Consider the following 57,671-nt stretch of genomic DNA (forward strand, 5'->3'; position numbering starts at 1 on the left):
TGCATTCGTCGCCGCTGCGGCATTTGACGATACCGTACGCAGCGTGTGACGCCTCTTTCGAGCTGCACGGTGAACCATTGAATTCATAATGCGATTCACCCGGCGCGGGCTCGTCGGAAAACCGGGCCGCTCGCACTGTTGTTGTCGACCCGTTCTGATTGCACAATATGTCAGCAAGCTCCGGCGCACGCCTTGCACGGCGCCGGGGGCTTGCTTACCTCATGCTGTGCAGCCACCGCAGAAGGCGTATGCAAAATACATTCGACGTCGTGGTCCTCGGTGGCGGCATCGTCGGGATATCGGTCGCCCTGCATCTTCAGAAGCGCGGCGTGGCTGTGGCGCTCGTCGACAAAAAGCCGCCGGGCAACGAGACTTCGCTCGGCAACGCGGGACTCATTCAACGCGAAGGCGTTTATCCCTATGCGCTCCCGCGCGACGTGCGCTCACTCGCCCGCTATGCCACGAACCGCGCGCTGGACGTGCGCTACCATCCGCGCGCGCTTCCGGGCTTCCTGCCGTTTCTTTACCGCTACTGGCACCACTCGCGGGCCGACCGTCATGCGACGATCGCGCGGTCCTACGCGACCTTGATCGAGCATTGCGTGACCGAGCACCGCGCGCTCATCGAGGAATGCGGCGCGGCGGCGCTGGTGCGCCCCGGTGGCTGGACGAAGGTCTACCGGACTCAGGCCGCGCTGGATGCGGCCATCGAGGAAGCGCGCATATGGAAGGCCGAGTTCGGAGTCGCCTTCGATGCGCTCGATCCCGACGGTCTGCACCTTGCCGAGCCTGCGCTCGGTCGCAAGCTCGTCGGCGCGGTGCGTCACGTTTCGGCCGAGTCCGTCAACGATCCGAATGCGCTCGTTACCGCGTACGGGCGCCGATTCGAAGAACTCGGTGGCCGCGTCTTGCTGGGCGATGCAACGACGCTCGAGCCCGGCTGGCGCGTGCGCGTGCAGGACGGCGCCATCGAAGCGAAGTCGGTGGTGGTCGCGCTCGGGCCGTGGTCGGCTGAGCTTGCGCAGAAGTTCGGCTATCGGCTGCCGCTGCAGGTCAAGCGCGGCTACCACATGCACTATGCGACGCAGGACGGTGCGCGCCTGAACTTGCCTGTCCTCGACGCAGAAGCGGGCTATGTCATCACGCCGATGACTCGCGGCATCCGCCTGACGACGGGCGTCGAGCTGGGCGCGCGCGACGCCCCGCCGACGCCCGTGCAACTCGAAGCGGTCGAGCCGCTGGCGCGCGAAGTCTTTCCGCTCGGGGAACGGATTGACGCCGAGCCGTGGCTGGGTCGCCGCCCCTGCACGCCGGACATGATGCCGGTGATCGGCCCGGCGCCCCGTCACGACGGACTCTGGTTCGCATTCGGTCACGCGCACCACGGGTTGACGCTTGGCCCGGTGACCGGGCGGCTGATCGCGGAACTGATGACGGGCATTGCTCCGTTCGTCAATCCAGGGGCTTTTTTGCCGAGCCGGTTCTTATAGAACGTGAGAGGTGGCGGCGGGAATCGATTCTGACCTAGCGTCGTGCGACCGCATCGGCGGATTTCTTTGCGGTGAGACCGCCACTCTCGAGTTGCCAGTCGGGTTGCGGCGGATCGCGCTCATCGACGTCGGCCATGCCGTATTCGATCGCGTAGCGCCTCGCCTGCAATGCACATGGGAACTGACCGAGCGCGCCGCTGGCACGCAGTCCACCCGAAGGAGTCCTGACGATGACCATCGCAGTATGGAAGCCTCCGGCGTCTTCGACGGCGATTGCCGTCAGGGCGAAACCCTTATACAGCACTTCTGGATCGCTATTCATTGCCGCTCCCTCGATGAATGCGTCGTATGTTTGTCCCAAATGTTAGAAGGGTTTTCCGGTAACTCATACCTTCGTTTTCCCTGACTTAAGTCGAATTTCCAGTCAGTTGGTCGGTTCTTGGGCCCGTTATTGCATTCTGCAAACGAACGTTCGACCGATGGGCCGTCGCGTTTCATAGCTGAGTTGTGCATGTATCGTGACGCGTCTTCTGGCCTGACAGTCGATGCAATCGCGCGCATGACTTCTTCTCGTTTCCGAAGAAATACGATTAGGTTCGCGATCCTCAATATATACGTTTTAATCGCGCAAAAACGCGCTCAAAAGGCGGAGTGAGGCGCGCGACGCGACCTCGCCCACGTTTCTGGAGCGAAACGCTCGCATTACAATGGCAAGCTCGCAGCCCGCGCCACGCACGAGACTACCTTCGCCGCCCGGAATCCCGATGAGCACGCAGCGTTGCGCATTGCGAGCAACGCGTTGTTGACGACTGACGCCATTCGCCTCAGGACGGCTGCACGCCAGGTCATTCGCTAACCTCGCAAAAAGCAGTTGTTTCACTTGCGTGTGCAAGCCGCCAACGCACTCGGCGTTTTATCTTCGGCGCAAAACCAAAAAAGAACCGACGATGACCGTATCGGACTCTGACATCGAACGTTGCATGCTGAGCCTGCTTAGTCAGCGCGCGGAAACTGCCTCCATTTGCCCGTCGGACGTCGCACGCACGCTGCTCGGCGACGAACAGGCATGGCGCGCACTGATGCCTGCGGTCAGGCAGGTCGCCGCCCGTCTGGCGGGCGAGGAAGTCATCGCGATCACACAGCGCGGCAATACGTTGGATCCGCATCGGTTGGCCCGAGGCCCGATCCGGTTGCGGCGGGGAGTGAGATTCCTTACGCGCCAGCCGACATGAATGGCCGTTGCGCTTCGTCGGATGCAATCACGAAGCGCGTCGCGAGCGTTTCGAAACGCCGCACCCACTTTTGCGACTCCGGAGACGGTCGCTTCCGGGAGGACGTCGCGCGCCGCTTCTTAACGGTCGCTGTTCGACGCCACGCCGCCGGCAGACTTCGCCAACTGCAAAGCGGATGTGTTGGTTCGGCGGTAAGTACCGATTCGAGACTCACGCCCGCAGATAAGTGGAAGCTCTCCTGTCGATAAGGCGCGAATCGTGACCTTCCTGTCGAAGCAGTTCCCGAACCGCGCTCATATAGCCCGCAGGGCCGCAGGCGATCACTTCACACGCGAGACAGTCTGATAGCGCCTTCGACAAGGCGCTGACCGTCGCCTCGCGCAATGAGCACGGGCTGCCGCGCTGTTCCGCCCAGCGTGTGATTCGCCTGTCGACTTCGATCTCCGAGCGAGCTGACGCCCCTCAAGCCTCTCTGATCCGACGAGCGCCGAAGACGCCCGTTTACCTATACTGCGAATGCTCACGGACAGGCGGAAAGAAGTCACGAAACACATAGTCCGACGTCCGAGCCACACGATGGAAATAGCGGCGCGCATCGTTGCGTCCGGCCGAAATAATTCAAGGGGATGGCATGTACATTCAGCGAAATGCTAAGCATAACTATATACACACCGCGATCCTATTCCGACCGTTTGCTGCGGCAATCGTGATCGGACTTCCGTTCCAGGTACATGCGGTAACAGTTCTTCCATCGAGCGTCACGTCGCAAGTTGTCTCGACAGACACGCTGTATCGGATTGAGCCGGGAACGATCATTACGACGACTTATCAGAACGCTGTCAATGTCGAAGGCATTGCGCCCGTCACAATGACGAACGGCGGCTCGATAACCAGTTCTCTCGACAATGTGGCTGCCGCTGTCCGCTTCGATGTACCCGGCTCGCTCGTTAACCTCGCTACGGGGCGGTTGCTTGGCAACACCTTCGGCGTCGTGTTCATGTCAGGCGACAACAACGCGGTTGTGAACCAGGGGGACATCAGCGTACGCGCGAGTCATGCGGTTGCGTTCCAGTCAGCAGCGGGCGGCGTCGTCGACAATTTCGGCACCTTGAACGGCAGTTCATCGACGGGCACGACACCAGACGGCGTGTACATTCAGACGTCCGGCAAGGTGGTCGTCAATAATCACCCGGGCGGCGTCATCGCAAGCGGAATGCAAGACGCCACGTACGGCACCGGTGTCGTGGTCGATCAAGGTTTCGTCACCGTCAACAACGACGGATTGATCGACGGCTATCACGAAGGCATCCGCGCGCGAGCAGCGAGTTCCGCCACGATCACGAACAGCAGCACCGGGACGATACGCGGCAATATTGCAGCCGGCGTAACGCTCGGCGCCGACGCCACGCTGAACAACAGCGGCGCTATCTCCAGCGTCACGCAACCGGCCGTGCTCATGGCCGGCGGAAACGACACCGTGACGCTCGGAACCGGATCGAGACTGAGCGGCGGCAACGGCATCGACATACTGAGCACTGCGCCGCGTAACGTCATCACGTTGAGCGGCACGGGCACCGAGACGGGCAGCTTCGACGCCGATTCGCCGTCGAACGGATTCGTCGCGTTCAATGCGAGCGCCGGCAGCAACTGGACGCTCAACGGCCCGGTCACGATGTCGAATCAATCGTCTGCCGCAGTCCGGGTGGATGGCGCGCTGACGCTCGCGAACACAGTCAGCAACGACGCGGGCGCGACCACTGTTTCTGCGGGCGGCGTGCTCACGCTCGGCACGGGGGGCGGTAGCGGCAGCCTGTCGGGTACTATCACCAACGACGGACTGCTGCGGTTCAATCGCAGTGACGCGCTCAACGTCGGCGGCACGCTCTCCGGCGGCGGCACACTGATGCAAATCGGCAGCGGCACGACTTCGCTGTCGGCGGCGGGTTCGTCGCAGGGCGCGGTTAGCGTCAATGCGGGAGCGTTGCGGCTCGCCCAACCCGGAGCGTTCAATGCAGCCAGCTATCTGACGCAGACGGGCGCGACGACGATCCTCTCGGACCAGTCGACGCTTTCGGTGGCAACCGGCTTCACTCAGCAGCCCGGCGCAACGCTCATCGCGGGACTGCAATCGGTGCAGCCGGTCATCACGGCTGCGAGCGGCACGCTGGCCGGCGCGCTGCTGATCAGCGGCTTTGCTCCGTCGGCGCCCGACACCGCGACTGGTCTTTTGAATACCGTTTTCAACGTAATTCATACGACCAGCCCTGCCGGCCTGGCCGGCGATTTCACGAACGTCCTGTTCGGCGGGTCCAGCCCCGTGGACTACCTGATAGCGGTGGGCGCGAAGACACCCGACGCTCGCGATTACGACGTCCGCCTCGGGCTTGCGTGGCGCGCGGGTGCAGCGCAGGGGAACGGCACGTTCACGCTCGCCAACGCCGCGGATACGTTCAACGTCGACATTCCCCTTCTCGATCAATCCGGCTCGTTCGCGAGCGGCTGGGACGGCCGCACGCTGACGAAGGACGGCGCGGGCCTGTTGATCCTGTCGGCGGCGAATGGCTACAGCGGCGCAACGCTCGTCAACGGTGGCATTTTGCGAACCGGCGTCGCGAACGCGTTGATCGACAGCGCGAATGTCAACGTCGGCAGCGGCGCGGCGCTGGATCTCGCGAGCCTGTCGCAGCAGGTCAACAATCTCAGCGGCGCCGGACACGTTCTGCTCGGCAGCGCGGACCTCACCGCTCAGAACACCGCCGACACCGCATTCGACGGCGCGATTCTCGGCAGCGGCCGCGTCATCAAGAGCGGCGCGGGCGCGTTGACGCTCGGCGGCGTCAGCACGTACAGCGGCGGCACGGACGTGCTTGCCGGGACGCTCGTCGCGCAAAACGGCGCTGCCCTCGGCAGCGGCGCGGTCAATAACGGCGCGACGCTGCGCCTCGACTTCGCGAGTGCGGGCATCGTGCCGAACGTGCTCACGGGGCCGGGCGCGCTCGTCAAGACCGGCAGCGGCGCGGCGACGCTCGTGGCGGCGGGATCGTCGCAAGGCAGTGTGTCGGTCGATGGCGGCGCGTTGCGCTTCGTGCGCAGCGGCGTTTTCACGACCACGGGCGATTTCGTCACCGCAGCCGGCGCGACAACGCTCGTGTCCGCGCAGTCGCAATTGGCGGTCGGCAAGCACTTCGCGATGAACGGCACGCTCGACACCATCGCGGGTGCGGCGCAGCCGGCCGTCGCGGCGAATACTGCATCCATCGCACCGAATGCAATATTCAATCTCGCCGGCTATTCCGCGCCCGCGACGGCGAGTGCGACCGATCTTGCCAACGGCGCGTTCACCGAAATCCGGACCGCGTCGCCGGGCGGACTCACGGGGACGTTCGGCGCGACGCACATCGGCGGATCGGCGAACACATCGGATTATCTGACCGTGACGAGCGGCTACACGCCGCAGACTTTCGCGGTCGCCGTCGCGCCGACGTGGTACGCCGCGTTTGGCGCCACGCCGACGGCGGCCAACGGTGTGTTCACCTTGCCCGCCGCGGCCGATTCGTTCGACATGGACATCCTGCTTGCGGATCAGCCCGCCAACCGCGCGACGGGCTGGGACGGCAAGACGTTCACCAAGTCCGGTGCGGGCACGCTTCAGTTGTCCAAGGCGAACACGTACACCGGCGCCACCGCGATCACCGGAGGAACGCTCGTCGCGGGTGCGCCGGACATCATCGCGCTGAGTTCGCAACTGAATGTGGGATCGGGCGCAACCTTCGATCTCGCCGGCTTCGCCCAGCACGTGAACACGCTCAGCGGGTCGGGCAGCATCGCGCTGGGCGGCGCCGCGCTGAACGTCAACAGCGCGGCGGATTCGACGTTCGCCGGCGTGATCGGCGGACAGGGAAGCCTCATCAAGACCGGCGCAGGCGCGCTGACGCTCGCGGGCGACAACACCTTCGCGGGCGTGACGACCATCGCGGGCGGCACGCTACGGCTCGGCGCGGGCGGTACGAGCGGCAGCGTCGCGGGCGATATCGTCGATAACGGCGCGCTCGCGTTCAATCGCGCCGACAATGTGACCTATGGCGGCACGATCAGCGGATCGGGCGACCTCGTTCAGCAAGGCAGCGGCACCGTGACGCTCACGCGCGCGCACACTTTCGCGGGCAACACGGCGGTCAACGCGGGCGCGCTCGTGCTCGGCGCCGGCGGCCAACTCGCGAACACGCGGCAGGTGACGATCGCGCCGGGCGCGACGTTCGGCGGTTACGGCACGGTCGGCGGAAACGTCGTCAACAACGGCCTTTTCGCCGTGGCCGATGCCGCGCCCGGCTTCGTCAACGGTCCGGCCGGTCAGTTCGCCGTCGGCGGCGCGCTCGCCAATAACGGCGAGATTCGCATGGCCAGCCCGGCGCCCGCGAGCGTGCTGACCGTCAACGGCGACTACGCGAGCAATAACGGGCTGCTTGCGTTGTCAACCGTGCTTGCGGGCGACGGATCGGCCACCGACCGCCTCGTCGTTCGCGGCGACACGTCCGGGCAGACACGCGTCAAGGTGACGAACGCGGGCGGCACGGGCGCGGCGACGCGCAGCGGCATCCCGATCGTGCAGGTCGATGGCCAGTCGAACGGTGTGTTCAAGCTCGACGGACGCGTCGTCGCGGGCCCCTACGAGTACGTGTTGCAGCAAGGCGGCGGCGACTGGTATCTGCGCTCGCTGTCGGACGCGCCCGCGCCCGCGCCGCGTCCGGAGCCGGGCGCGTACCTCGGTAATCAGCAGGCGGCGGCCAGCATGTTCATGCTGACGCTGCACGACCGCGCCGGTTTCGCCGATCCGCTCACCGCGCAGCCCGAGGGCAGCGGCACATCGACGGCGTGGGCGCGCACGCGCGGCGCGCACGTCGACAGCGAGGCGGCGAGCGGAAGAATCGGCGAATCGACCGATACGGCCATCGTTCAGGCGGGCATCGACGTGCTCAATCACGTGCGCGGCGGGCAACGCTGGCAGATCGGCGTGATGGCGGGCTACGGTTCCTCGACGACCGACGCAAGCACGCGCAACAAAAGCGCGCAAGCACGCGGAAACACCAACGGCCTGAGCGGCGGTCTCTACGCGACATGGCGCGGCAGCGCGTATTCGCTAGCCGGTCCGTACGTCGATACATGGCTGCAATACGGCCACTTCGACAACAGCGTGAAGGGCGATTCCCTCGCCGGCGAGAACTACGCGAGCCGCGTGTGGTCCGGGTCAGTGGAAGGCGGCTGGCCGTTGCCGCTCGTCCAGACATCGACCGGGCCGGTGCTGCTCGAACCGCAGTTGCAGGTCGTCTATACGAACTACCACGCGGACGATCACACGGAAAGCAGCGGCACCGAGGTGAGCACGGCGAACGGCGGCAACTGGACGACGCGGCTCGGCATGCGGCTCTTTCATGCGCCGGGATCGGCGGCGGCCCCGGCATGGATGCCGTTCCTCGAAGTGAACTGGCTGCACGACACGCGCGTGGCGAGCGCCGCGTTCAACGGCTTCAACGTGTCGCAGGATGGCCCGAAGAACCGCATCGAGGCGAAGATCGGCGCACAGGGGTCGATCGGGCGGCAATGGCGCGTGTGGGGCAATCTCGGTTATCAGCAAGGCGCGGGCAGCTATCACGCGTATGAAGGTTTGCTCGGCGCGCGCTATGTATGGTGAACATTCGGGCTACTAACTACCTCAAGCCTCTTGCCCTTCCGTATCGGTCAGCGCGTGGCTGACGGCGGCGCAACCGGCCAGCGCCTCTCTCGCCTCGCGTTCGGCCAGCGCCGCGAGCGTATCGCCGAAGCCGCCGCGCGCCTTCGATGCCACGCGCGCGCTCGTCACGACGCATGGCGCCGCGCTCCACGCAATGCGCGCGCCGATGCCGGCAAGCTGCTCCGTGAAGGCGACGTCCTCGCTGCATTCGAGCGGCGGAATGCCGCCCGCGCGCCGGTACGCATCCGCCGAGACGCCGAGGTTCGCGCCGTGAATATGCCGATGCCGGTCAGCATGCGTGTACGCGCGATAGAACGCCTCGCGCGTCGCCGACGTGTGCGCGCTCCAGTCATCGACGGTGACGCAGCCGCACACCGCGTCCGCGTCCAGCGCGAGCTGCACGACGAGCCAGTCGGGCGCCACGCGGCTGTCGGCATCGGTGAAGGCGAGCCAGCGGGCGCCGCGCTCCAGCATGAACGACGCGCCCGCCGCACGGCCTTTGCCGACATTGCGCGCATCGAGCGTGAGCGCATGCACGTCGAAGCTCTCGACAACGGACGCCGACGCGTCGCTGCAACTGTCCAGCACGACGACGATCTCCACCGGCTCGCCATCGAGCGCGGGATGCGTCGCGGCGAGCCGGGCCGCGTGAAGGCATTCGGCCAGATAGGCCTCCTCGTTATGCGCCGGAATCACGATGCCGATCATGCGATGCCCTCGCGCTCTGCCACAGAGCGGCCGTCTTTCGACCACACATCGAGGAAGAAATCGGCTTCTTCATGCCGCACGACGCGCGTGCCGCCGAAGATCGCATGGAAGGTAGCGTGAGCATCGTCGGCGCTTTGCAGTTTGCCTTCGAACGGATGACGCCAATGACACGCGACGACCGCGCCGTCATCGGCAAGCGATGCCCACGCGCGTTGCGCGAGCGCCGCCGTCGATTCTGGCGAGAGATAGTACGCAAGCTCGCTGATGACGATGAGATCGAATCGCTCGTCAGCCGGCCAGTCATCGGGGACGGCGCGCTGTTCGATCGTCACGTGAGGCGCATCGGCAAGGCGTTCGCGCGCGCTTGCGACCGCTTCCTCGCTGATGTCGCAGATGCGCAAGCGGGCGCATCGGCGGGCGAGCAACGCGGAGAGCTCGCCGTTGGAACACGCCGGTTCGAAGCCCGATGCGTACTGCTCGCGCGGCAGCGATGCGAGCACGAGCTCGCGCTTGCGGCGCTCGTAGCCGCTTGTGCGATAGCGCCAGGGATCGTCGTTATTGCGGTATAGCTCGTCGAAATACGCTCGCGATGTGGACATGCGCGTCCTTATTGTTCGTTGCCGGCTGTCTTCGGATGGCGACGCCCGTTTCGGCTTGCCGCCGCGCGTCATTGATGACGCATTGCGTTCACTTGCAGCAGCGCGTTCGCGAGCACTTCCTCGTCGCGTTCCGCGTGGCTTTGCCGAACGAATACGGGCAGGTCGGCCAGCGCGCGTGCGAGCCTCGCATCAGTACAAAACGGCGCGGGCCCGAGTGCGCGCGAAACATGGTCGATGACGCGCGCCGCCACGCGATCCATCGCGACGCGCGCGCACAACACGCGGCGTTTTGCATCGGCGCGCGGATTGGCATCGATCCATGCAGCCGTTTCTCTCAGCAGCGCGGCGGCGCATGACAACTCGGCATCGACTGCGCCGAGATGCGCGCTTGCATGAGGCTCGGCGCGGCGCGCGACGGTCTCGAGCAGCGTCGTGGCGATTGCCGCCGTGCTTCCGAGCCAGCATGCGGCGATGCCCGCGCCGCCCTGCCAGAAGCCCGGCCGTTCGAGATACGCGCCCGCATCGCCGATCTGTATCGCACGCGCGCCGTCGAAGCGCACATGGGCGGTGCCAGTCGCGCGCATGCCGACCGCCTGCCAGCCGCTTTCATCGACCGACACGTTCGGCTGCGACAACTCGACGGCGGCAAGCACGGGTGCATCGTGATGCCACGCCGTGACGAGCGCGTGCGTGATGTGGCTCGCGCCCGAGCACCACGCTTTCACGCCGTCAAGAACGAGGCGCTCGCCCTCCGATGCGTGCGCCACGAGCCGCGCATTCGGCGGCTCGGCGGCCCACACGGCCCATGTGCCCTGCTGTGATACGTTCGCGCGATGCAGCTCCGCGAGAATCGCAAGCGCATCCGTGTGGCTTTCGTACAGCTTCGCAAGCGACAAATCGCACGCGGCGACGGCGGCCAACGCGCGCCACCGCGTTGCAGTTTTTCCGCTGCCCGGCAACGGCAACTGATCGAATTCGTTCGCGCGAAGATCGTCGAGAATCGCCGCGCGGCTCGCACAGGTTTCGTCTTCGAAGTGGACCGCCGCAAGATGAACTTCGAGCGCGGAAGCCGATGCGGCGGCACTGTCGATGTTTCGTGCATCCGATGAACCGGGCTCGTCGTGAAGCCGCCAGGCAGAAGGCGCCGCACGCGTTCGTGGGCTGCTGGTCATATCGTTCATGCATTCCTCCGTGGCTGGCGCTCGTCGCCGCGCTGGTGAAGTACATCGTTCATGAACGATAGGGGCAAGGTCCGTGCCCAAACCACTTTGCATAACGCATGGCATGGTCATTGCGCGCCCTTCGCTGAGATGAACTCTCTGCCACCGCATCGTGGCCGCAAGCCAAATGAACGACGATCCCTCCATGCAAAAAGTCGCCGCCCTCTCCGACTTCGACGCGCAGCCGATGAAGTGCGTCGAAATCGGCGACACGCCCATTCTTCTGATTCGCAGCGGCGAGACCATTCACGGCTATCAGGCGAAATGTCCGCATGCGGGCGCGCCGCTGGAAGAAGGCGCGCTTTGCAATGGACGGCTCGTGTGTCCTTGGCACAAGGGCACGTTCGAGATCGAAAGCGGCGCGATCGTGGAGCCGCCGCCGTTGATGCCGCTCAAACGCTATCCGGTGAAGATCGACGGCGACAACGTGCTCGCGAGCGCGACGCCACTCGACGATTCGCCGGCGCGCGATTCTTCCGCGCAGCCCGATACCCGCACGTTCGCGATCATCGGCGCAGGCGCGGCCGGTGCGGCCGCGTGCTCGACCTTGCGGCAAGCGGGCTTCACGGGCCGTATCGTGCTGATCGAACGCGAGCCGCGCACGCCTTATGACCGGACCTCGCTCAGCAAGTTTGTACCGTCTGGAGAAATGTCGCCCGACGAGGTGCCTGCGCTCTTGCCCGACGACTTCTTCGAGCGCGAATCCATCGACGTGATTCAGGCCGAAGTCGCGACGCTGGATGCCGGCGCGAAGCGCATCGATATAGGCAGTGCGCCGTCGATTCATTACGATGCCGCGCTCGTCGCGTGTGGCGGCATCCCGAAGCGGCCGTCGCTGCAAGCCGGCGAGGCGGAAGGCGTCGCCGAATTCATCCGGCTGCTGCGCGGCCGCGACGACGCGCGCGGGCTTCTGGAAACGGCCACGCCGAAGAGTCATGCCCTCGTGCTGGGCGCGAGTTTCATCGGGCTGGAAGTGGCTGCGGCGCTGCGAGGGCGCGATGTCGCCGTGACGGTCGTGTCGCCCGGCAACGTGCCCTTCGAGAAACAGTTCGGGCCGCAGATCGCGCGGCTCGTCATGGGCCTGCATGAGTCGCACGGCGTGCAGTTCCGCATGGGACGGCATGCGGTCGCCGTCAAGCGCAACGATGAAATGAGCGACGCGCGTCTTTGCGTCACGCTCGATGACGGCGCGACCGTGGACTGCGATTTCGTTGTGGCGGGGCTAGGCATTCACTTGCCGACGGATTTTGTCGCCGGTGTCGAACGCAATGAAGACGGAAGCCTCGATGTCGATGCGTCGATGCGCGTGGCCGACGGTCTCTTCGCCGCTGGCGATATCGCGCGCTTCGATTTGCCGATCGAGCCGGGCGGACGCATCCGCGTCGAACACTGGCGGCTCGCGCAACAGCACGCGCGCATCGCCGCTCACGCGATGCTCGGTTCATCGCGCAACGAGCCGTTCGTGCCGTTCTTCTGGACGTATCACTTCGACAAGACCATCGAATATCTCGGTCACGCGCGGCAGTGGGATCAGACCGTGTTCACCGGCTCGCCCGAAAAGTTCGAGTTCATCGCGCTCTTCGGCGACAAGGGCAAGCTCGTCGCCGCCGTGGGCTGTGAGCGCAACCGGCAGATGGGCGCGCTCGCCGAGGCGATGCGAGAGACGTTGTCGGTTGAGGATGCGCTGAAGATCGCGGAAGGGTCGTGACGACGCGACTTGCGGTTTAAGGGGCGACCACGCGATGCGGGCCGTCCCAAGTTCAACTTCATGCGCCTTTGAGCGAGGCGGGATCTGCGCCGAAGCTCGACCGCTTGTATGCGCAGGATTCCGAATCATTAATGCATTTGGGTATTCCGTTCGCAATCAAGTACAACATCGGCCTTGCAAAAAAGACGACAGCCGCGTATGTGCCGTCGGCCCGTCCTGTGGCGCGCCGCGCAGATACGGACCGCCCGACGCCCGCTCTCGTCGCCTTTGGCGATTCGATCACGGACGGTTATGCATCGACCGTGGATGCGAACCGCCGCTGGCCCGACAATCTGTCCGCGCGCCTCAACAGCGGCGGCGGACCGCGCCGCGGCTATGCGGTGCTGAACGAAGCCATCAGCGGCAATCGCGTGCTAAGCGATGGCGCGGGCGTGAGCGCGCTCGCGCGTTATGACCGCGACGTGCTCAGTCAGTCGGACGTCAAGTGGGTGATCTTTCTGGAAGGCATCAACGATATCGGCTGGCCGGCCACCGCGCTCGATCCGAGCGCGCACCTCGTCACCGCCGAAGAGATCATCGACGGCTACCGGCAGATCATCGCGCGCACGCATCTGCGCGGCATCAAGATCATGGGCGGCACGCTGGCGCCGTTCAGGAACGCGCTGCAGGGCACCGTCAATCAGGGCTACTGGACGCAGCAGAAGGAAGCCGTTCGTCAGGCGGTGAACCAGTGGATTCGTACAAGCGGCGCGTTCGACGCAGTGGTCGATTTCGACGCGGTGGTGCGCGATCCCGCCCACCCGGAGGACATGCAGGCGGTGTACGACAGCGGCGATCATCTGCATCCCAACGACGCGGGTTATGTCGCGATGGCCAACGCGATCGATCTTTCGTGGCTGTTGCGGGGCAATCGGGATTGAGGTGCAGGAAAGCGTGATCGTCGCGGGGAGTCGGAGCGCGTCGTGGCGGTCACGCGGCAGGAATTCGTCTGCCTTTTTGTGAGCGAGGCAGTGAGAAAGCTCCAAGCCCTCGCCAATGCCTAGTGATTCACGAATAAGTTCAGTCGAAGCTCGTCCTCTACGGCGTTCACGACCCGCGCGTTGTGTCTCATACGCGCTTTCGTCCCGCTATAAGTCGGCCACGCCCACTCCGCGCGGGCGGAAGCATCGACCTCCGCCGCTGCCGCTTCTGCGAGAGCCGCGAGCGCACGACTCCGCCCCGCCTGCATCGGAATCGCGCATTGTCACACATCGCCCCGTTTCTTCCCGACGATGCTAACCTGCATCGCGATTCCGAACGACGATCGCGACTCGCACGCCCGGCTGTCTTCATCCACCCGTCACACAACGCCCCTTCACGGAAACCCAACATGGCTATTCTCGTCGCAGGCAGCACCGGCGTCGTCGGCACGCAGGTTCTCGACCATCTCAGGCAAAGCGGCGCGGAAGTTCGCGCGCTCACGCGCACGCCGGAGAAGGCGCAGTTGCCCAAAGGCGTCACGGCTGTTCGCGGCGAGCTGGCCGACATCGACGGACTGCGCGACGCATTGAAGGACGTCAGCACGCTGTTTCTGCTCGCGCCCAACGCGCCCGACGAATTGACGCAAGCCATCCAGGCGCTGTGCATTGCGCGCGATTCGGGGGTCAAGGGCATCGTCTATCTGTCCGTGTTCAAGGCGATGGAATACGCGGACGTGCCGCACTTCACGAGCAAGTTCGCGGCCGAGAGAATGATCGAGCAAGCCGGTTTGCCCGCGACCATTCTGCGGCCCGCCTATTTCATGCAAAACGACGTCCGCCAGAAGGAGCCGCTGCTCGAGCAAGGCGTGTACGCCATGCCCATCGGCGCGAAGGGCATTTCGATGGTGGACGTGCGCGATATCGGCGATGCAGCGGCGCGCGAACTGTTGCGCCGTGAACGGGCGAGCGCGCCGCTGCCGCGCGAGCTTTACGAACTCGTCGGCCCCGACGCCGTCAACGCGGATTTCGTGACCGCCGCATGGACCGACGCGCTGAAGCGTCCGATCCGCCACGGCGGCGACGATGTGACCGCGCTCGAGACGAGGCTCAAGGGCGCGGCGCCCGCATGGCTCGCCTTCGACATGCGCCTGATGATGCAGCGTTATGTGCAGGACGGCGCGGTCGCGACGGCTGCCCCGATCGAGCGCATGAGCGCGCTTCTCGGCCGGCCGCCGCGATCGTATCGAGACTTTGCGATCGAGATGGCGAGCGAGTGGACCCGCCAATGACACGTTGAACGAAGCGACCCGCCGCGCTGCGGCACAACGATTGCAAACGAGGGCACGGGCCGCATCGACTCGCGTGCGGACGACCATCATTTCCAAGAGGACGACATGAAGAAAGCAAAGATCAGCATTCTCGCTTCCGCATTGGTGCTCGCCGTATCGAGCGGTGCGTTCGCGCAAGGGTCGGGCGGCGGCAATGCCGGCGGACTTCCGGGCGGCAACGGCGCGGGCCAGGGCGGCGTCGGCGTCGGCACGCCCAATGCCAACGGCGAAACCGGCTCGCCTTCCGGCCCGACAGGCAAGCACTCGACGCGTTCGCACAAGCATTCGAAGAGCAAGAAGGCCAACATGTCGGGCGACGACTCCACCGGCTCGGGCGCGGCGACGCAATAAGCGGGAGCCGCCTCGCGCGTTCGCGGATGCAGCGTGTCTAGCGGCTGTATCCGCGCTGCACGGCGGCCGTCGCGGCGCCGGTCGCCTTGTCTGTCGCATTCATCGCGTCCATCGCGGATACGACGCGGTTTCGTCCCAAAGCCTTGGCGCGATAGAGCGCGGCGTCGGCCAGATTCAGCAGCGCCGCAGCCGATCTCGGCGGCTGCGGCAACGTGCAGGCGTGACCGATCGAAACCGTCGCGCGAGGGATGACCCGCGATGGCCCGTCGCTTTCAGCCGTCTCGGCCGCTGCCCTGAGCTCCTCGGCGACGGCGAGCCCCGCTGCCGGTTCGCAACCGGGCAGCACGACGACGAATTCCTCGCCGCCATAACGAGCGAGGAAGTCGTTTTGACGCCGCAATTGCGCGGATAGCGCCTGCGCGACGCGCTTCAGGCACTCGTCGCCGGCGAGATGGCCGAAGGTGTCGTTATAGGCCTTGAAGTGATCGACATCGATCAACAGCACGCACAACGGATGCCCCGTGGACGCCTTCAGCGCGAATTCGCGGCGATATCGCTCGTCGAAGTACGCGCGGTTGAACACGCCCGTCAGACCGTCGCGGGCGGAGGTTTCGACCAGCTTGCGGTGCGTCTCCGACAGGTTCCGGTAGAGGCCCGCCGTTTCATGGATCAGCATGCCCAGCACGGCGCTCGACGACACCATCGACGCGACGCGCGCCGCGTACCAGCCGACGCTGTAGCGCGCGCCCGCGGAAAGCGTGAGCGTCGCATCGATCAGGCTGCCAAGAAGCGCGACGGCAAGCCACAAGTCCATGAGCGTTCGGAGCCGCGTCGTCGAGACGTGCAGGCCGAGCGCGGCAAAGCACGTCGCTTCGACGATGAGCGCAGCCGGGCTGCTCGATAGCTGCGCATAGGAGCCGCCCGTCGCGACGGCCGGCAGCAACGACTGCCCGCGAATGGCGAGCACGCACAGCGCGAAGGCGAGGGCCGCCGCGCCCGACAGCGTCCACGCGCCCGCCGCATGGCCGGGCTGCGTCGCGGGCCGTTCTCGCGCGATCAACGATACCGTCACGAGCATGGGAAAACCGCCATGCCAGAACACCCAGATCCAGACGGCCGTCTGCGGCCCCGCGCCGAACAATCCGGTGGGCGAAAAGACACCCGGAAACACCAGCAACTGAATGATGGCCGTGACGCTCGTGAACGCGTAGGCCGCGCTCAGCGCCGCGAAGACGGGCCGCCCCGAGATGCGGTATTGCGTCCACAGCAGGAACGCGGTGAGCCCTTCGGTGAGCGTGACCCACGTCGCGAAGATGGGCAGGAACGCGGGGACCACGGCGCTCGGCTGTTTCGACAGCGGCCAGACCGCAGCAGCCGCGACAACCGCTAAAAGTGCCGTGATGGCAGCGGCCAGGCGATGCCGTGATGACGACGGCAGATGTGTGAGCGATGCGTCCATCGGAAAGAGTCCGCTATGTCCGGCGTCAGGGCGCGAGTCGATATCTCGTTCGCAGTGATTGCGGGCCACTGAATCTGCCGAGGCTGCCGTGGAGAGGAAAACGGAACCGGATTATCGCGCACCAGGAGGCATTTTTTCACTGATTGAAGAAAACTTCGGTGTGCCATTGAAGGGATGACTAAGGATTGTGGCGACTTGCCGATGGACAATCCATGGACGGCGGGAAACGAGTTAAACACATCGGGCATCTCCACCGCTTCAAGGGTTGCCAGCCACTTAAGAAGCGGATTGCGGAGGGCTTGCGCCACTTGATCGACCGGGCCGAATCTCACGCACAAAGCCTTGAACGTCCGCTTCATGTTCGGAGGCAGGCAGCAGGCAGGTCGCGGGCAGCGCGAACAGCAAACAATCGAAGCAACGGTTGCTTGCCAGACGAAAAGCTCGTACCGCGCAACGCAAACCGCTCAGCGCAAAAAAAGTTCAGACGAACGTGCTGTCAGGCGGACAGCTGCGCGTCCGGTTGAAGTTTTTGCGCGAATTGCCGCGAGACATTCCCCGGCGTGGCAACCTAAACAGGCTGCGCGCCCCGCTCCACGGGCGTTTCAAACTTGCCGGCAACAGGCCCGGTCCTTGCTCAGACAATAGCGTGGTCTCCCCCACGTAACCGATAAGGAGCAACACCATGAACAAGGACCAGGTCAAGGGTACAGCCGAGAAGGTGAAGGGGAACGTCAACGAAGCCGTTGGCAACATGACAGGCGACACAAGCCAGGAAGTGAAAGGCCAGGTACAGCAGGGCGTGGGCGAAGCCCGCAAGCAGTACGGCGACGTCAAGGAAGACGTGAAGAAGGATCAACGCTAGCCGGCCCCATGCGGGCCTGATCAACCAGCCGCGTGCCGGACCGACGCGGCTTTCGCACATTATGGGGCGCAGCGTGATTCGCGATGACTTCGAAGTTTCTCCCAAGTGTGCGATCTGGACGCGCCGCCGATGCGACGGCGCGCGCCCGCCGCGCGTGCTTGTCGTCGATGACTATGTCGATACCGCCGACGCCGTCGGGATGGTGCTCGCCGTCGATGGCTTTCCAACCGAAGTCGTTTATAGTGGCCGGCAGGCGATCGAGGCATCGGAACGTTGGCATCCGGATATCGTGCTGCTCGACATCTGGATGCCGGACATGTCGGGACTTCAGGTTGCCGCCCACCTGCGCTCGTCCACCGGTGTTCCGCAACCGATCTTGGTGGGACATTCGGCGCTGTCGGCACCGGGAGATCTGCAAGCAGCGAAGGATGCCGGTTTCGACGCTTACTGTTCGAAGCCGACCGACGCCGACAAACTCGCCCCGCTACTGCGTTACCTGTGCGACGCGGATCGAAACTCCAGCGCGCCGCGAGCGTGACAGATTCAACAGGACTCCATTCAGAACATGAAGGCCCGAGCGAGATGAGACGACGACACATTCACTCCGAGCCCGTTGCAACAGAAGGAGCCGCCGCCGAGCGCGCCGGCGTCTGCCCCGCATAATGCGCGAGCCCAGCCTTGGTCTGCGAAGCCGCGTCTGGCTCAGATTGGCGGCGCTCGTCGCCGCTTCGTTGACGTTCGCCTGCGCGCGCGCCGACGATGCAATGCCCGCGCCCTCGCCCACACCGCAGCCGTCCATCGCGTTGTTCTACGGCGCGCCGGTGCCGGTCGGCCAGCTTGCCTCGTTCGATAACGTCGTCGTCGAACCGGACAGCGGCTTCGATCCCGCCGCGCACGTCCCGGATTCCGGCCAGGCGAAGTGGCTCGCCTATGTGAGCGTCGGCGAAGTGACGCCTTCGCGCGCCTACTTCAAGGACATGCCGGCGGCGTGGCTCAAGGGCAGCAATGCGGCGTGGGCCTCGCGCATCATCGACCAGACCGCGCCCGGATGGCCGCAGTTCTTCGTGGAGCACGTCATTGCGCCGTTGTGGGACAAGGGCTATCGCGGCTTCTTTCTCGACACGCTCGACTCGTATCAGACGATCGCCGCCACCGACGACGAACGTGCGCGCCAGCAAGCGGGACTCGTTGCGGTGATTCGCGCGCTGAAGTCGCGCTATCCCGACGCGCGGCTCATCTTCAACCGTGGTTTCGAGCTGATGCCCGAGGTGCATGATCTGGCGTATGCGGTCGCGTTCGAGTCGCTGTATCGCGGCTGGAATCAGGCGAAGAAGCGTTACGTCGCCGTGCCGCAGGCCGATCGCGAATGGCTGCTCGCGCAAGCCCGGACGCTGCGCGAGCGATACGGCCTGCCGGTGCTGTCCATCGATTATTGCGCGCCCGCCGACCGCGCCTGCACGAACGACGCGATCCGGAAAATCAGCGCACAAGGCATCATTCCGTACGTGACCGACGGCGCGTTGCAGACCGTCGGAACCGGCCCGGCACGCGCCTCCGCGACGAGCGACACTGCCGCCGCGCTTCCTGCCTCGGATGCCACCCCGCGACGCGACGTGCCGCGCACGATCCTCGTCGTGCAGAACGTGCAGCCGGGCGCGAGCCTCAATGTGACCGCGGGCGTGCGTTACGTCTCGATGCCGCTCAACTGGCTCGGCTACCGCGTCGAGTTCGCGGATATCGCCAAGCCGCTTCCCGAAGGCGACTTGTCGGGCCGCTATGCGGGCATCGTCATGTGGCTGGACTCGCCCGCGCCGGATCGCGCGGGCTTTCGCGGCTGGCTCGAAGCGCAGGTCGATCACCATGTGCCTGTCGCGATGCTGACGACGTTCGGCATCGACATCGAAGGCGACCTCGCACAAAAGCTCGATCTCGTGCCCGTTGCGGGGCGGCCGGGCAATCGTTTGCGCGTCGAGTCGATGGACGCGTCCATGATGGGCTTCGAGATGAAGCCGCAGCCCGAACCGCACGACACGACGAATGTACGCGCCGGCCCGCGCAGCCATTCGCTGCTCAGGCTCGCGTCGGCGGATGCGGGCAACGACTTCGCGATCGACGCCGCCGCGATCACGCCTTGGGGCGGCTACGCGATGCGCCCGTTCGCCGTCTTCGACATGCCGATGGCGAACGAAGCGCGCTGGGTGCTGCAACCGATACGCTTCTTTCGCGCGGCGCTGCGCCTGCCCGACGACATGCCCGCGCCCGATCCCACGACGGAAAACGGCCGGCGTCTCCTGATGACGCATATCGACGGCGACGGCCTCGCCTCGCGCGCCGAATTCAACGTGAACGGCGGCCCGATGAAGGTCTCCGCATCCGCCCCGCCGCAATATTCCGGCGATGCGCTCTACAACGTCATCCGCGAGTTCGGCCTGCCGACGACCGTCTCCGTCATCGAAGGCGAAATCTCGGACGAGGGCCCGTACCCGAAGGACGCGCCGCGCCTGCGCGCGATCGCGCGGGAAATCTTCGCGCTGCCGAACGTGGAGATGGCAAGCCACACGTACACGCATCCGTTGCAGTGGATGCGCGTGACGGGGCTCGGCAAATCGGGCGGCGACACCGAAACGGCCGAAGGCGGCAGCCGCGCGAACTACAACGGGCTGTCCATCGACATCCCCGGCTACCGGTACGACACCGACCGCGAAATCGGCGGCTCGATCCGCTACATCGACCGGCTCGCGCCCGCCGGCAAGCGCGTCAAGGTGCTGCTCTGGAGCGGCGACTGCCAGGTGCCCGCGCCCGTCATCGAGGCGGCGGACAAGGCGGGCGTCTACAACATGAACGGCGGCGATACGCTCATCACGAAACGCTATCCGAGCTGGGCCGCGATCGCGCCGCTCGGCGTCGACAAGAACGGCTTCTTTCAGGTGTTCGCGCCGAACCAGAACGAGGAGCCGTACACCGCGCTCTGGCAGGGACCGTACTACGGCTATCTGCGCGTGCTCGAGACGTTCGACATGACGGAGCATCCCATCCGCTTCAAGCCGGTCGATGTCTACTACCACATGTTTTCGGGCACCAAGTACGCGTCGGTGAAGACGTTGTCGGACGTGTACCGCACCCTGTCGGCGCAACCGCTGATGCCGGTCTACGCCTCCGAGTACGCGCAAAAAGTGCTGGATTTCGAGCGCATGGACGTGTCGCGCGATGGCGATTTCTGGCGCATCCACGGCGGCGGCGCGCTGCGCACCGTGCGGCTGCCCGAGGGCCGCGTTCCCGATCTCGCGAGCGCCGAGGGCGTGGCGGGCTATCTGCCGGGACCGGGCGGCGTGTATGTCCATCTCACCGGCGCGGATGCGCGCTTTCGCGAAGTCGATGCCGCGCGCGCGGCGAAGCTGCCTTATCTCGCGGAAGCCAACGGCGTCGTCGATCACTTCGCGCGCACGGCTCACGGCTTGTCGTTCGATCTCGCGTCGCACGTCGCGCCCCATTTCGCCATCGGCGGCGAGGCGCGTGCCAACGCATGCATCGTGAAGGCGGACGGCCGCGCGCTCGCGTCCGGCTTGGCGCAGGGACGGCGCGTGTATTCGCCGTCCGGCTCCGCTCACGCAACGAACCCTGTCCATGTCGATGTCGTCTGCGCAAGCTGATCGCCAGCGGCTCTTCTCGCCCTTCGTCGTCGCGGCTTTCGGGCTGCTGGTCGCGCTGATGCTCGTGCTCGCGTTTCCGCGCGAGCGGCTCGAAGAGCGGCTATTGGAAGGCCGTCAGGTGGATACGCTGACCGTCGCCTATCTCGAAGCGTGGCTGCGCATCGAGCCGGACAACGCCGAGGTTCTCACCGAGCTGACGCAGGAGTATCTGAAGGCGCGGCGCATCGCGGATGCGCAGAAGATGCTCGCGCGTCTGTCCATTTCGCCCGATCCGCAGGCGCAGTTGAGCGCGTTCCGGACGCGCATCGAGCTTGCGGAGACGCAGGCTTACGCGCTGAAACCTGGCGATCCGGCGCGCCCAGCGAGGTTGAAAGAACTCGACGCCTTGCTCGCCGAAGCCCTCGACAAGCCGTGGGATGCCGCGCAGCTCGAAGCGTTCGCCGCGAAGGCGCGGGCGCTCGACGACAGCGCGCTCGCCGGCCGGTACTACGAGCGGCTCGCGCGAGCCGAGCCCGCGCAGGCGTCGCGCTGGCTTGCGCAGGGCGCGCAGTTGAAGCTCGCCGCCGGCGACCATGCCGGCGCCGCCGATGCGTTCTTCGCGGCGCAGGCGCACGCGGCCACGCGCGACGAGGAGCGCCGCCTCTTTCTGTCCGGCTTGCAGGCGTTGCAGTCGGCCAACCGTTCCGCCGATGCCCTCGCCGCCGCCGACGCGCATATCGGTGCGCTTGCACGCGACCGCGAGACGCTGCGCTATCTGACGCGGCTCGCGCTGTCGGCGGGCAGGCCCGACATCGCGGACCGTTACGCGCACCGTCTGCTCGACATGTCGTCGCGCGAGCGGCGCGACGGTGCGCCGAGGCTCGCGGCGTGGCGTGAAGGGGGCGATGTGGTGGGCTTGGCGGAGGTTGCGGGAAAGCTGGTGGAGGCGGGGAGCGCGGTGAGCGCACGGAACGCGGTGAACGCGGTGAACGCGGCGAATACGGAAAACGCGGCGGAAGCGGTGAACTCACGGAACCCACGGAACCTGCTAAACGCGCAAACCACGGAGAGCGCGGAGAACGCGGGGAATCCGGTGAACACGGTGAGCGCAGCCAACGCACGGAACGCGGTGAACGCACGGAACGCGCTCAACGCGGCGAATACAGTGAACGCGCTGAACACGGTGAACGCAGCGAAAGCGGTGAACCCACAGAACGCGCTAAACGCGGCGAACACGGAAAACGCGGCGGAAGCGGTGAACCTGCGGAACCCGCTAAACGCGCTAACCGTGGTGAACGCGGAGAACGCGGGGAATCCGGTGAACACGGGGAGCGCAGCGCACGCACGGAACGCGGTGAACGCACGGAACGCGCTGAACACGGTGAACGCAGCGAAAGCGGTGAACCCACAGAACGCGCTAGACACGGTGAACGCGTCGAACGCGTTGAACGCGGCGAACACGGAAAACGCGGGGAATCCGGTGAACCCACAGAACCCGCTAAACGCGCTAACCACGGAGAACGCGGAGAACGCGGGGATTTCGGTGAACACGGTGAGCGCAGCCAACGCACGGAACGCGGCGAACACAGTGAACGCGCTGAACACGGTGAACACAGCGAAAGCGGTGAACCCACAGAACGCGCTAAACGCGCTAGACACGGTGAACGCGTCGAACGCGGAGAACCCGCCGAACGCCGCACACACCCCGACAGCGGTAAACGCACTGACCCCGGTGGCAGCCCAGAATCCAGTGAACACCCACCCCCCGCTCTCGCACTCTGCACTCGTGTGCAAGCGCACGTGCATGAACGGCAACCCGCATCCAACGCACACCGTCCTCCACGCTCACACCCGCTTCGCGATCCGGCGCATCGCGAATCAGGAAGCGTCCGCGCCCATCGAAGCATCGGACTACGAACTCGGCTTCAAGGTCTTTCTCGCCAACGGCGATCTGGCGAGCGCCCAGCGCGTCGCGCAGGAGGCGGTGACGCGCGATCCGGCATCGACCGAATGGCGCGAGCGGCTCGCGCAAGTCGCCGAATGGAACCACGGGCCCGATATCGCGCTCGCCAGCTATCTGGCGCTCGCCCGCACGCGCAACGACGAGCGCGACTGGAAGCAGGTCGAACGCCTCGCGCCCGCGCTGGGCGACAACGACGCGATGCTCGCCGCCGCCATCCACGAATCGGACCGCGCGCCGGGCGACATGAAGCAACTCGACCGCGTGGTGAGCGCCTACGAATCGCAGGCCGATCCCGACGCCGCGCTGCGCTTCCTTAGGGCCCGCGCAAACGGTCGCGACCGTCGCCCGGTGCTGGAACGTTATGCGCAACTCGCCGAACGCAAAGGCGACGACGATCTCGCCATCGAGACCTACGAACGCCTGATGAACGAGTTCGGTCCCGATCCCGCTTACGCGCTCAAGCTGAGCCTCATGTTCTATACGCGCACGCGCTTCGACCGCTCGCTCGCCGTGCTCGATTCGGCAAAGAGCCGCGCGGGCGCATCCGATGCGGACTTCTGGCGCTTCTACGCGATGCTCGCGACCGTCGACCAGCAAGACCGCAAGGCGCGCGAAGGCTACGGCAAACTCGTGCAAGCAGGCGTGGCGACGCCCGACGACCTCTCCGCGATGGTCTCGCTGTACGACAATCAGCCGCTCGAAGCGGGCCGCATCGCGGAATTCGCGTATCGCAAAACCGGCAACGAGCGCCTGCTCGAACTCGCGGTGTACGACTATCTGCGGGCGCGGGCGACCGGCCGTATCCGCGCGTTGCTGGCCTCGCTCGATTCGGCTGCGCTCGCCGCGGCCGAGCACTCGCCGCGCTTCCTGCTCGCGCGCGCCCAGTATCTGCGGCGCGCGGGCGATCCGGACGGCGCGCTCGCCGACACGCGGGCCGCCGCCGCGCTTTCTCCGGGCGACGACGAGGCGCGCGCCGCGCTCATCTGGGCGCTGAACGAACGCGGCAGCAATGCCGAACTGCGCGCCGCCCTCGTCCGCCACGCGCGCGACGCCGAACGCGACAGCACGCTCTGGGCGCCGTATGCGGCGTCGTATCTGCGCCTGGGCGATGCGCGCGGCGCCCTGCACATGATGCACAAGGAAGCCGCCTCGCGCCGCGACGATCCGCTCTGGGCGCTTGGCTACGCAGACGCGCTGGAACTGAACGGCCGCATCGACGACGCGTGGCGCGTGCGTAACGCCGTCTGGAAAAAACAGATTGCGCTGCGTGCGGCGGGCAAGCAACCCGCCGGTCTCGACGACGAGCAGCGCGAAGACCTGCGCGCGCGCATGGTTGGGCTCACGGACTCGTTCGCGGGCGGCGATGCATCGCGCGCGGTGTTGATCGAACTGCTGCGCGCCGACACAGGCGACGATGCCGAAGACGCCGGACCCGCGCCCGCACCCGATACGATCGGCCCGGCGCAAGCGCCGTTCGCCTCGATTGACGATGTGATGCAAAGCGTCGCGCATCGCGAAGATCGACGGCGGCGCGTCTATTCGGCGGTGGCGCGCGAGGCCGCGCTCGGCTGGCTGCAATCGCACGACGCCTACGACGCCGAGAGCTTGTGGCTCTTGCGCCAGTACATCGACAGCGCGACGCGCCCGGTGTATGCGGAAGTGACCATCGCGCTCGCGGAGCACGACCGGGCGACGCTCAACCGCCTGCTCGATACCGAAGCCGACTGGATTCCGCGTCAGAACCGCCTCGACGCCGAAGCCGTGACCGGGCGCTTCGGCGACGTACAGACGCACGCCTACGAGCAGCAGTTCGCGCTGCCCGACGACGAAATCGTCAATCAGATTCTGCGCGAGCAGTTGCTGCGCAATGCGCAGGCTATCGCGCCGCGTTTTCGCGTGATCGAGCAAGGCGGGCTGTCGTACACGGAAGCGGGCATCGGCGCGGGATTGCGGCTGTCGCCGACGCAATCGCTCATGCTGGATTACGCCGACCGCAACCAGCACGGCGACGCGTCATTGCCGAATGTGCCGCAGCACGACCGCCAGTTGTCGCTCGCGTGGCGGCATCTCGGCCTCGACGACACCGAGCGCGTGAGAGTCGGCCGGCGCGACGCGCTCGACGACTTCACCACGTTTCGCCTCGACGGCACGCTTTTCGAGCAGCAAAGCCTGAGCTTCAACTACGCGCTCGGCTTCAACCAGATGGCGACCGAGACGAGCCAACTGATCGTCGGCGGCGTGAAGCATCTGGCGAGCGCGGGCATCAACTATCGGCCGGACCCGCATGTGTTCGTCGGCGGCCGCGTGGAATATGCGCGCTTCTACGGACAGGACAAGTCGTTTCTCGGCACGGGCACGGTCGCGGATTTCAACGCGGGCTACAAGCTGCGCGTCGATTACCCGGACTACACCGTCCGCGCGGTGCTCACGCACGGGCAATACAGCGCGTCGGGCAATCCCGGCCAACAGCTTGCGCGCCTCCTGCCTGCGGGCGCGCCGCTCACCGCGCAGCAGTTCATGCCGCAGACCTTCACGCAGGAAGGCCTCCTGTTTTCGTTCGGCGACGATCTGGAAGACGGCTACACGCGCGCCTGGCGGCCGTTTTTCGCCGCCGGGCCGATCCACGATTCGAATGCGGGCTGGACGGCGCAGGTGCGCGTGGGGCTGGCGGGCAGCGTCTTCGGCAACGATCAGGCGACCATGTATTACGAGCACGCCGGCGTCACGTCCGGCCGCACGCAGGCGTTCACGGAGTACGGCGTGCGCTATCGCTGGCTGTATTAGCCGCGCGGTCGCGTCACGGGCATCGAAAAACGAGGCAAGCGGAGCACACATGAAAACGACACGACAATACGAACGATGGGCGGGCCTGTTGGGCGGCGTATGCATCGCGCTCGCGCTGAACGCCTGCGCGGTGGTGGACCGCAGCGACACCGCGGGCGCCACGCTCGACAAGAACGCGAGCTGGACCGTCCTGCCGATCGCCAACCGCACGGAAACGCCGCAGGCGGGACTGCGCGCGTCGGCCATCGCGCAGAGTCTTCTGACGTCAGGCGGCGTGGCGCTCACGCGCTATCCGGACACCGGCGACGAGGAAACGCTCTTCGATACCGCGAAGCCCGACATCGACACGAAGGCGCTCGCGTGGGCGCGCTCGCAGAACGTGCGCTACGCGTTGACGGGCACGGTGACGGAATGGCGCTACAAAGTCGGCGTCGATGGCGAGCCGGCCGTGGGCCTCACCTTCGATGTCGTCGATGTCGCAAGCGGAAAGGTCGTCTGGAGCGCGGCGGGCAGCCGCACCGGATGGAGCCGCGACGCGCTCTCGGGTGTCGCGCAGAAGCTCGAAAAAGAGCTGCTCGGCGCATTGACGAAGTAGCGCCATGGGAACCGTGGACGGCAAATCGCAGACATCGGCCGAACCGGGCGGCGCGGCGCGCTCCCGGCGGCAGCGCGCCGCGCAAGGCGGACAGTCGGTCTCGCGCGACATGCCGTGGGCGCGCGTGTTCGCGCCTTCGGGCATCTCGGGCAGGCGCGCCGCGTTCATCGCGATGGAAGTCGCCGTCGCGACCGCCGTCATGGCCGGCGTCTCCTGGCTCATCGATCCCGCCGATCCGCTGCTTCTTCGCACGGGCTTCGGCTGGGTGTGGCTGTTGCCGGTCGTCTTCGCACTGCGCTACGGCACGCTCGCGGGCATGGCGAGCGCGCTTCTGCTGCTGCTCGCGTGGTATGCGTCGAATGCGGTCGGCCCGGCGCACGCACACGCCGCGCACGCGCCGTTTCCCGGCAGCTTCTTCTTCGGCGGATTCGTGCTGACGCTGCTGTGCGGGCAATTCGGCGATATCTGGATCGGCCGTCAGCGGCAGGCGCGCATCGCCAACGACTATCTCGCCGAGCGTCTCTCGATTCTCACGAAGAACCAGTTCCTGCTGCGCCTGTCGCATGAACGGCTCGAACAGGACGTGCTCGCGCGTCCGGCGACGCTGCGCGATTCGCTCGCGCGCCTGCGCACGCTCGCGCTCAACGACGAGGACGACGGCCCGCTCATCGGCGCCGCGCGCTTTCTGAGGACGGCGGCGCAGGCGTGCCAGATCGAAACCGCGAGCCTCTTCGCGTGGAACGGCAACGCCGTGCAGACGACGCCCGTCGCGAGCGTCGGCGAACCGTTCACGCTCGACATGGCCGATCCGCTCGTCACCGAAGCGCGCGAAACGCTCGCGCTGACGCATCCGGAATCCAGCGCCGCATCGGGCGCGGAGGCGAACACGCGCTATCGCGCCGTCGCGCCGCTGCTCGATGCAGGCGGCCGGCATGTGGCGCTGCTCGTCGTCGAGCGCATGCCGTTTCTCGCGATGACGCGCGACAACCTGCAATTCCTGCTCGTGCTCTGCGGCTACTACGCCGACAGCGTGCGCCACGCGGAAATCAGCCGTTCGGTCTTGCAGGCGTTTCCGCGCTGTCCCTACGACTTCGCGCTGGACTACGCGCGCCTCGTGCGTCTGCTACGCGATACCGGCGTGGAATCGTCGCTCGTCGCGCTCGTTTTCGATGCCAGCGAGTTCGGCGTCTCGCTGCATGAACACGTGCTGCGCCTGCGGCGTTCGCTGGATGCGCAATGGCCCATCGTCACGCCGACGCAGCGCGTCGTGCTCACGCTGATGCCGCTCTCCGGCGAAAGCGCGGTCGCGGGCTATCTGCTGCGCATCGAAGAGAACCTGCGCGCGCAGTTCGGCGCGGACTTCGAATCGGCGGGCGTCGCGACGCACTCGATGCGCCTGTCCGCCGATTCGCCGATCGACGCGCTGCATCAATTTCTGAGGCTCTGTCATGCCGAAGCGTGAGCGCACCGTTCATCGTGCGACCGCCGTGCTGGCGTGGCTCGCGGCGCTCGCCGGCGTGGCCGCGCAGATCGAAGTGTTCGTGCTGGCCTCGCGCGCCGGGCCGCCGACGCGTGTGCTGCTCACGTGCCTCGGCGCGCAGGCGGTGGCGGCCACGCTCATCGCGTTTGCGTGCTGGCGCACGCTGCCCGCGCGCTATCGTTCGACAAGCTCTAAGGGCGCGTGGTGCTATCTGTGGCTCTTCGTTTTCGCGGTGCCGGTCGGCGGCGCGCTGGCCTCGGTCGGCGCGATGGCGCTCGCGCTGGCGTTGCCGCGACGCGTGGCCGCGAAGGGCGTCGCGTACGTCGAGGAGCCGGAGTTCGCGACGCATCTGATTCCGCATGTGTCGTACGGACGCGGCGCGCGCCTCAAAGCCGAATTGCAGAACGCCGAGGCGGCTACGTCCATGCGGATGACCGCGCTGCTCGCGATGCAGTCGATGCCCGCGCATACCATCAGTCCGCTGTTGCGCGGCATGCTCGCCGATCCGCTCGACGATATCCGCCTGCTCGCCTACGGCATGCTCGACAGCCAGGAGAAGCGCCTCACGCAGCGCATCCTCGCCGAGCGGCCGCGCCTCACCGAGCCGCTCACGCCGCGCGAACGTTACGAAGTGAACAAGACGCTCGCCGAGCTTTATGGCGAACTGATCTACGCGCATCTCGTGCAGGGCGACGTGTACCGCAACGCGGCGGAACAGGCCGATGCCTACGCCGCCGCGGCGCTCGACATCGAACCGGCGGACGCCGCGCTGTGGCGCATGCGCGGCCGTCTCGCGCTCGACCGGGGCGATCTCGACGCCGCCGACACGCTGCTCGAACGCGCGATCCAGCAGGGTTTCGCCCGCGACCGCATGCTGCCTTATCTGGCCGAAGCCGCATATCTGCGCGGCGACTTCGCCCGCGTGAAGGCGCTTCTCGGACAGATGAGCCCGTCGGCGGTCCTGCCCGTGATGAAACCCGTACTCGACTACTGGCGCGGCTCGCTCGCCACGCTGCGCAAAGGCGTCTCATGAACGCGAACATCGCCGCTATTCCCGAAACGTCGTGGCCGGCGTTGACGACGACGCTCCCCAAGGCGTCGCGTGCCGACGTCGTGCTGCTGCTCGAAGGCACGTTTCCCTATGTGAGCGGCGGCGTGTCGAGCTGGGTCAATCAGATGATCCGCGCCTTTCCGGACCTGAGCTTCGCGCTGTGCTTTCTCGGCAGCCGTCCGCAGGACTATCCGAAGGCTTCGTATGCGCTGCCCGACAACGTCGTGCATCAGGAGAACCACTTCCTGTATGACTTCTCCGCGAACCCCGAAGTCGAAAAGCGGCGCGGCGATCGCGCGGCCTTCGCGCAGTCGGCGAAATTGCACGAAGCCATGCGCAATCCCGCGATGCGCGCCGCCGCAGGCTCGATGCTGCGCCACATGCTGAAAGACCTCGCGCCCGACGGCCGTCTTTCGGAAAGCGAGTTTCTCTACTCGCGCGAGGCGTGGAACTACGTGACGCAGCAGTATCGCGAGCGGTGCACGGACCCTTCGTTCGTCGATTATTTCTGGACCGTGCGCGTGATGCACAAACCGCTCTGGCTGCTCGCGCGCATTGCCGACGGTCTGCCGGATGCGGGCGTCTATCACACGGTCTCGACCGGCTACGCGGGCTTTCTCGGCGCGCTCGCGCACCACCGCACGGGCCGGCCGCTGCTCGTGTCCGAACACGGCATCTACACCAAGGAACGCAAGATCGACCTGTTCCAGAGCCAGTGGATACGCGATAACCGCAGCATCTTCGAGCGCGACGTGTCGCAGGTCGGCTATTTCCGCGATCTGTGGGTGCGTTTCTTCGAAACGCTCGGGCGCGTGTGCTACGACGCGGCGGACCATATCGTCGCGCTCTATGAAGGCAACCGCCAGCGCCAGGTCGCCGACGGCGCGCCCGCGCAAAAGACCGCGAGCATCCCGAACGGCGTGAATCTGCCGCGACTCGCGCCGCTACGCGAGAAGCGCGCGCCCGGCGTGCCGAAAACGCTGTGCCTGATCGGGCGCGTGGTGCCGATCAAGGACATCAAGACCTTCATTCGCGCGATGCTGACCGTCGTGCGCAAGGAACCGCTCGCCGAGGCGTGGATCGCGGGGCCGGAGGACGAGGACGTCGAATACGCGAAGGAATGCCGCAGCCTCGTCGAAAGTCTCGGGCTCGAAGGCAAGGTGCGGTTTCTCGGCTTTCAAAAAATCGAGGAACTGCTGCCGAAATGCGGCGTGCTGGTGCTCAGTTCGATTTCCGAAGCGCTGCCGCTCGTCGTGCTCGAAGGTTTCGCGGCGGGCGTGCCCTCGGTGACGACGGACGTCGGCTCCTGCCGTCAGCTGATCTACGGCCTGCCGGGCGAAGACGCGGCGCTCGGCGCGGCGGGCCGCGTCGTGCAGATCGCCGATCCGCGCGCGCTCGCCGACGCCGCGCTCGATCTGCTCGACGAGGACAACTGGCGCGCGGCGCAGGCGGCGGGCATCGCGCGGGTGGAACGCTTCTATACGCAGGAGCGGATGGTCGGCGCGTATCGCGTGCTTTACGAGCGGCTGATCGGCGGCACAACGCGTGGTAATCAAAAGGACATCTGAACGTCATGGCGGGAATCGGCTTCGAATTGCGCAAGATGCTCCGGCGCGACACGCTCGTCGGGCTGATGCAGGCGTATGCCTACGCGGGACTCATCAGCGCGGGACCGTGGATTCTGTCGATCATCGGCATGCTGCTCATCGGCATTCTGAGCCTGCCGTTCGTGCTGCCGACCGGGCTCATCACGCAGTTTCAGGTGTCGGTGACGTACCTCATTTCGCTGTCGCTCGTGCTGACGGGGCCGCTGCAACTCGGCTTCACGCGCTTCACGTCCGACCGCCTATTCGAGAAACGCGCCGACATGGTGCTGCCGAACTACCACGGCGCGGCGCTCGTTTCGACCGTCGCGGCGACGCTCCTCGGCGGCGTCGCGGTGATCTTCCTGTTCCGCGATCAGACGGCGGCGTACCGGATGCTGATGCTCGCGGGCTTCGTCGTGATGAGCAACATCTGGCTCGCCACCATCTTTCTGTCCGGCATGAAGCAGTACATGTCGATCCTGTGGGTGTTTTTCATCGGCTATACGCTCACGGCGGGCGCGGCGATCACGCTGAACGTGTTCGGCCTGACGGGGCTGCTCGGCGGCTTCGTGTTCGGGCAGACGGTGCTGCTCGCGGGGCTGCTCACGCTCATCTATCGCGACTACACGAGCGAGCGCTTCATCGCGTATGACTTCTTTTCGCGGCGCTACCGTTATCCGACGTTGATGGCGACGGGCTTTCTCTACAACCTCGGCATCTGGGTCGACAAGTTCATGTTCTGGTACGCGCCGGGCACGGGGCAGGCGGTCATCGGGCCACTGCGCGCGTCGATCATCTACGACATTCCCGTGTTTCTCGCCTACCTCGCGATCATTCCGGGCATGGCCGTGTTCCTGATGCGTATCGAGACGGACTTCGTCGAGTATTACGACGCGTTCTATGGCGCGGTGCGCGAAGGCGCGTCGTTGCAGCATATCGAGCGAATGCGCAACGCCATGGTCGAGGCGCTGCGCAACGGGCTCTACGAGATCGTCAAGGTGCAGGCGACCGCCGCCCTGCTGCTCTTTGCGATCAGCGCGGTGCTGCTCGGCTGGCTGCGCATTTCGACGCTCTACTCGCCGCTGCTTTACGTCGATGTCATCGCCGCGAGCCTGCAAGTGGTCTTCATGGGCGTCATCAACGTGTTCTTCTATCTCGACAAGCGGCGCGTGGTGCTCGCGCTCGTGGCGTTGTTCGTCGTGTCGAACGTCGTGCTGACGGGACTGACGCTGATGGCGAATCCCGGCTGGTACGGCTTCGGTTTCGCGGGGTCGCTGCTGTGCGTGGTGCTGGTGAGCCTCGTCTGGCTGGATCGGAAGCTGGACTCGCTCGAATACGAGACGTTCATGATTCAGTGAGCGTGGCTGGGCGTGGCTCGGCGTGGCTGAGCGTGGCTAGCGGGAGTCGAGGCGCGCGTTCATCCGCCCGGCCCGGAACGCGTCCACCACGAAATCGACGAACACGCGCGTTTTCGGCGGCAGCAGCTTCTTGCTCGGGTAGTACAGGCTGATCGCGCCGAGTTCGGCGAACCAGCCCGGCAGCAGGCGCATGAGCGTACCTTGCTGGAGCCAGCGCGCGGCATGGGGCATGGGAATCAGCGCGATCCCCAATCCTTGCATGGCGGCGGCGGCCATGCCTTCCGGATCGTCGAAGATCATGCGCGTGCGGTGCCGGACGAGGGACTGCTCGCCCACGGCGTTGCGCAATTTCCAGGCGAATACGCGCCCGGATGACACCGAACGCCGCGCGATGCCGTCGAATGCTTCGAGTTCCGCCGGATGCGCGGGCATCGGCTTGTCCGCCATGTAGGCGGGCGACGCCACGACGATCACATGCGCCGGCGCGAGTTCGCGCGCCACGACGCCTTCGTTCAATTCGATGCCGCCGCCGATCGCAGCGTCATATCCCTCGCCGATGAGATCGACAGGCCGGTTGTCGAAATGCACGTCCGGGACGATGGCGGGGTAACGCTCGAGGAAGCCGCCCAGAATCGGCACCAGGTACTCCCGCCCGAAACCGACGCCCACGCTCACCTTCAGCGTGCCGGAAGGCGCGCCGTTCTGCTCGGCCGCGTGCGAGACGGCATCGCGCAGCGCGTCGAACGGCGCGCGCACTTCCTGATAGAAGCTCTCGCCGCTGTCCGTCAACGTCAGGCTGCGCGTGCTCCGATGGAAAAGCCGCAACCCGAGTTGCTGCTCCAGCCGCGCGACGTTCTTGCTGACGCCGGCGGGCGTCATCCCGAGCCGGCGCGCAGCCGCCGAGAAGCTCCCGGTTTGCGCCGTGACGACGAACGACTCCAGAAAGTTGAACGATTCCACGGCGCGCTCCCCGCTTGATGCCGCTTGATACCGCTGGTTGAAACTGATTGCCCGCATTATGCGCTACCGGGCGATGAATCCAGCGGCCATACTGCCTTCACGTTCACTCACCCAGCAGGAGCAGATCATGGCAAGCAATCTCAGCGGAAAGATCGCATTCGTCACGGGCGGCGCACGCGGCATCGGCGCGGCGGTCGTCAGCCGGCTCGCGGCGGAAGGCGCGGCGGTGGCCTTCACGTATCGCGGATCGGCGGCGCAAGCCTCCGCGCTCGCCGCGAAGATCGAGGAAACCGGTGGCCGCGTGCTCGCGATCCAGTCGGATGCCGCCGACGCCGATGCGCTGACACGCGCAATCGATCAGACGGCGCGTCATTTCGGCGGCAAGATCGACGTTCTCGTCAACAACGCCGGCGTGCTGTATCTCGGCCCCGTCGATGCCTTCTCGCTCGACGACTTCGACAAGACCGTGGCCGTGAACGTGCGCGCCGTGTTCGTCGCGACGAAGGCGGTGCTGCCGTATATGCCGGCTGGCGGGCGCATCGTCAACATCGGCAGCACGAACGCGGACCGCATGCCGTTTCCGGGCGGCGCGGCCTACGCGATGAGCAAGGCGGCGCTGCAAGGGCTCGTCAAAGGTCTCGCGCGTGATCTCGGCCCGAAGGGCATCACGGTCAACAACGTGCAGCCGGGTCCCGTGGACACGGACATGAATCCGGAGCAAGGCGAATTCGGCGCTGGACTGCACGCGCTGATGGCCGTCCAGCGCCACGCCCGAGCCGATGAAATCGCGGCGATGGTGGCGTACGTCGCGGGTCCGGAAGCATCGTTCGTGACGGGCGCGAGCCTGATGATCGACGGCGGCTTCAGCGCGTGACACGTTCCTTTAAGGGCATCGATGTGTAAGCCTAAGCATCGACTTGTCGGCGATGCGTCGGGCGGTTGGAATCTTCGCGTAAGGCACGCGCATAGCGTTGCCTCACGCGGTCTCAGGATGAACGTTGCGGGCACGGGCCATGCGTCATCGCATGGCCCGTTTCGTTCAATCACCATGAGGCTCGTCCATGAAACCGATCCGCCCGCGCTACCGCTCGCGATTGGCCACGGCGCTTTTCGAGTGGCTCAATCCGATCCCGTATGGCCTCTTCGTCGGCACGCTGATCTTCGACATCATCTATGCGAATACTGCCGTCATCTTCTGGGCGAAGGGTGCGGCGTGGCTCGTCACGGTCGGCCTCCTGTTCGCGATCATTCCGCGCTTCGTGAATCTGGGCCACGTCTGGTTCGGCGCGCGGGGCACGGTCACGAGCCTCGAGCGCACCGACTTCTGGCTGAACCTTCTCGGTATCGTCGCGGCGGTGGTCAACGCGTTCGTCCATACGCGCGATGCCTATGCGATCGTCCCGCTCAACGTCATTCTCTCGGTCGTCACGGTCGTGTTGCTGAACGCCGGCCAGGTCATGCTCGCCTTCGACAAGTTCAACCGCTTCAATCTGCCGGAGGCTGCCCGTGAATAACGTCTTGCGCACAAGCCTTCTTTCGATGGCCGTTGCCGCCTGCCTCGGCGGATGCAACGAACACGCATCCTACGACGCGCAGCAACAGGCCGGCGCCAGTCCGCCGCTGCCCAGCGCGCGCAACTTCTTCGCGCCGCCGATGCAGGTGCCGAAGCACGTCGGCTGGAAAAGCGGCGAGACGCCGAAGGTCGCGGACGGGCTGAAGATAGAAGGCATCGCGTCGGGCCTCGAACATCCGCGTCAGGTGTACGCGCTGCCGAACGGCGATATCCTCGTCGCGGAATCGAGCAGTCCGGAAGAAGAGCCGGTGACGACGCCCAAGCAGCTCGTCGCGGGCATGGTGCAGACGCGCTCGGGCAAGGAAGCGAAAGGCGGCAACCGCATCACGCTGCTGCGCAAGCCCGCGGGCGGCAACGGCGAGTGGGAAAAGCACGTGTTCATCGACCATCTGCATTCGCCGTTCGGCATGCAGCTGGTCGGCAATACGCTGTTCGTGGCCGATACCGACGCCATTCTCGCGTTTCCGTATCAGACCGGCACGACGCATATCGACGGCACGGGCGTCGAACTTACCGATCTGCCGAGCACGATCAACCATCACTGGACGAAGGCGCTGCTCGCGAGCCCGGACGGCAAGAAGCTGTACGTGGGCGTTGGGTCGAACAGCAATGTCGGCGAGAACGGACTGGATGTGGAATACCGCCGCGCCGACGTGCTGGAAGTGGACATCGCGACGGGCGGCAGCCGCGAGTTCGCGACCGGCATCCGCAATCCGACCGGGCTTCAGTGGGAACCGAAGACGGGCAAGCTGTGGACGGTCGCGAACGAACGCGATGAGATCGGCGCGGATCTCGTTCCGGACTATCTGACCTCGGTTAAGGAGCACGCGTTTTACGGCTGGCCGTATAGCTACTACGGACAGCATGTGGACGAGCGCGTGCATCAGCAAAGGCCCGATCTCGTCGAGAAGGCGATCAAGCCGGATTACGCGATCGGCTCGCACGTCGCGCCGCTCGGGCTGCTTTTTTATACCGGCAACAATCTGCCCGCACCGTATCGCGGCGGCGCGTTCATCGGCGAGCATGGCAGTTGGGACCGCTCGCCGCTGTCGGGCTATGCGGTTACGTACGTCACGTTCCAGGCCGGACAGCCGGTCGGCGCGCCGAAGCCCGTCGTCACCGGCTTTGTCTCCGACGACGAAAAGCAATTACGCGGCGCGCCGGTCGGATTAGCGCAGGACAAGGACGGCGCGCTGATCATCGCGGACGACGCCGGGAACACCGTCTGGCGCGTGACCAAGGCGGGCGGTTGACGCTTTTGCGTGCGCGAGCGAACACAGCGGGCCTTCGATTCGAGGGCCCGCTGCCTTTCTGCGCGCGTTATCGCTTCAGTTCAGTTGGGGAACGCGACATCGCGATCCCGCGACATGGCGCCCCGATGACCTCGCTTGCCGTGAGCGGCGAATCGGCGTTCGATCCAGTCGCGCGCAAGCACGATCGGCAAGGTGCTCATCGCGACGAGCCAGATGAAGCAGGATGCGAGCGCATCGAATAGGCGCACGAGTATCGTACTTTTCATTTACCACCCCCGAGATACATGGTCTTTCGCATCATCGCGGCCGCGCTGTTTTTTCTTGGCATGGCATGGCGCGGCGCCGCTGTGCGTGTTGTGTTGTCGAGTCTAGACCGGGAGCGGTCGTGGTCCACGATGTCTTTGCGAAGATGTGAGGGGTCGCGTACGGTTTGGCGTTCGGCGCGGAATGCGGGCGCGGTGGGGGCGTTCATTGCGGCTTGCTCCACATACCGTTTTCCAGCGCCATGCGCCGACGCTTGAGCGTGCGCGCTTCGTCGATGACGCCACTGGCATCCATCGGAATCTGCAAAGGCTGGTCGCTGAAGAACCGCTGTTTCATTTGCGCCATCACTACCGTCTTGCCGAGCGGCGACAAGTTGGGAATCAACGTCGGCTCAACCAGAAACGGCGTCGCAGCGTTGAGCAGCAGATCGCGCATCTAGGCGACCAGCGCGTCGATCTCGTGTTTGGTGCGCGGTACCTGAATGTGGATGGCCGAGTGAGCCACTCCACGTAAAGATAGGGGCTTATGCCGCGCTTGGGCATTCACTTCAACGAGGCGATTGAGAAGAGAACGCCGAAACGATCCGCCCCCATGCATCCCTTCTCACCCTATTTCTGATACGGGCCTTCATATGAAATCGAGCCGATCATCGGTGTCGCGTTAATGCCATCTACCAGACCCTCACTGACGCCAGCCATGAGCACCAAAGCCGAGGCGGTCGAGAACAAAACATTCGTGAACAGCACCGGATTGAATAGCCACCCCACAATCATCCACTGAGTTAACCCTGTCACGAAAAGCGTTAACCCGCCCGCGACAAGCACTCCGCCACCAGCGTCTAAACATAGCGTAAGACCCACAAAGTCCGTGGCTTCAAGTTCCCGTTCTTTGAAACGATAAACAACGCCCTTGCTGATGAAGTCACTGGTCGATCCAACTCCGGCAATGGTTCCGTCCTTCGAAATGAATCTGGGCAACTTGATCTCTGGCAAGCGAAGTCGAGCAGGCAAGCGAAGCCCTGCGCCCAAGCCGAATCCCGCTGCGGCGTACTTGAACTTGAATGGCTGCTGAGACGGATCGTCCAGAACCAACATGCCTCCTGATAGCGAGATCGGCCCTACTCCCATGCTCCCTCCCGCCGATGTATCAAAGCTCTATTCACTCTTTTGCATCATTGTCTTTCTGAAGTCCCAACCCTATCGAAGATGGAAGACCGAGTAGTCCACCGAGAATGAAACATGCCGCGATCCATCCGGCCATCAACTGAATACCCCACATACCCCAGAGCGTATTCATCTCTGCAATGCGCGGCTCCCTCGGGTCGTAGCGCATCTCTACCACGTCACCCACGTCAATCGATGACCATGCGCTTGCCGGGACTGAGATACGCTGTCCCTCCAAAGTCGTGAATTCGACTTGAGGATGCCTGCCTGCGTTCAGTTTGACGACCTTTCCCGAAACAACCTTTGAAGCCCTGACGAATCGCATCTCAACAGACAAAAAAGGATATTGAATGCAGAGAATCGCAAGGCCGATAACGACGCCGGGCCAGTTAATGCGACGCTTCCTTGACTTAATCATTGCTTTCCTTGAAGCCCCACCTCACTGCAAGTCCGCGCATCTCGGCGACAAGCAACCCCATGAAGGGCCACGCGTTAAACAGATGCTCGCCCCACACATCCCACATCGTATTGACCTTTGCGACGTGAGGTTGCTGCGGGTCATCACGCGTCTCTACCTTGTCATCTACCGTCACCGACGACCCGCTATGCGCCGCAACGGAGATGCGTTGTCTATCCATCGTGGTGAACGCAACCTGCGGGTGTTGGCTATCTGCATTGATCTTCACGACTTCGCCCTGAACAACCTCTGAAGGTTTGAGGAAGTCAGTAGTAGAAGGAAGGGCAGATTGCTGAACTGAGACAAATGACGCGCCTATGACAATGGCGCACCACTTAATATTGCGTTTCTTATTCATCGCGTCAGGTCATACTCGACAGTTGCCTTCGGACCGGGCAGGCCAGCTACGCCAACCGCGTAATCGTGTTTGAACTTCGTGAACGAAAGCTCGACTTGCTCGTAGTGGCCGCCCATGCAGCCGTAGGGTTTGACACTCATGACCATCACGTTTTGCAGCGTCAGGCTCAAGAACGGCTGAGCTGGGAGCAGCTTCCCAACGATGCCTGCTGCTTGCGGCTGCGCAGTCGGCTTATTGGCGCTCAGCACAGCCTTGGGAGCCATCTTGTTTTGAATCAGATAATTTAGTAATCCAGATGACGCTAAGCTCACTTCGTGTACGAACGTCAGGTTTCCGACCGATGTCTTCTTCGTAGGGGCTTGGTCGCGCGAGTTGCGGTACAACACCCAGTCCCAACTCACCACCTCAATTTCGCCTTCGTGACCAAAAACGGCTGACTCTCCCGTGATGCCGTCAATCTTGATATAGATATTGCTGCCTGCCATTAACCGTCTCCCGCCAATTGTCAAGATATGTCTATACGACATTGGTAGTCTGATTCAACGACAGCGCAGTGGACGGCCCGCGACATAATTTGACTCGGTACGTCGTGTTGTCTCGCGGGACTTACACCACTCGCTTCTTCCGGACCCTCGCGCGTACGCCAGCGTCTCTCCCTCGGCATCAACGGCCACGCGCGCCACGTGTGCGCGGAGGTACTGGAAGGCTTCAACGACGCGCGAGGTCGATTCCTTCTCACCGTATTGCGGCGGTCCGCTACTCGAGTGTTGGCAGTTGATCACACCGAGACGGAAGGACGAATCCGGCCTCGCTTGAATGACGCGTGTGTGACTGTGGACGTGAGTCACGCAACGTCAACGTGGATTGTCGGCACTAACGGTAGTTACACGCTTGCAGCGACAGGCACTGCTCTTTGCGTGATCCTGTGAGCGCGTGTCCGTGGCCGCAGTGACAAGCGGCCCTAACGCACAGACGCCAATGGTCGGTTAATACGACACTGCTGCTTTGCACTGTCCACTGCAAAGCGAATAAGTTTCACGCTGTGCCTCTAGCCCCAAAAGAACCGCTATTCGTATGCCGAAAGCACCCGCTGCTAACCTTCCCACCACCCGCCAAAACAAAGCCGTTTAGCGCCACGATGCCTATCCTTAAGGGTTTCGTCAGTTATGGCCGGTAGGCTGTATTGCTCAATAAAGCTCAACAATGCTCAGCAAGAGCGGAACACAACATGCCCGCACCCTACGTCGAAAGCCTCGTCAAAATCTCGTGGAAGAATCTTTCGCGTCACCGGTTTCATCGGAAGCATGCGCGCGAGGCGCGCGGGATTCTCCGCAACATCGAGAACAGGCAGGGGAAGACGGATGCTGGACAACTGCGGCTCGCGGACGCCTACGCGCGCGACGTGCTGGGCGACCCGTGCTACGCGCCGTGGCTGCACGTCTATACCGCTCTCAACGGAACGTTCAAAGAAGGCTGGATTCCGGACAACTACTACGGCTGGATCGTCGTTCCGAAGATGAAAGGTCTTTACGGGCAGATGTCGCATCTCAAGCCCGTGTCGCGGCTGCTCTTTCAGGACGACGCGTTTCCGGATCTCGGCTACTACGTGAACGGCATTTTCTATACGGCGGACCACACTGCGATACCTAAATCGCAGGTCGAAAGCGTCGTTTTCAGCACGACGGACCGCATAGCGTTCAAGCTCGATCACTCGATGCAGGGCAAGGGCGTCTTCCTGATCGATCGCAAAGACTTCGACGCCGATCGCATCAGCCAGCTCGGCAACGGCGTGCTGCAACGCTTCATCGTGCAGCACGCGTCGTTTGACCAGTTCGCGTCGAAGGCGGTGGCGACGGTGCGGCTGACGACGGTCGTCGACGACGCCGGCAGTATCTCGCTGCGCGCCTGTTTTCTGCGCCTCGGCCGCTCCGCCGACACGTACATCCGCCCGGACAGCGAAGTCTGCGTGCCCGTCGATCTGGAAACCGGGCGGCTCTTCAGCGCGGGCTATCTGAGCGACTGGACCCGCGTCGAGGCTCACCCGGATTCCAAGGTCAGGTTCGACGGTGTGATCCTGCCTGCGTTTTCCAAATGCGTGGACAAGGTCATCGAGCTCCACGCGAAGGCGCCGTTTGCGCGCTGCGTCGGCTGGGATCTGACCGTCGATATCGACGAGAAGGTGCTCGTGATGGAGTGGAACGCCGAGCACAACGACGTCAAATTCAGCGAAGCAACGCAAGGACCGTGCTTCACCGATCTGAAGTGGGAAACGTTGAGGCCGATGGCTTGAGGCGTCTTCTTGGCGCTTGTTTAATGCAGCCGCGCCCGCCTCGTCTGATCGAACCGTTCGCGTGCCACTAACGGCGCCAGTGCAAGGCTATCTTCCCGCGCCGGCTCGATGCAGCGACGCCGTCGTCTAATCTAACAAGACGTGTGGGCGTTAGCGCAGCGCGGCGGCAGGCGGCGCGGGCCGCTTCTCGCCACCGCGCAAACGCTCCGTGATGCCTCCTCCCGCAGCAACCAACAAGCCCGCCTCCGCAAGAAATCGACTCGTACCATCGCGCCGATCGCCCGTACAATCGTCGCAACGGAGGTCGCACATGCCCACACCCACCCGGCGTCCCGTCCTGGGATGCATCGCCGACGATTTCACCGGCGCCACCGATCTCGCCAGCATGCTCGTGCGCGGCGGCATGCGCACGATCCAGAGCATCGGCGTGCCCGCGTCGAACGCGCGCCTCGACGCGGATGCCGTCGTGGTCGCGCTGAAATCGCGGACCATCGAAGCGTCGGACGCCATCGCGCAATCGCTCGCCGCGCTCGACTGGCTGCGCGCGCAAGGCTGCCGCCAGTTCTTCTTCAAATACTGTTCGACGTTCGATTCCACCGATGCCGGCAACATCGGCCCGGTCGCCGAGGCGCTGCTCGACGCGCTCGCCGGAACCAGCGGCGCGGACTTCACGATCGCCTGCCCGGCTTTCCCGGAGAACAAGCGGACGGTGTATCGCGGACATCTCTTCGTCGGCGACGCGCTGCTCAGCGAATCGGGCATGGAGCATCACCCGCTCACGCCGATGCGCGATCCCAACCTCGTTCGCGTCCTGCAGCGCCAGTCGAAAGCGAAGGTCGGCCTGATCGCGAGCGAAACGGTCGCGGCGGGCGCCGATGCGGTGCGCGACGCGATCGCCCGTCTGCGTGCCGATGGCGTGCGTCTCGCGATTGCCGACGCGCTCACCGACGCCGACTTGCGCACGCTCGGCGCGGCCTGCGCCGATCTTGCGCTCATCACGGGCGGGTCGGGCGTCGCCATCGGCTTGCCGGACAACTTCCGCCGTGCAGGACTGATCGAGCCGAACGACAAGGCGGCGGAACTGCTCACGGTCGAAGGCGCGGCGCTCGTGCTAGCGGGCAGCGCATCGAAAGCGACGAACGGGCAAGTGGCCGAGTGGATCGCGGCGCGGCCCGCGTTTCGCGTCGATCCGCGTGCGCTCGCCCGGGGCGAGCCGGTCGTCGACAAGGCGCTCGCCTTCATCGATACACACGCGCCGCAACCCGTGCTGGTCTACGCGACAGCCACGCCCGACGAAGTGAAGGCGGTCCAGAACGAACTCGGAAGCGCGGCGGCGGGCAAGCTCGTCGAAGATGCGCTCGCCGTCATCGCTCGCGAGGCGAAGACGCGCGGCGTGCGCAAGTTTGTGGTCGCGGGCGGCGAAACGTCGGGCGCGGTGGTGCAGGCGCTCGGCGTCGAGATGCTCCAGATCGGGCCGCCCATCGATCCCGGCGTGCCCGTGACCGTCAGCGTCGGCGCGGACGAGGCGCGGCTCGCGCTGGCGCTTAAGTCCGGCAACTTCGGCGCACGCGATTTCTTCGACAAGGCACTGCGTTTCATCGAAGGAGAACGCGCGTGAGCGACACCGTCATTGGATCAGACAGCGACGCGAGACTGCGCGAGGAAATCTGCACGGTCGGCGAGAGCCTTTATGCGCGCGGCTACACCGTGGGCACGGCGGGCAATATCAGCGCGCGCTGCGACGACGGCTGGCTCATCACGCCGACCGATGCCTGTCTCGGCCGGCTGGATCCCGCGCAGATCGCCAAGGTGGATTTGGAGGGACGGCACGTCTCCGGCGCGCGGCCATCGAAGACGCTGGAACTGCATCGGCGTATCTACGAGGGCAATGCCGAAACGCGCGGCATCGTGCATACGCATTCGACCTCGCTCGTCGCATTGACGCTCGCGGGCGTCTGGCGCGACGACGACGTCCTGCCGCCGATCACGCCGTATTACGTGATGAAGGTCGGCCACGTGCCGCTCGTGCGCTACCGCCGCCCCGGCGACCCGCAAGCCGCGGCCGAAATCGCGGCGCGCGCTGCCGACGTGCGCGCTGTTCTGCTGGAGCGGCTCGGGCCGGTGGTGTGGGAACGCAGCGTCTCCCATGCGTCTTACGCGCTCGAAGAACTGGAAGAGACTGCGCGCCTGTGGCTGATGACGACGCCGCGACCGGCTCCGCTCGACGATGCCGCCATCGACGAACTGCGGCAGACGTTCGGCGCGCGCTGGTAGCGTCGGCGCGACTCGCGTCTATTCGATCTCCCCGCCTGCCGCGCGGCCCTTGAACGCCGCTTCGGAAAACTGCGCGAGCACCACGTTCAGGCTCGCGAGCGTATAAGGCTTCGCCAGCACAGTGCCGATGCCATCGGCGCCCTCGCCGATCGCCTGTCCGTAGCCCGTCGCATAGATGACGCGCAGGCCGGGCCGCTCGGCCTTCAGCCTTCGCGACAGCGCGACGCCATCCATGCCGGGCAAGCCGACATCGGTGAAGAGAATGTCGAAGTCGTCGTTGGCGAACGCCGCCAGAGCTTCTTCCGCACTCGCAACCGCCTTCACCCGATGCCCCAGCGCCCGGATCAGTTCGAGCGCCATGCCGCGCAACTCCGGGTGATCCTCGACGACGAGCACGCTGAACGTCTGCGGCAGGCGCGTGGCCGGCGACGCGCTCTCGACTGCGGGACGCGAACGCGCGAGCGCGACCTGCTTCCGGTTCGCCAGCATGTGCCGGACCTTGCGCGCGAGTTGCTCGCGCCGATAGGGCTTCGTCAGCAATTGCACGCCGGCGTCGAGCCGTCCGCCATGCACGATGGCGTTTTGCGTGTATCCGGACGTGAACAGCACCTCGATGCCCGGCAAGAGCGCCTTCGCGCGCCTCGCGAGTTCCGGACTGCGCAGCTTGCCGGGCATCACGACATCGGTGAACAACAGGTCGATGGGCAAGCCGCTTTGCAGAATGCCGAGCGCGCTTTCGGCGTTGTCGGCCTTGAGCACCTGATAGCCGAGCTCACGCAGCATCTCGACGACGGTGGACTGCACGGCCAGATCGTCTTCCACGACGAGGATCGTCTCGCTGCCGCCGACAACGGGCGCCGCCGCAAGCGACGTGGTCTGCACCACGGCTTCGAGCGAGCGCGGCAAGTAGATCTTGATCGTCGTGCCGTGCCCGACTTCGCTATAGATCTTGAAGTGCCCGCCGCTTTGCTTGACGAAGCCATACGCCATCGAGAGTCCGAGGCCCGTGCCGACGCCTTCGGGCTTCGTCGTGAAGAACGGATCGCACGCGCGCTCCATCACTTCGCGCGTCATGCCGGTGCCGGTATCGGAGATGGCGAGCAATACGTACTGGCCCGGTTCGAGATCGGCATCGGATGCGACGTAGTCGTCGTCGAGCATCGAATTGCTCATTTCGATGGTGAGCTTGCCGCCGTCGGGCATCGCATCGCGCGCGTTGATCGCGAGGTTCAGCACGACGTTTTCCAGTTGATGCGGATCGACGAGCGCGTTCCACAGCCCGCCAGCGAGCACCGTCTCCATGACGACCGACTCGCCCAGTGCGCGGCGCAGCATGTCGTCCATGCCCGCGACCACGGGCGCGAGGTTCGTGACCACGGGCTGCAACGGCTGACGCCGCGCGAAAGCCAGCAGTTGCGAAGACAGTTTCGCGCCGCGCTCGACGGCGCTCGCCGCGGTGTCCACGCGCTTGATCGCCGTCTCGTTGCCGGCGACGGACGCGCACAGCAATTGAAGATTGCCGCCGATCACTTGCAGGATGTTATTGAAGTCATGCGCGATGCCGCCGGTGAGCTTGCCGATCGCCTCCAGCTTCTGCGAACGCTGCAACGCGGCCTGCGTCTGTTCCAGTTCGCGCGTGCGCTCCTCGACCAGTCCTTCGAGGCTCGTCTGATACCGTTCTACTTCGTCCTGCGCGAGCTTCTGCACGGTGACGTCCTGCCCTTGCACGAAGATGCCGGCGACTTCGCCATCGTTGCCCGCAATCGGCTGATACACGAAGTCGAGAAAGCGCGTTTCCAGCGGCCCGCCATCGCGCGGCTGAATCATGACCGGCACCGCCTTGCCGATGAACGGCTCGCCCGTATCGAACACGCGCGACAACAGATCGATGAACCCTTGCTCGACCACTTCCGGCAACGCATCCCGAACGCGCTTTCCGACCAGTTCGCGATCGCCGGTCAGACGGCGATACGCCGCGTTCGCCAGTTCGATAACGTGATCGCGCGTGCGCAGCACGCAGACGAAGCCGGGCGCCTGCTCGAAAAGCCGCAGGAGACGCGTGTTGTCGACGTGCAGTTCCTTCGCGAGTTCCAGCGCCCGACTCGTGCTCGCGAGCGCCTCGGTGCGCTCGACGAGGACCTGTTCCAGTTCCCCTTGCTTGCGCTTGAGCGCCTCTTGCGCTTGCACCTGATCGCTGACGTCGTTGCCTTGCGAGAAGATCCCGACGACCGCGCCAGCATCGTCCACGATAGGCTGATACACGAAGTCGATGAAACGCGCTTCGCTCTGGCCGCCCGCCTCCGGATCGACGCGCAACGGCACGGCGCGCCCGACGAAAGGCCGGCCTGTCTCGTACACCTCGTCGAGCAGTTCGAAGAACCCTTGCCCTTCGAGTTCGGGCAGCGCCTCTCTCACCGGCTTGCCGATGATCGGCTTGAATCCCGCCAGCCGGTGATGCGCGCCATTCTGCAACTGATAGATATGATTCGGACCCCGAAAGAAGCAGACGAAGCCCGGCGCCTGCTCGAAAAGCCTCAACAGCTCCTGATTCTCGCGCGTGCGCGCATCGAGCGCCAACGCTTTCTCACGCTCGGCGAGTTGCTTCGCTTCATGCTGCGCGGTGATGTCGCGCGTGATCTTCGCGTAGCCGACATGCCGCCCTGAATCGTCGAACAGCGAATCCAGCACGACGTGCGCCCAGAAGCGCGAACCGTCCTTGCGCACGCGCCAGCCTTCGGACTCGAACTTGCCTTCGCGGACCGCGATTTCCAGCGCACGTTCCGGCAGATCGACCGCGCGGTCTTCTTCGGTATAAAACCTTGAGAAGTGCTGACCAATGATTTCTTCAGGTGCATAGCCCTTGATGCGCTCCGCGCCGACATTCCAGCTTCTGACGAGACCGGTCGGAGATAGAAGATAGATCGCGTAGTCCCTGACTCCTGCGATCATGCGCTCGAAGTGTCCACTGCCTGACCCGGCAGGACCGACGAGACCTTGACCCTTGACATCCATGTGGCAATACCCTGGCGCGTGCGGCTGATTTTCGAGTGCTGCATTTTACTTCGCTTGCGGGCCGCTCGTCGGCGCTTGGCGCCCTTGGCAGAAACGGTGGCGTTCCGGCGTCACGGGATGAGTAGTTCTTACAGCGTCGATGCGGACTAGGCGGACGGATTTGCCACTCGTTCCTGTACGACTCGATGAAGCGCGCGGCGCCGAGCACGGTTCGTCGCATTCGTTCACACTGGCGCATCGAACAATCGACCAGCAAAGGCTGCAATGAACAAACAGGCACTTATCATCGGCGCGACGGGCATTGTCGGACGCAATCTCGCGGAACATCTTCAATCGCGTGGCGAGTGGTCCGTCACCGGCATCTCGCGCGGGCGCACGCCCGCACCCGCCGATGTCGAACCCATCGTCGCGGATCTCACATCGGCGTCGTCGGTCGCACAGGCATTGAGCGGACGCGAATTCAGTCATGTCTTCTTTACCGCGTGGTCTCGGCAATCGACGGAAGCCGACAACATTCGCGTCAACGGGGCAATGGTCGCTAATGTGCTCGCGGCATTGGGGCCGTCCGGCGCGCTTGAGCATGTCGCGCTCGTGACCGGCCTCAAGCACTATCTCGGTCCCTTCGAGGCGTACGCCAAAGGGACCGTGCCGACGACGCCCTTTCGCGAGGAACAGGGCCGGCAACCCGTCGACAACTTCTACTACGAGCAGGAAGACCGGCTGTTCGACGCAGCAAGTCAGTACGGCTTCGGATGGAGCGTGCATCGGCCGCACAGCATCATCGGTTTCGCCATTGGCAACGCAATGAACATGGGCGTCACGCTCGCCGTCTATGCGAGCTTATGCAAGGCGACGGGCCAACCCTTCCTGTTCCCCGGATCGGCCGCGCAATGGCACGGCCTGACCGACATGACGGATGCGCGCCTGCTCGCGCGTCATCTGGAATGGGCAGCGACGTGGCCGGAAGCGCGCAACGAAGCATTCAACGTCGTGAATGGCGACGTGTTCCGCTGGAAATGGATGTGGGAACGCATCGCGGAATACTTCGGTATCGAGCCTGCCCATTTCGATGGTGAAACGCGGCCGCTCGACGGCCGCATGCAGGATGCCGGGAAGACGTGGGCCGAGATCGCGGCACGACATGCGCTGGTCGAGCCGGAGGTAGACAGGCTCGTCTCGTGGTGGCATACGGACGCGGACCTCGGACGTCCGATGGAAGTGCTCACGGATATGACGAAGAGCCGCAAGGCCGGCTTTCTTGATTATCAGAGCACGCCCGACGCGTTCTTTGCGTTGTTCGACCGCCTCAAGCGCGAGCGCATCATTCCGCAGTAGGACGAAGCAAGTGCGTATCGACCTTTGAACCGCCGCCTTCGCAGTCGATGACATCGCGCATCGTGGGCGTTATTTTCGAAGCCGCCGGTTACTCGCAAATCGCGAATGGCGCGGGCATCTTGTTCATGCGCGTGGGGCAATCAGAAGGCGCGCTGAAAGATGCGTTCGCGCATCCAGGCCGTGCGCTCGTCGGCGTAGTGACGGTCAAGCAGGTTCCGCCGTCGATGCGTTATGCGCAAGTGAACTGCTTCAGCCTCGACATGCTGCGCGCGGTTTCGAACCAGCGCGCACCAACTTGCGTTGATATGAGAGGCGCGGCGGACATGTAAGTGCCGGTGAAGCCGCCCATGTCCGCCGCATTGCGCTGCTTCAAGTCAAGGCGCGTCCGTGCCCAGTTCGACGCGCGTCTCGTTGATCGACACCGCCGTGCCTCTCGGCGCGTTCCTCGCACTGACGCGCACGAATGAGACCACGATATTGTTCGTGTTGGAGATGCCCAGTTGCGCCAGCAGATCCGTCACGTCGAATTCCATCATGTTCATGCCGTGATGAGCGGCGGTCGAGATCTCGAATGCGCCCACCGTACCAATGAAGTGCTGCGACTTCACGGCATCGATATCGCCGCTGGCAGGAAGGTTCACGTAGACGTTATAGAAGAAGCCGCCTGCCTTGGCTGCCGGAGGCATCGCGATGCCATCGAGCACGATCTTCACGTATTGATACGAGCTTTTTGCCTGCGGCGTGGCTTGCAACGAATTCGCCGACTGGTTTGCGCCGACGGCCGGCGAAGTCGTCAGCACGTCCTTCAATGCGTTGGCATTCGCGGCCTGAAGCGCGATGCTCGCGCTCACGGAAGCCTCGCCCAGCGCGACGCCCTTCGCGCCGCCCAAGGAACGGCGCGTCGACGATACCGTGCGGCCGGGGCTCGCCGTGAATGCGCCGGCCTTCGGCCGCCCCTGGATAGTGGCAATCTGAGCTTGCACGCGAATGATTCTCCCATGTTGCGCCTCGGGCGGCAGCAGCAGCGGCGTCGAGTCGTTGGCGTAGTCATAGCTTAGCCCCGTCGTCGTGCGCGTTCTCGACTTCGACATCGTCAAGCCACTTGCGTAGGTGAAGCTGCCGTTCCAATACGTGCTGGTCGTCGCTGGCACCTTGCTCGTCGCCCGCCGCGACCACGCATTCCACAGTCGGTCGATATTGCAGTGATGCAGATAGAAGATCGGATCGTTCGGCGCCGAGGCAATGTCGGCCATGTAACCGCCGATGATGTCGTGAACCGGATTGTGCGGCGCGTTCTCCAGTTTCGGCTCGAATGCGTTGTTGGTGTTGCGCTGGAAGTTGTACACATTCGACGCGAACGGACTGAGATCGAGCGCCTGATAGACGTTCGTGTTCACGCGCGGGACGTAAAGCGGATTGCCCTTCGCGGTATCCGTGAATTCGGACGGAATCACCGGGTACGTGTAGTAATCCCAGTACGGGATGACGAACGTTGCATCGCCCGACAGTGTCCGCATCTGTTGTTCGAGGTAGTACAGATAGCCGCGATGCCACGTCAGAAAGTAGGCCACGCTGTGCGGGCAGTGATTCGTGTGGACATTGACCCAATACTGCCACGATGTCGGCTTGCTGCTATCGGTGGCCGCTTTCATCGTGCGCACCGCGTTCAAATAGGCCGCATAGTGGGGCGTTGTTTTGAACGTTTGCCATTCGACTCTGATGGCTGGAGCCGTCGCCGCGGCACTCCATCGCGGAAGCGATGCAGCCGCGAGTGCCGACGCCGTTCCTTGAATGAACGCACGCCGCTTGTTCGAAGTGAAATCCATACACCCCCCTGAGGAACGCTTAAAGATGATATGTACGAAGTCGTCGGCCTGCGCGCGTCGCAGCGAAATGGCGGCGAGCATCCTCGACCGACGAGTCGATTAGAGTATGGACTACTACAGGCTAACGTTCCAAACGCGTTATTTGCAATCCGAACTATCGAATTGTGCGGTAACCCATAGAACGATGTGCACATGCGTGCCTCGCTCGATACGGAGCAAGGACCGGCCGCTTTTTAGTCCGGGCGTTCGATTTTTTCGGCCAACGCGCGGCGCAATGCGGCGCTGTCAATACGGGGATTCCATACCGCGACGACACGTTCGCCTTTGCGTGCAGCATTCCCGACGAGCCGCCTCATTTCCGCCATGCGACCGCGCCCCGGAGGGGCCTAAGTTCGTACGCGCACCCGTCGCTTGGGACGCCGGTTTTATTCGTTATGCGAATGATTGTTTCATGCACGCGTTTCAGCATTCGCCGCGACAGATGGTGACTTTTTTTAACGCATCATGGGTGCCGCGATGTGGGGTCGAACGACGCGCCGGCGCGGTCACGTGCGCGACGGTTAAGTGCAAAGAGACCTTGCTTCCCAACGCTGGATCATGCTAGCGGGCGCGGACATCGCCGCTCTCAAGAACCACGAAAGGGCGTGCTTTCGCGTGAGCGCGATCACCCACTGCGATTGGGTGGACTGAATGAACTGACCGGGGCGTCCAGCCGTCGCTCGGCGTTCGCCCCGCTCGATGCGGCACATCGTGTCTGCGTCGCGTTAATCGACCTCGACCATTTTAAATCCATCAACGATACGCTCGGGCACGAAGCCAGCGATGGCGCTTTAGAACATGCTGGATCGTCTGCTGCACACCCTTGCGCGTGTGACGTCGAGACTGCTCGCGCATGTGCAAATCACGCTGACGTTTTCGCTGGATCAGCGCAGGCGCACGCCGGCGTATCCAGAGACGAACTAATACCGCGTGCCGATCGCGCGCTTGACGCAGCCAAATGGCTTATCCGCAGCCGCGTCAATATCGACCGAACGCGCGGCTAACGTCTCGCTGCAAGACCTATTCTGCCGCGCTGCCTGTCGCGGTCTCGAACATGTGGATTCTCAACAGCGCAGTCGTATCGACGGACCGGTTGCTGAATTCCGCGCCCACGAGCACCGCGCCCGCCGTCTGCCGAAGATTGCGCACGATGCAGTTGAACACGACCGCATGCACCTTGCCGTCGGCGCGCAAACGCAGCGCGAGCTTGAAGTGTTCGCCGACATTGACGAGCGGGTCTACAAGACGCAACGCAACGCCGCCCAGGCTGACATTGACCACGGCAACGTCGAAGCCCGCCGCCACGCAATCGTTCCTGATGAGACGCCCCGCCAGTTCGGTCGACACCCGAACGTGATTGCGCACGATATGCGTCTGCACGGTCTGCGGATACGCGAAATACACCACCTTGACCGGCGATTCGCTCCGCCCGATCACCGTGCTGGAGAAGCGGTAAATCTTGCGCCCGAGTAGCCCTTTGCATTCGACAGCAACGCCCGCGTCCAGTAAGTCATGCGCGTTCGCTGCGGTCACGACGAACGCGCTGCCCGCAACGGACCCAACGAACTCGGCCTGCACGGGCGGATGTTCGCGGCCGACGAGCGTCAGTTGCATGCTCTCCATCGTCTTCGGCAAGGTTCCGGTGATGGCGGTCAAACGATCGACCTTCGCCCGTGGCGCGGGCGCGTCGTGCTTCGCGGTCGATATCAACAGATCGCCCTGCTTTACAAGTCCAGCGTGCGGGCGCTCGCCGGCGGGCGCATCTTCATCGCGGAATCCGCCTGCTGCGAGAATCCGGTCGCGCTGGCCTTCGGAGCGCACGCAGTAACCTCTCGTCAAAAGAAGCTTGCCGCTCGCCGAATAAACGGCGAACGGCAGCGGTGTGCCGATCTGCAGTTCTTGTGCGCTGACTCTGACCAGTACCATGTTCGTGTCTTGCCTTTGTGCGTCGACCTCCGTCGCTTTGCGTCGGAGATCGCCAATGTCGTTCGCGATACGTTAGCGCGCAGGGCACGGAATTTAAGTGCGTTGTCACTCATTCGTCTGACGATAGCGGGGTCAAATGCCGCTGGCGATGCCTCCGCGTTCTCGCGCTCGCAAGCAATCGTTCAACTTTTGCGCAAACGGGCCGATATCTCGCCTGTTGGCCGAACGCAAGGCTGACGAAAACGAGAACTGACGCTGAACGCAAGGGCGAGACAAATGCAGAGAATGAGCTTCAAGGCAACGCTGTGGAGCACCGTGGGATTCGTGTGGCTGAGTCTGATCGTGCTGTCGCTACTGAGCGCGACCATGACGCGCACGTTGATGATGCAGGACCGCCAGCAGGCGCTGGCCGAGCAAGTGCAGTCCGCGGTGAGCGTGGTGAACTTTTACGTGCAACAGGCGCAAAGCGGCGCAATGACCGCCGAGGAAGCCAGGCGCGCGGCCATCGCGCGTCTGCGGCCGGTGCGCTATGGACAGAGCGGCTATCTGCTCGTCGTCGATTCGACCATGCTGCAACTGCTCAACCCTGTGCGTCCCGAAACGGAAAACAAGATCAACGATCTCGTCGACAAGACCGGCAAGCATTTCACCGCTGAGATCGTCAAGCACGGACTCGACGGCACGCACCTGACCGACTACCTGTATCCGAAGCCCGGGCAAAGCGAGGCGCTGCCGAAAGTTGCCTACGGCGAGTACGTTCGCGCGTGGGACTGGCATGTCTACACGGGCGCTTACGTGGACGACATCAATCATGAATTCGGCCGGCGGCTTCTCGCGATGCTTGCGATCGTCGGCGTGGTGGGACTCGCGCTGACCGTGGCGATGGGCTGGATCATCCGCAACGTGCTGCGCAAGCTCGGCGGCGATCCCAAAGACGTGGCAGACGCGTGCAAACGCATTGCAGCGGGCAATCTCACGGAGGCCGTGCCCGTCGCGGCGGGCGACGATGCAAGCCTGATGGCGTCGGTCCGCACCATGCAGGACCGGCTGCTGCAAACGATGGGCGCCGTCACCTCGTCTGCCCACGCGATCGCGGGCGCGACGAAGGAGATTGCCGCCGGCAACAGCGATCTTTCGTCGCGCACGGAAGAACAGGCTGCATCGCTCGAAGAGACTGCGGCGAGCATGGAAGAACTCACGTCGACGGTGAAGCAGAATGCCGATAACGCGCGTCAGGCAAGCGGTCTCGCCGAGAACGCCAGCGCCGTCGCCAACGAAGGAACCGCCATTGTCGGGCAGGTCGTCGACACGATGGCCGGCATCGAGGAAAGCTCGCAGAAGATCGCGGAGATCATCGGGATCATCGAAGGCATCGCCTTCCAGACCAACATCCTCGCGCTCAACGCCGCTGTGGAAGCGGCTCGTGCGGGCGAACAGGGCCGCGGCTTCGCAGTCGTCGCGGGCGAAGTGCGCAGCCTCGCGCAACGTTCGTCGAGCGCGGCACGCGAAATCAAGGCACTGATCGAGACCTCCGGCAGCCGCGTCGGCGCGGGCACGGAATTGGTCGCGAAAGCGGGCGAAACCATGCGCAGCGTGCAGTCCGCGATTCAGCGCGTGACCGACATCATGGGCGAGATCGCGTCGGCATCGCACGAGCAGAGCGGGGGCATCGAACAGGTCAATCAGGCGATCTCGCAGATGGACGAAGTCACGCAGCAGAACGCCGCGCTGGTCGAACAGGCGGCGGCAGCGGCGGCCTCGCTGGAGGATCAGGCAGAGGCGCTTCGCAAAGCAGTGAGCGTGTTCCGCACGAGCCCCGGCGCAGCGGTCGCGGAGACGGCTACGTCCATGCAACGCCCTGTCGCGCCGCCAGCGCAACAGCACAAGCCTGCATCGACCGCTAAGCGCGCCGAGCCTGTCATGCACAAAACTGCGGCCACCGTGACCAATGGCGGCGACTGGGAGACGTTCTAAGCGCGAATGAACTATTATTCGTCTTCCTATCTATTTACGCCGCTGACTTAAGGCGACATCGGCCAACGCGCCGTCACACGTAAGTTTCGTTGAAACGAACTCGGGCATCCCAGACGATGGGATGCCCGCAATTTTCTCTGGAGCCAGTTCAACGTTGCGCATAGGCTGCATGACGTGGCTTGCCGCTTGCTAGGAATGTCATGTGTTCCATCGACCAATCGGAGGATACGATGACTACGCATGCCGGACGATCGCAAGAAGACCGCATGGAGGCCGAAAAGGGCAAGAAACTGCCGGCGCAGGAGCAGGCCGGAGGAAACATGGCCGTCGAAGGAACAGAAGCCGGTAAGGATTCGAGCAGCGGCGAGCTCTCGGAAGCCGGAAAGGACGTGTGGCGTCAGGGCAGCACAATCGATGAGGAAGGCCCCTTGCCGCCGGACGATAAATCTGGCGCTTAATATTTCAGCGCCGGATGGAATGCGGCGCGAGACCACAAGGGGATACCGATGCACATCGTCTGCCACATGATGTCTTCACTGGATGGCCGAAGTCTCACGGACGGCTGGCACCTCGACTTCGCCGCTCCTTGTTATGAGGAAACAGCCGCCAGCTTCAAGGCCGACGCGTGGGTGTGCGGCCGCGTCACCATGCAGGAAATTTCGCACGCGAAGGACCGGGACTATCCACGCGGTCTCGCGAAAAGCGCCTTGCCACGCACCGATCATTTCGCGAAGCGCGACGCGAGCCAATACGCCATATCCATCGACCCCAAGGGACGCGTCGGCTGGAAAAGCGATACCGCCCTCGACTCGCATATCGTCGAAGTACTCGCCGAAAGCGTGGAAGATGACTATCTCGCGCACTTGCAGTCGATTGGCGCGTCTTATCTTTTCGGCGGCAGAGACGACATCGATCTTCAATGCGTCGTGCAGACGCTCGAACGCGAATTGAATATCGGCAAGCTCATCGTCGAAGGAGGCGGCCACGTGTCGGGCGCTTTCGTGAACGCGCAACTGGCCGATGAAGTCAGCGTGTTACTGATTCCGCTCGTTGACGGACGAGAAGCGCACCCTTCGTCATTCGAAGTCTCGATGGATAAGTGGCAAAAGCCTGCTTATCTGAAGCTGGAATCGGTCGAGAAGCTCGATAACGACGTGGTTTGGGTCCGCTATAAGCGCAAGGCGTGAGCGCGCGGCTCGCTCGGTGGCTGCTCTAAGAGGCAGGCCGCAACGCGCGACGCGTCACTTCTTCCAGCGGGGCAGCGGCAAGCCAATGGCAATAGCCGCTGATCTTTCTGGTATCGATTTCTTCCAGCGCCATATGGTCGTATTCGCCGTTGCGGTAGCGATGCTTCGACCAGTACGTGTCCGTATGCCACGCATGGATGTGCAAGACGTCACTGCCTAGCTTGCGATCCGCGAAAGAAAAATGATCCAGCAATCCCAGCGAACAGGCTTGCGGGTAGGTCGAGCGCAGAGCGAGTTCACCCGCATACATGGTGAGGACCTGCTTGCACCATCCGGGCCACTCGCCTTGAAACTCGCGGAATTCTTCGTCGAGCAGCCGGTTGCAGGCGTCGGTTTGCGCAGTGAGATAGTTTCGCAGGTATTCGGAGGGCCCCAACAGCGACGCGCCGACATTGTGAAGACCCGTGTGCGGATAGCCCCAGCGGGCAGAGATGTCGGAAAGCCGTGCGCGTACCGAGGCGTCGTAGGCGTATGCGCCGAATCCTGTGCATAGCCCGGAGGGACGGAAGTGCCTCAACGCCGGCGTGACGAAGGTATCGCAATCTGTCTTGAGGATGTATTCGAACCGCGAGCAGGCCTCGTTGACCGCAGGCTCCGCGAGATTCGCAACCGAGTTGATATAGCCGTAACCGTTCCACTGCGCATCGCGTTCGGCATACGGGACGCTCGATATGATCTCGATGCGGGAGTCAGCGGGCAATCGTTCTTCGATTCCCGGATGACAGACCGCAATGATGCCACCGGTCTCCAATACACCGGAATAGATGAGGCTTTTGTAAAGCCAGCCGAATTCTTCGAGCATCTGCTCGCTGTTGTCGATATAGACAAGTATTCCAAGGTCCATGACGTCCTCTGTGTCGGGCTTGCAGCGCCCGACCAATGCGAGTGAATCAGGGAATTGGAAGAGCGACAGCAGCACTCAATGCTATAGAAAAACCGCTCGGTGCTGCTGCTTTAGCGCATAAATGCACAAAAATACCGATAGTCAGAGCGCAAGCACGCCCTCTTGCTCGCTTTCCAGCTAACGACCTCAGCCCAAGACTTCCCGAGCGGCACGTTCTTTGCAACGTCCGCGCTGACCTCCCGCAACATTCGGTTCGATCCCTCCTTCCGGCGCACACAATGAAGACCTTCCACTGCAACCGCTGCGATCAGCTCGTCTTCTTCGAAAATACGCATTGCGAAAACTGCGGCGCGAAGCTCGGCTATATGCCGAAACTGAGTCAGATCAGCGCATTCGATGAGACGGAAGACGGTACGTGGAAGAGCCTGCACCCGCTCGCCAAGGATCAGCATTATCGGCCTTGCCACAACTATGCGGTCGAGAATGTCTGCAACTGGATGGTCCCTTTGCATAGCGCCGATACGCTCTGCGCGTCCTGCCAATTGACGAGCATCATTCCGAACCTGGAGACGCCCGATAACCGCCTTTACTGGTATCGCCTGGAGGGCGCGAAACGCCGCCTGCTCTTCACGCTCGCCGAGCTCGGCCTCGAAGTGAAGTCGCGTCGGGAACACCCTGAGCACGGTCTCGAGTTTCAGTTTCTCGAGGGCGACGCGCAAGGGCGCGGCGTCATGACAGGACATAACAACGGGATCATCACGCTCAACGTTGCCGAAGCCGATGACGCGCATCGCGAGAAAGTGCGCTCCGCGATGCATGAGCCGTATCGCACGTTGCTCGGCCATTTCCGTCATGAAACAGGGCACTATTTCTTCGATCGCCTGATTGCGGATACGCCGCGCATTGCGCCGTTCCGCACGGCATTCGGCGATGAACAGCTGGACTATGGCGCCGCGCTCGACCGCCACTATCGGCAAGGGCCGCCGCCGAACTGGGCGGAAAACTACATCAGCGCCTACGCGACCATGCACCCTTGGGAAGACTGGGCGGAAACATGGGCTCACTACCTGCATATCGTCGATACGATGGATACGGCCGTATCGTGCGGTCTCGTCCTGGTGCCCGACAGCCCGCATGAACCGACGCTGACGGATACGACGCCGATCGAGGAAAGCACGTTCGATAACCTCATGAAACGCTGGGTTCCCCTTACGTATGCGTTAAACAGCCTCAACCGCAGTCTCGGCATGCCGGACGGATATCCTTTCACGCTTGCACCGCCTGTCATCGACAAGCTGCGCTTCGTGCATCGTGTCGTGGCCGCAGCAGCCAAGCGTTGAGCGCACGCTTCAGTTCGACGAACTCTGTGACTGGAACTGCGATGCCCCTTGCGACTCGTCGTGCGTTTGCGTCTGAGTTTGCGAGATGTGTGGTGATTCCGGCGCGATCGGCAAAAGGAACTCGCGGCTGATGCTGCTTGCGAGCTCATTCACGCGTGCGAGAAAACTGACGAGATACGCGTGCAAGCCTCCCTGCAATATTGCGCCGATATCGCCGCTTCCGAGCTCGGCACTGAGTTGCGCCGCGAGCCGTACCGCTTCAGTATCGCGTCCTTGCGTGACGCGGAGGATCAACTGCTCGACCTCCGCGAGGCTTGCCGCAAGCGAACGCGGCCAGTCGCGATAAAGAATCAGCAGGTCCGCCACGCGCTCGGGCGTAATGACATCGCGATAGACCTTGCGATACACCTCGAATCCCGAAACCGAGCCGAGCACGGCTGTCCAGTGGTGATAGTCGAAAGGCTGCGCGGACGTGTCCGCGCGCTGCTCCATCATTTCGAACTTGACGTCGAGAATGCGCGCGGTGTTATCGGCCCGCTCGACGAAAGTCCCCAGACGCATGAAGTAAAACGCGTCGTCCTTGACCAGCGTTCCAAGCTGAACGCCGCGCGACAGATGCGAGCGAAACTTGACCCATTCGAAAAACGTGTACGGCTCACGTTCCAGGATGCCGTCGTCGAGCATGCGCTGACAGTCCAGCCACGTCGTGTTGAGCGTTTCCCATAACTCGCTGTTCGTGGAACTGCGCACGGCCCGCGCGTTCTCACGCGCCGCTCGCAGGCAACTGACAATAGACGATGGATTCGATATGTCGCGCGCCATGAAGTCGATGACGTCATGGCTTTTCATGCTGCGATGCGCGGCGCAGTAAATGCCGCTCAGCTCGGAGATGGAGAGCATGGCGCGCCAGCCGAGCTCCGCATATTCGTCCGATTGCGGCAAGAGCGAGAGTTGATAATTCGCGTCGAGCATCCGCGCAGTGTTTTCGGCTCGCTCGGTATAGCGCGCCATCCAGAAAAGATGATCCGCGGTACGGCTCAGCATGGGTAATCTCGCGTATGGTTTTGATGGTCTCGAGTGCGTGTCCTAGCGTTCCAATACCCAGGTATCCTTGGTTCCGCCGCCTTGCGATGAATTCACGACGAGCGAGCCTTCACGCAGCGCAACGCGGGTCAGTCCGCCCGGCACCATGCGTACTTCGGTGCCCGATAGCACGAAAGGACGCAAGTCGATATGACGCGGCGCGATGCCCGCTTCCACATAAGTCGGACAGGTGGAAAGCGCGAGCGTCGGCTGCGCAATGTACTTCTCCGGATTCACTTCGAGCACCGCGCGGAATTCGGCGATCTGCGCGGCAGTCGACGACGGCCCGACGAGCATGCCGTAACCGCCCGCGCCATGCGTCTCCTTGACGACCAGTTCCGGCAAATGATCGAGCACGTACTT

The 57,671-nt window shown here is 64.1% G+C and carries 48 protein-coding genes and 1 pseudogene (1 of these 49 running past the window's edge); 30 read left to right on the forward strand and 19 right to left on the reverse strand.

Features of this window, described 5'->3' with window-relative positions; all coding sequences use genetic code 11:
- Positions 1–248: 248 nt before the first annotated feature.
- On the forward strand, positions 249–1,490 hold the full coding sequence (locus GV035_RS06535) for an NAD(P)/FAD-dependent oxidoreductase (protein WP_159834163.1): 1,242 nt from the start codon (positions 249–251) through the stop codon (positions 1,488–1,490).
- A gap of 34 nt (positions 1,491–1,524) precedes the next feature.
- Here GV035_RS06535 and GV035_RS06540 read toward each other — a convergent pair whose 3' ends face one another.
- Positions 1,525–1,812, reverse strand: a complete 288-nt coding sequence (locus GV035_RS06540) for a hypothetical protein (protein ID WP_159834164.1) — start codon at positions 1,810–1,812, stop codon at positions 1,525–1,527.
- 625 nt (positions 1,813–2,437) lie between these two features.
- On the opposite strand from GV035_RS06540, the gene GV035_RS06545 reads away from it, so the two are divergent.
- Together GV035_RS06545 and GV035_RS06550 are read left to right on the forward strand one after the other, a co-directional pair.
- On the forward strand, positions 2,438–2,722 hold the full coding sequence (locus GV035_RS06545) for a DUF3253 domain-containing protein (RefSeq protein ID WP_159834165.1): 285 nt from the start codon (positions 2,438–2,440) through the stop codon (positions 2,720–2,722).
- 997 nt (positions 2,723–3,719) lie between these two features.
- The gene (locus GV035_RS06550) at positions 3,720–8,411 is read left to right on the forward strand and encodes an autotransporter outer membrane beta-barrel domain-containing protein (RefSeq protein WP_159834166.1); all 4,692 of its coding nucleotides are present in this window, start codon (positions 3,720–3,722) and stop codon (positions 8,409–8,411) included.
- Positions 8,412–8,432: 21 nt separating this feature from the next.
- On the opposite strand, the gene GV035_RS06555 is transcribed toward GV035_RS06550, so the two are convergent.
- The 3 genes from GV035_RS06555 to GV035_RS06565 form a co-directional block, all read right to left on the reverse strand.
- Positions 8,433–9,158, reverse strand: a complete 726-nt coding sequence (locus tag GV035_RS06555) for a glycosyltransferase (RefSeq protein ID WP_159834167.1) — start codon at positions 9,156–9,158, stop codon at positions 8,433–8,435.
- Entirely contained in the window at positions 9,155–9,757 is a 603-nt protein-coding gene (locus GV035_RS06560) for a class I SAM-dependent methyltransferase (protein ID WP_159834168.1), read from the reverse strand. Before GV035_RS06560 ends, GV035_RS06555 begins: the two co-directional genes overlap by 4 nt.
- Positions 9,758–9,825: 68 nt before the next feature.
- Positions 9,826–10,938 (reverse strand): acyl-CoA dehydrogenase family protein, encoded by a 1,113-nt coding sequence (locus tag GV035_RS06565; RefSeq protein ID WP_236572462.1) that lies wholly within the window; start codon positions 10,936–10,938, stop codon positions 9,826–9,828.
- Between the two features lie 184 nt (positions 10,939–11,122).
- Here GV035_RS06565 and GV035_RS06570 point away from each other — a divergent pair, with 184 nt between their 5' ends.
- From GV035_RS06570 to GV035_RS06585, 4 genes are all read left to right on the forward strand, one after another.
- Entirely contained in the window at positions 11,123–12,685 is a 1,563-nt protein-coding gene (locus tag GV035_RS06570) for an FAD-dependent oxidoreductase (protein WP_159834169.1), read from the forward strand.
- Between the two features lie 131 nt (positions 12,686–12,816).
- Positions 12,817–13,605, forward strand: coding sequence for an SGNH/GDSL hydrolase family protein (locus GV035_RS06575; RefSeq protein WP_159834170.1), 789 nt, complete (start codon positions 12,817–12,819; stop codon positions 13,603–13,605).
- A gap of 449 nt (positions 13,606–14,054) precedes the next feature.
- Entirely contained in the window at positions 14,055–14,933 is an 879-nt protein-coding gene (locus GV035_RS06580; RefSeq protein WP_159834171.1) for an SDR family oxidoreductase, read from the forward strand.
- A gap of 105 nt (positions 14,934–15,038) precedes the next feature.
- On the forward strand, positions 15,039–15,323 hold the full coding sequence (locus tag GV035_RS06585; protein WP_236572463.1) for a hypothetical protein: 285 nt from the start codon (positions 15,039–15,041) through the stop codon (positions 15,321–15,323).
- A 37-nt stretch (positions 15,324–15,360) separates the two neighbouring features.
- Here the strand turns inward: GV035_RS06585 and GV035_RS06590 are convergent, their stop codons facing one another.
- Positions 15,361–16,782 (reverse strand): sensor domain-containing diguanylate cyclase, encoded by a 1,422-nt coding sequence (locus GV035_RS06590; RefSeq protein WP_159834172.1) that lies wholly within the window; start codon positions 16,780–16,782, stop codon positions 15,361–15,363.
- A gap of 682 nt (positions 16,783–17,464) precedes the next feature.
- On the opposite strand from GV035_RS06590, the gene GV035_RS06595 reads away from it, so the two are divergent.
- From GV035_RS06595 to pelG, 9 genes are all read left to right on the forward strand, one after another.
- A complete protein-coding gene (locus tag GV035_RS06595) occupies positions 17,465–17,644 on the forward strand; it encodes a CsbD family protein (protein WP_159834173.1) in 180 nt (59 codons plus the stop codon).
- Positions 17,645–17,705: 61 nt separating this feature from the next.
- A complete protein-coding gene (locus tag GV035_RS06600; RefSeq protein WP_159834174.1) occupies positions 17,706–18,182 on the forward strand; it encodes a response regulator in 477 nt (158 codons plus the stop codon).
- A 226-nt stretch (positions 18,183–18,408) separates the two neighbouring features.
- Complete coding sequence (locus GV035_RS06605) at positions 18,409–21,294, forward strand: bifunctional glycoside hydrolase 114/ polysaccharide deacetylase family protein (RefSeq protein WP_236572465.1); 2,886 nt, start codon at positions 18,409–18,411, stop codon at positions 21,292–21,294.
- Positions 21,269–26,020, forward strand: coding sequence for a tetratricopeptide repeat protein (locus GV035_RS06610; protein WP_159834176.1), 4,752 nt, complete (start codon positions 21,269–21,271; stop codon positions 26,018–26,020). Before GV035_RS06605 ends, GV035_RS06610 begins: the two co-directional genes overlap by 26 nt.
- Before the next feature lie 49 nt (positions 26,021–26,069).
- Positions 26,070–26,615, forward strand: coding sequence for a penicillin-binding protein activator LpoB (locus tag GV035_RS06615; protein ID WP_159834177.1), 546 nt, complete (start codon positions 26,070–26,072; stop codon positions 26,613–26,615).
- 4 nt (positions 26,616–26,619) lie between these two features.
- Complete coding sequence (locus tag GV035_RS06620; RefSeq protein WP_159834178.1) at positions 26,620–28,077, forward strand: PelD GGDEF domain-containing protein; 1,458 nt, start codon at positions 26,620–26,622, stop codon at positions 28,075–28,077.
- Positions 28,064–29,128: a tetratricopeptide repeat protein gene (locus GV035_RS06625; protein ID WP_159834179.1), complete on the forward strand. Its 1,065-nt coding sequence runs from the start codon at positions 28,064–28,066 to the stop codon at positions 29,126–29,128. The genes GV035_RS06620 and GV035_RS06625 overlap by 14 nt, the downstream gene beginning before the upstream one ends.
- Positions 29,125–30,714: a GT4 family glycosyltransferase PelF gene (gene pelF / locus GV035_RS06630; protein WP_159834180.1), complete on the forward strand. Its 1,590-nt coding sequence runs from the start codon at positions 29,125–29,127 to the stop codon at positions 30,712–30,714. The genes GV035_RS06625 and pelF overlap by 4 nt, the downstream gene beginning before the upstream one ends.
- Positions 30,715–30,719: 5 nt before the next feature.
- Entirely contained in the window at positions 30,720–32,090 is a 1,371-nt protein-coding gene (pelG, locus tag GV035_RS06635) for an exopolysaccharide Pel transporter PelG (protein ID WP_159834181.1), read from the forward strand.
- A gap of 36 nt (positions 32,091–32,126) precedes the next feature.
- Here pelG and GV035_RS06640 read toward each other — a convergent pair whose 3' ends face one another.
- On the reverse strand, positions 32,127–33,050 hold the full coding sequence (locus GV035_RS06640) for a LysR family transcriptional regulator (protein WP_159834182.1): 924 nt from the start codon (positions 33,048–33,050) through the stop codon (positions 32,127–32,129).
- 127 nt (positions 33,051–33,177) lie between these two features.
- Between GV035_RS06640 and GV035_RS06645 the strand changes: the two genes are divergently transcribed.
- From GV035_RS06645 to GV035_RS06655, 3 genes are all read left to right on the forward strand, one after another.
- Positions 33,178–33,924, forward strand: a complete 747-nt coding sequence (locus GV035_RS06645) for an SDR family oxidoreductase (protein WP_159834183.1) — start codon at positions 33,178–33,180, stop codon at positions 33,922–33,924.
- Between the two features lie 187 nt (positions 33,925–34,111).
- On the forward strand, positions 34,112–34,564 hold the full coding sequence (locus GV035_RS06650; RefSeq protein ID WP_159834184.1) for a DUF2231 domain-containing protein: 453 nt from the start codon (positions 34,112–34,114) through the stop codon (positions 34,562–34,564).
- Positions 34,565–34,589: 25 nt separating this feature from the next.
- The gene (locus tag GV035_RS06655; protein WP_159834999.1) at positions 34,590–35,876 is read left to right on the forward strand and encodes a PQQ-dependent sugar dehydrogenase; all 1,287 of its coding nucleotides are present in this window, start codon (positions 34,590–34,592) and stop codon (positions 35,874–35,876) included.
- 80 nt (positions 35,877–35,956) lie between these two features.
- Here GV035_RS06655 and GV035_RS06660 read toward each other — a convergent pair whose 3' ends face one another.
- The 7 genes from GV035_RS06660 to GV035_RS06690 form a co-directional block, all read right to left on the reverse strand.
- Positions 35,957–36,142, reverse strand: a complete 186-nt coding sequence (locus GV035_RS06660; protein ID WP_159834185.1) for a hypothetical protein — start codon at positions 36,140–36,142, stop codon at positions 35,957–35,959.
- Positions 36,139–36,348, reverse strand: coding sequence for a hypothetical protein (locus GV035_RS06665; RefSeq protein WP_159834186.1), 210 nt, complete (start codon positions 36,346–36,348; stop codon positions 36,139–36,141). The genes GV035_RS06660 and GV035_RS06665 overlap by 4 nt, the downstream gene beginning before the upstream one ends.
- Positions 36,345–36,575, reverse strand: coding sequence for a hypothetical protein (locus GV035_RS06670; RefSeq protein WP_159834187.1), 231 nt, complete (start codon positions 36,573–36,575; stop codon positions 36,345–36,347). The genes GV035_RS06665 and GV035_RS06670 overlap by 4 nt, the downstream gene beginning before the upstream one ends.
- Positions 36,576–36,748: 173 nt before the next feature.
- Positions 36,749–37,234 (reverse strand): hypothetical protein, encoded by a 486-nt coding sequence (locus GV035_RS06675; RefSeq protein WP_159834188.1) that lies wholly within the window; start codon positions 37,232–37,234, stop codon positions 36,749–36,751.
- Positions 37,235–37,298: 64 nt separating this feature from the next.
- Positions 37,299–37,721 (reverse strand): DUF3592 domain-containing protein, encoded by a 423-nt coding sequence (locus GV035_RS06680; protein ID WP_159834189.1) that lies wholly within the window; start codon positions 37,719–37,721, stop codon positions 37,299–37,301.
- Positions 37,714–38,118, reverse strand: a complete 405-nt coding sequence (locus GV035_RS06685) for a hypothetical protein (protein ID WP_159834190.1) — start codon at positions 38,116–38,118, stop codon at positions 37,714–37,716. The genes GV035_RS06680 and GV035_RS06685 overlap by 8 nt, the downstream gene beginning before the upstream one ends.
- Positions 38,115–38,603: an Hcp family type VI secretion system effector gene (locus GV035_RS06690; protein WP_159834191.1), complete on the reverse strand. Its 489-nt coding sequence runs from the start codon at positions 38,601–38,603 to the stop codon at positions 38,115–38,117. The genes GV035_RS06685 and GV035_RS06690 overlap by 4 nt, the downstream gene beginning before the upstream one ends.
- A gap of 743 nt (positions 38,604–39,346) precedes the next feature.
- Between GV035_RS06690 and GV035_RS06695 the strand changes: the two genes are divergently transcribed.
- The 3 genes from GV035_RS06695 (at position 39,347) to otnC (ending at position 42,682) form a co-directional block, all read left to right on the forward strand.
- Positions 39,347–40,408, forward strand: a complete 1,062-nt coding sequence (locus GV035_RS06695) for a sugar-transfer associated ATP-grasp domain-containing protein (protein WP_159834192.1) — start codon at positions 39,347–39,349, stop codon at positions 40,406–40,408.
- A 310-nt stretch (positions 40,409–40,718) separates the two neighbouring features.
- Complete coding sequence (gene otnK / locus GV035_RS06700; RefSeq protein ID WP_159834193.1) at positions 40,719–42,026, forward strand: 3-oxo-tetronate kinase; 1,308 nt, start codon at positions 40,719–40,721, stop codon at positions 42,024–42,026.
- Positions 42,023–42,682, forward strand: coding sequence for a 3-oxo-tetronate 4-phosphate decarboxylase (otnC, locus tag GV035_RS06705; RefSeq protein WP_201303919.1), 660 nt, complete (start codon positions 42,023–42,025; stop codon positions 42,680–42,682). The genes otnK and otnC overlap by 4 nt, the downstream gene beginning before the upstream one ends.
- 18 nt (positions 42,683–42,700) lie before the next feature.
- Here the strand turns inward: otnC and GV035_RS06710 are convergent, their stop codons facing one another.
- On the reverse strand, positions 42,701–45,694 hold the full coding sequence (locus GV035_RS06710; RefSeq protein WP_201303920.1) for a hybrid sensor histidine kinase/response regulator: 2,994 nt from the start codon (positions 45,692–45,694) through the stop codon (positions 42,701–42,703).
- A gap of 264 nt (positions 45,695–45,958) precedes the next feature.
- Here GV035_RS06710 and GV035_RS06720 point away from each other — a divergent pair, with 264 nt between their 5' ends.
- Together GV035_RS06720 and GV035_RS06725 are read left to right on the forward strand one after the other, a co-directional pair.
- Positions 45,959–47,029 carry an SDR family oxidoreductase gene (locus tag GV035_RS06720; RefSeq protein WP_159834194.1) on the forward strand — a complete coding sequence of 357 codons (1,071 nt, stop codon included), beginning with the start codon at positions 45,959–45,961 and terminating at the stop codon, positions 47,027–47,029.
- Between the two features lie 47 nt (positions 47,030–47,076).
- On the forward strand, positions 47,077–47,358 hold the full coding sequence (locus GV035_RS06725; RefSeq protein ID WP_159834195.1) for a hypothetical protein: 282 nt from the start codon (positions 47,077–47,079) through the stop codon (positions 47,356–47,358).
- A gap of 45 nt (positions 47,359–47,403) precedes the next feature.
- Here GV035_RS06725 and GV035_RS06730 read toward each other — a convergent pair whose 3' ends face one another.
- Positions 47,404–48,681, reverse strand: a complete 1,278-nt coding sequence (locus GV035_RS06730) for a tyrosinase family protein (RefSeq protein WP_159834196.1) — start codon at positions 48,679–48,681, stop codon at positions 47,404–47,406.
- Positions 48,682–49,499: 818 nt separating this feature from the next.
- Between GV035_RS06730 and GV035_RS29920 the strand changes: the two are divergent.
- Positions 49,500–49,652: pseudogene (locus tag GV035_RS29920) on the forward strand (sensor domain-containing diguanylate cyclase); the annotation flags it as partial.
- A 40-nt stretch (positions 49,653–49,692) separates the two neighbouring features.
- Positions 49,693–49,818: a hypothetical protein gene (locus tag GV035_RS29700; protein ID WP_268892230.1), complete on the forward strand. Its 126-nt coding sequence runs from the start codon at positions 49,693–49,695 to the stop codon at positions 49,816–49,818.
- Between the two features lie 96 nt (positions 49,819–49,914).
- Here GV035_RS29700 and GV035_RS06740 read toward each other — a convergent pair whose 3' ends face one another.
- A complete protein-coding gene (locus GV035_RS06740) occupies positions 49,915–50,820 on the reverse strand; it encodes a PilZ domain-containing protein (RefSeq protein WP_159834198.1) in 906 nt (301 codons plus the stop codon).
- Between the two features lie 276 nt (positions 50,821–51,096).
- Here GV035_RS06740 and GV035_RS06745 point away from each other — a divergent pair, with 276 nt between their 5' ends.
- The 3 genes from GV035_RS06745 (at position 51,097) to GV035_RS06755 (ending at position 53,981) form a co-directional block, all read left to right on the forward strand.
- The gene (locus GV035_RS06745; protein WP_159834199.1) at positions 51,097–52,794 is read left to right on the forward strand and encodes a methyl-accepting chemotaxis protein; all 1,698 of its coding nucleotides are present in this window, start codon (positions 51,097–51,099) and stop codon (positions 52,792–52,794) included.
- A 200-nt stretch (positions 52,795–52,994) separates the two neighbouring features.
- Entirely contained in the window at positions 52,995–53,252 is a 258-nt protein-coding gene (locus GV035_RS06750; RefSeq protein ID WP_442859527.1) for a hypothetical protein, read from the forward strand.
- A gap of 48 nt (positions 53,253–53,300) precedes the next feature.
- On the forward strand, positions 53,301–53,981 hold the full coding sequence (locus tag GV035_RS06755) for a dihydrofolate reductase family protein (protein WP_201303921.1): 681 nt from the start codon (positions 53,301–53,303) through the stop codon (positions 53,979–53,981).
- Positions 53,982–54,006: 25 nt separating this feature from the next.
- Here the strand turns inward: GV035_RS06755 and GV035_RS06760 are convergent, their stop codons facing one another.
- Entirely contained in the window at positions 54,007–54,885 is an 879-nt protein-coding gene (locus GV035_RS06760; RefSeq protein WP_159834200.1) for a DUF7164 domain-containing protein, read from the reverse strand.
- 278 nt (positions 54,886–55,163) lie between these two features.
- Here GV035_RS06760 and GV035_RS06765 point away from each other — a divergent pair, with 278 nt between their 5' ends.
- A complete protein-coding gene (locus GV035_RS06765; RefSeq protein ID WP_159834201.1) occupies positions 55,164–56,225 on the forward strand; it encodes a zinc-binding metallopeptidase family protein in 1,062 nt (353 codons plus the stop codon).
- Positions 56,226–56,234: 9 nt separating this feature from the next.
- Here GV035_RS06765 and GV035_RS06770 read toward each other — a convergent pair whose 3' ends face one another.
- Entirely contained in the window at positions 56,235–57,269 is a 1,035-nt protein-coding gene (locus GV035_RS06770; RefSeq protein ID WP_159834202.1) for an alpha-E domain-containing protein, read from the reverse strand.
- Between the two features lie 42 nt (positions 57,270–57,311).
- On the reverse strand, positions 57,312–57,671 hold the end of the coding sequence (locus tag GV035_RS06775; protein WP_159834203.1) for a circularly permuted type 2 ATP-grasp protein. It continues 1,113 nt past the right edge of the window; only the last 360 of its 1,473 coding nucleotides appear in the window; its start codon lies off the right edge, out of view — the gene reads right to left on this strand; its stop codon occupies positions 57,312–57,314.

It is taken from the genome of Burkholderia sp. 8Y (assembly GCF_902506145.1).
Taxonomy (GTDB): Bacteria; Pseudomonadota; Gammaproteobacteria; order Burkholderiales; family Burkholderiaceae; genus Caballeronia.

Coding starts and splice junctions, on each gene's coding strand:
- GV035_RS06560 (WP_159834168.1), bottom strand. CDS start 9,757: ATGTCCACATCGCGAGCGTATTTCGACGAGCTATACCGCAATAACGAC.
- GV035_RS06625 (WP_159834179.1), top strand. CDS start 28,064: ATGCCGAAGCGTGAGCGCACCGTTCATCGTGCGACCGCCGTGCTGGCG.
- GV035_RS06670 (WP_159834187.1), bottom strand. CDS start 36,575: ATGCGCGATCTGCTGCTCAACGCTGCGACGCCGTTTCTGGTTGAGCCG.
- GV035_RS06650 (WP_159834184.1), top strand. CDS start 34,112: ATGAAACCGATCCGCCCGCGCTACCGCTCGCGATTGGCCACGGCGCTT.
- GV035_RS06595 (WP_159834173.1), top strand. CDS start 17,465: ATGAACAAGGACCAGGTCAAGGGTACAGCCGAGAAGGTGAAGGGGAAC.
- GV035_RS06685 (WP_159834190.1), bottom strand. CDS start 38,118: ATGAATAAGAAACGCAATATTAAGTGGTGCGCCATTGTCATAGGCGCG.
- GV035_RS06585 (WP_236572463.1), top strand. CDS start 15,039: ATGAAGAAAGCAAAGATCAGCATTCTCGCTTCCGCATTGGTGCTCGCC.
- GV035_RS06540 (WP_159834164.1), bottom strand. CDS start 1,812: ATGAATAGCGATCCAGAAGTGCTGTATAAGGGTTTCGCCCTGACGGCA.
- GV035_RS06660 (WP_159834185.1), bottom strand. CDS start 36,142: ATGAAAAGTACGATACTCGTGCGCCTATTCGATGCGCTCGCATCCTGC.
- GV035_RS06535 (WP_159834163.1), top strand. CDS start 249: ATGCAAAATACATTCGACGTCGTGGTCCTCGGTGGCGGCATCGTCGGG.
- GV035_RS06620 (WP_159834178.1), top strand. CDS start 26,620: ATGGGAACCGTGGACGGCAAATCGCAGACATCGGCCGAACCGGGCGGC.
- GV035_RS06555 (WP_159834167.1), bottom strand. CDS start 9,158: ATGATCGGCATCGTGATTCCGGCGCATAACGAGGAGGCCTATCTGGCC.
- GV035_RS06565 (WP_236572462.1), bottom strand. CDS start 10,938: ATGAACGATATGACCAGCAGCCCACGAACGCGTGCGGCGCCTTCTGCC.
- GV035_RS06745 (WP_159834199.1), top strand. CDS start 51,097: ATGCAGAGAATGAGCTTCAAGGCAACGCTGTGGAGCACCGTGGGATTC.
- GV035_RS06680 (WP_159834189.1), bottom strand. CDS start 37,721: ATGATTAAGTCAAGGAAGCGTCGCATTAACTGGCCCGGCGTCGTTATC.
- GV035_RS06695 (WP_159834192.1), top strand. CDS start 39,347: ATGCCCGCACCCTACGTCGAAAGCCTCGTCAAAATCTCGTGGAAGAAT.
- GV035_RS06725 (WP_159834195.1), top strand. CDS start 47,077: ATGACATCGCGCATCGTGGGCGTTATTTTCGAAGCCGCCGGTTACTCG.
- GV035_RS06730 (WP_159834196.1), bottom strand. CDS start 48,681: ATGAAAGCGGCCACCGATAGCAGCAAGCCGACATCGTGGCAGTATTGG.
- GV035_RS06765 (WP_159834201.1), top strand. CDS start 55,164: ATGAAGACCTTCCACTGCAACCGCTGCGATCAGCTCGTCTTCTTCGAA.
- GV035_RS06605 (WP_236572465.1), top strand. CDS start 18,409: ATGCCCGCGCCCTCGCCCACACCGCAGCCGTCCATCGCGTTGTTCTAC.
- GV035_RS06740 (WP_159834198.1), bottom strand. CDS start 50,820: ATGGTACTGGTCAGAGTCAGCGCACAAGAACTGCAGATCGGCACACCG.
- GV035_RS06570 (WP_159834169.1), top strand. CDS start 11,123: ATGCAAAAAGTCGCCGCCCTCTCCGACTTCGACGCGCAGCCGATGAAG.
- GV035_RS06750 (WP_442859527.1), top strand. CDS start 52,995: ATGTGTTCCATCGACCAATCGGAGGATACGATGACTACGCATGCCGGA.
- GV035_RS06600 (WP_159834174.1), top strand. CDS start 17,706: ATGGGGCGCAGCGTGATTCGCGATGACTTCGAAGTTTCTCCCAAGTGT.
- pelG (WP_159834181.1), top strand. CDS start 30,720: ATGGCGGGAATCGGCTTCGAATTGCGCAAGATGCTCCGGCGCGACACG.
- GV035_RS06580 (WP_159834171.1), top strand. CDS start 14,055: ATGGCTATTCTCGTCGCAGGCAGCACCGGCGTCGTCGGCACGCAGGTT.
- GV035_RS06675 (WP_159834188.1), bottom strand. CDS start 37,234: ATGTTGGTTCTGGACGATCCGTCTCAGCAGCCATTCAAGTTCAAGTAC.
- GV035_RS06645 (WP_159834183.1), top strand. CDS start 33,178: ATGGCAAGCAATCTCAGCGGAAAGATCGCATTCGTCACGGGCGGCGCA.
- GV035_RS06755 (WP_201303921.1), top strand. CDS start 53,301: ATGCACATCGTCTGCCACATGATGTCTTCACTGGATGGCCGAAGTCTC.
- GV035_RS06690 (WP_159834191.1), bottom strand. CDS start 38,603: ATGGCAGGCAGCAATATCTATATCAAGATTGACGGCATCACGGGAGAG.
- GV035_RS06720 (WP_159834194.1), top strand. CDS start 45,959: ATGAACAAACAGGCACTTATCATCGGCGCGACGGGCATTGTCGGACGC.
- GV035_RS06710 (WP_201303920.1), bottom strand. CDS start 45,694: ATGGATGTCAAGGGTCAAGGTCTCGTCGGTCCTGCCGGGTCAGGCAGT.
- GV035_RS06590 (WP_159834172.1), bottom strand. CDS start 16,782: ATGGACGCATCGCTCACACATCTGCCGTCGTCATCACGGCATCGCCTG.
- GV035_RS29700 (WP_268892230.1), top strand. CDS start 49,693: ATGCTGGATCGTCTGCTGCACACCCTTGCGCGTGTGACGTCGAGACTG.
- GV035_RS06665 (WP_159834186.1), bottom strand. CDS start 36,348: ATGAACGCCCCCACCGCGCCCGCATTCCGCGCCGAACGCCAAACCGTA.
- GV035_RS06610 (WP_159834176.1), top strand. CDS start 21,269: ATGTCGATGTCGTCTGCGCAAGCTGATCGCCAGCGGCTCTTCTCGCCC.
- GV035_RS06655 (WP_159834999.1), top strand. CDS start 34,590: ATGGCCGTTGCCGCCTGCCTCGGCGGATGCAACGAACACGCATCCTAC.
- GV035_RS06545 (WP_159834165.1), top strand. CDS start 2,438: ATGACCGTATCGGACTCTGACATCGAACGTTGCATGCTGAGCCTGCTT.
- pelF (WP_159834180.1), top strand. CDS start 29,125: ATGAACGCGAACATCGCCGCTATTCCCGAAACGTCGTGGCCGGCGTTG.
- GV035_RS06760 (WP_159834200.1), bottom strand. CDS start 54,885: ATGGACCTTGGAATACTTGTCTATATCGACAACAGCGAGCAGATGCTC.
- GV035_RS06550 (WP_159834166.1), top strand. CDS start 3,720: ATGTCAGGCGACAACAACGCGGTTGTGAACCAGGGGGACATCAGCGTA.
- GV035_RS06770 (WP_159834202.1), bottom strand. CDS start 57,269: ATGCTGAGCCGTACCGCGGATCATCTTTTCTGGATGGCGCGCTATACC.
- GV035_RS06615 (WP_159834177.1), top strand. CDS start 26,070: ATGAAAACGACACGACAATACGAACGATGGGCGGGCCTGTTGGGCGGC.
- GV035_RS06575 (WP_159834170.1), top strand. CDS start 12,817: ATGCATTTGGGTATTCCGTTCGCAATCAAGTACAACATCGGCCTTGCA.
- otnK (WP_159834193.1), top strand. CDS start 40,719: ATGCCCACACCCACCCGGCGTCCCGTCCTGGGATGCATCGCCGACGAT.